The following is a 56,798-nucleotide window of genomic DNA, read 5'->3' as shown; positions in this document are numbered from 1 at the left end:
GGCATTCTCGCCGCCGCCCTGGGACGCGATGCGGATCCGCGCATTCGAAAGGCCGCCCGTACGCTCGACGCTGACCTCGCCAAGATTGAGATCGTCGAGGCGTGATTTGAGATCAGCGATGTCGGCATTGCCCTGTTTCGCCGTCACCTCGATGAGCGAGCCGCCGGTGAAATCGATGCCGAGCTGCAGGCCAACGGTGGCAAAGGCCGCCATCGCGGTCAGCGAGATCACTGCCGACGCCGTGAAGACATAACGGCGGATTCCCATGAAACGCACATTGGCGTGCTCGAAAAGATGCGCGAGAACGCTCTTCGGCAGATGCCTGGGATGGCGCGCTTTCAGCCAGGCGGCGACGATCGAGTGCGTCAGCGTGAAAGCCGTGATGACAGTCGTCAGAATGCCGACCGCCAGCGTCACCGCGAACCCGCGAATGGACTCGCTGCCGAGAAACAGGAGAATGATGGCGGCGATGAAGATCGTGACATTCGCGTCGACGATCGTTGCGAAGGCGCGCGAGAAGCCGCGGCCGACGGCCTGCGCAAAGGAGGAACTGGCTCTTTCCTCTTCGCGGATGCGCTCATAGATCAGCACGTTGGAATCGACCGCCATGCCGACGATAAGCACGATGCCGGCAATACCGGGCAAAGTCAGCGTGGCGCCGGCAAGGCTGAGCGCAGCGACGATGAAGATCAGATTGACGAAGAGCGAGACGACGGCGATGGCGCCGAGAATACGGTAGAGCGCGATCATCAGCGCTGCGACCAGCACGACGGCGACGAGACCGGCAACCAGGCCGGAGAAGATGGAGTCGGCGCCGAAGCTCGGGCTGACGCTGCGCTCCTCGACGCTCGTCAGCGTCGCCGGCATGGCGCCGGCGCGCAGCATCACCGCAAGGTCGCGAACGCCATCCTCGGAGAAATTCGCCGAAATCCGGCCCTCGCCGCCGATGATCGCCGCATCGATGACCGGCGCAGACATCACCTGATCGTCAAAGACGATGGCAAGGTGCCTGCCGATATTTTGCGCTGTCGCCTGCGCCAGCCGCTGAGTACCCTCCGCATCGAGGCGATAGTCAATCGAGGTATCCTGCGTCTGCGGATCGACGACAGGCTCGATATCGATCATGTTGCTGCCGGTGACGAATGCCGTGCGGTCGACGAGATACGGAACAGGCGGATCGTCGAGCGAATAGAGCACCTCCGAGCTGGCCGGCCAGCGGCCGTTCAGCGCCTCCTGTCCCGACATGCTTTCGTCGAGCAGATGAAAGGAAAGCTTTGCCGGCTGGTTTAGAATATTCTTCAGCCGCTCCGCATCGACGGATCCCAGCACCTGCACGACGATCCGGTCGTCGCCATCGGGGCGAACCTGAAAGTCTTCATAGCCGAAGCCGGCGATGCGGCGGCCAACGATGTCGAGCGACCGGCTGCGGGCCGAGGCGATGTCGGCGGTGATGCCGGCATCGGATATCTGCAGTGAGAGCTGCCCTTCCTCGCCCTGTCGAAGCGCAAGGCCAGGCCCTGAATGTTCGTCACCGTTCGTCAGAGGCTTCAGGAGATCGACTGCCTTTTTCGCCTCAGCCGGATCGGTAATCCGGACAGTGACTGTCTGGCCGTTGCCGGTCAGGCCGGTATAGCGGATGCCGGCACCTCGCAGCGCCTTGCGCACATTCGCGACGGTCTCTTCCAAGCGGTCTTTGACGATATCGGAACGCTCGACCTTCAGAACGATATGGGAACCGCCCTGCAGGTCGAGACCGAGTGTCACGCGGTCGTTTTGCCACCATGTCGGCAGAGACGAGCGCTGCGCCTCGCTCAGGAGATTGGGCGCAGCAACGACGACGGCCGCAAACGCAACCAGCCAAATCAGAAGTGTTTTCAAGCGGGAAAAATGCAACATTCTCTCGACGATCTTCCGATCCGGCGGTTCCGCCGTTATCGCTTGTTACGCCGCGTCGGCCTTGACGGGCTCACCCTTGACGCGAACGTCCGAAATGCCGCTGCGGACGATGCGCACGCGAACACCTTCGGCAATCTCGACCTCGACTTCCTTATCATCGACGACCTTCGTCACCTTGCCGACAAGACCGCCGCCGGTCACGATCTGATCGCCACGGCGGATCGCCTTGAGAGTTTCCTCACGCTTCTTGGCCTGCGCGCGCTGCGGCCGGATCAGCAGGAAATACCAGACGACCATCAGCGGCACGAACAGGATGATCATTTCGAAACCGGGACCGCCGAATCCTGTTGCGGTATCGGTCGCAGTCTGGGCGAATGCCGGGGTGATGAACATGCTAAACTCCTCAGGCTTCTGTGGCGGAACTCCGCCTGCTTTTCAGGTTGCCGGACTATAGTTGCCGCTTGGATGAATGCAACAGAAACAGCCGGGAACAGTACCGATTTCGCTGCCTCATAACCTTTCCGCCGGCAAAACGCCATGGTAGGCGGCATCGAAAGATCAAAGCGGCTTGGCGCAGCGAGAAATCAGGAGGCCCATGATGACCGAGGAAATCAACACCGCCCTGCTTGCCGAACTAAAAAGGCTCGCTGACGCCGTGCAGCGTCTGGCCGGGCCGGCACCTGCCGCCAACGATTGGAATGCGGCCGACTGTTTCGTCTGGGCACCGTTGCGTCAGTATCTGCAGCCGGTGAAGAAGCCGAACCGGGTGGCGCTGAAGCTCATCCGCGGCGTCGACCATGTGCGCGATATCCTGCATGAGAATACGGTGCGGTTTGCCGAGGGTTATGCCGCCAACAACGTGCTCCTCTGGGGCGCGCGCGGCATGGGCAAATCCTCGCTTGTTAAGGCCGTGCATGAGGATGTCCGGCGGGAAAGCGGCGCGCCGCTGAAGCTGGTTGAAGTGCATCGGGAGGATATTGCCAGCCTGCCCAACCTGCTCGACCTCCTGAAAGACACGCCGTACCGTGTGATCGTCTTCTGCGACGACCTTTCCTTCGATCACGACGACACCGCCTACAAGTCGCTGAAGGCGGCACTCGATGGCGGCGTCGAAGGGCGACCCGACAATGTGCTCTTCTACGCCACGTCAAATCGGCGCCATCTTCTGCCGCGTCACATGATGGAAAACGAGCAGTCGACGGCGATCAATCCATCGGAGGCTGTCGAGGAAAAGGTCTCGCTGTCCGACCGCTTCGGTCTTTGGCTCGGCTTTCACAAATGCAGCCAGGAAGACTATCTCGGCATGATCGACGGCTATGCCGATCACTTCAAGCTCGGACTCGACCGTGACAAAATGCATGCCGAGGCGCTGGAATGGGCAACGACGCGCGGCGCGCGCTCCGGCCGCGTCGCTTGGCAATATATCCAGGATCTGGCCGGACGCACACGCGTTCATATCGACCGGACGTAGGCGCCTCTCGAAACGGAATCGACGCGACGAGATCTTAAAATGACAAAAGCCCGGCTGGTGGCCGGGCTTTTGCGCTCCTGGTACGCTATACCTATTCCAGGAAAGTCATCGGGTTGACCGGTGAGGCGTCCTTGCGCACCTCGAAATGGACCTGCGGCTGCTTGACATCGCCGCTCATGCCGGAGACGGCGACGGTCTGACCGCGCTGAATCTTCTGACCGCGAGTGACACTCAGCGTGTCGGCGTTGCCGTAGACGGTGACGGTGCCGTCGTCGTGACGGACGAGAACCGTGTTGCCGAGCTCCTTCAGGCCGTTGCCTGCGTAAATGACGACGCCGTTTTCCGCGGCCTTGATCGGCGTGCCCTGCGGGACCGAGATATCGATGCCGTCATTGCGGTTGCCGTTGACGTTGGCGCCATAGGCGGCAATCACCTGGCCGCGGACCGGCCAGCGATACTTGCCGATGCCGGTCGATTCCGGCGCGTCGGAGCTGACGTCGGACTTCTTCTCGACATCGTCAACGGTCTGCGTGGCGACCGGCGCCTTGTAGGGCGCAGGCTGAACGGACGCGGTCTGTTGAGCGGGCGCCGGATCAGCCGGCTTCGAATCGACCTTCTCAGCCGGGATCGAGGCGGTCTTGACAGTGTCGGCACCGCCGTTCGGGAGCTTCAGGGCCTGTCCGACGCGCAGCGAATTCGCCGAAAGATTGTTGGCGGCCTTGAGATCGTCGATGTTGGTGCCGGTGGCCTTCGCGATCTTCGCCAGAGAATCGCCCTGCTTCACGACATAGCTGCCGGCCGGCGTCTTCGGGTCCTTGCCGGCGCCAACCGGAACCTTGCCGGTGGGATCGGCGCTCGCCACGGCCTTGTCCCGCGCGGAATTGGCGCCGGGGACGACAGCGACCTTCTGTTCCGGCGCCTTGGCCGGGTCGGGCATATTGCCGGGCTTGGAAAGATCGGTCGCTTGCGAGGCCGCCTTGGCGGCATTGCCGCCGTTGAAAGTCGGGATCAGAATTGCCTGGCCAGGCTTGGCGGCCGAGGCCATTTTCAGATTGTTGACGCGCAGGATTTCCTTTTCCGGAACGCCAAAGCGCCGCGATAACGTCGCAATGCTCTCACCCGGACGCAGCGTGACAGAAGGCGCGTTGGTCGCGGACCAGCCGGAAACCTTCGGCGTCGTGCCCGTCGTCAAAGAATCGGGCGTCGGCTTCGGGGCAGCCGGCGCTACGAGCCGCGGTTTTTCAGGCTGCGTTGAAGCCGGGAAAGGCTGGGCAAGCGCAACTTCCCTTTCCCGCTGGCGAGAGGGCGCGACAGCCGTCGGAGCAGCGAGTTCGGAACGCTGTATCGACACCGGCGAGGAAGCCATGCGTGCGCTCGACGTGCGCACCGGCTCGTAACCCTGGCGCGCCGGATAGGGCTGATTCAGCGTATTGTTGCCACCGTAACCCGACTGGGTGGCGACGGCGGAACCGCCGAGATCGGCGCGCGGCACCGGATCACCTTGCTGACCGCCGCGCGGAATGGAACTGGTGGTGATCTGATCCTGCCCTGAGGAGGAAAACAGGCCGCCGAACCGTGTCACATCGGAACTGCAGCCCGTTGCGGTACTCGCCAGCAGGCCCACAACCAGGAGATTACCGGCCGACTTACCGAACTTCGGCGAAAGACTGAAACGCATTGACTCGACCCACTGAGAACGCAACCATTTGTGAGTCTATTAAAACGCGTTAGTATTACCACGTGGTTAAGACGCTGGAATCAGTGCGATATTTTTGAGAAGTTGATAACCATAGCTTACGGGTGAAAAATCGCAGTGTCTGGAAGGTGATGCCGAAAACTGCGCGGGCTTTCGGACGCCGCCTCTACAGCAGCGAGGCAAGACGCGGAACGATCGGCAGATAGGGCGCTTCGAACAGTTCCTCGCGTTCGAAACGGCTGCCGGTTTTCGTCAGCCGCACCATGCGACACTCATTCTCCGAAATCATCAGCGGCGCAATCATCGAACCACCGGAAACGAGTTGGTCGGTATAAAAGCGCGGCATGGCATTGAATGCGGCGGTGACCAGGATACGGTCGAAAGTGCCCTCTCCCTGCATGCCGGCGCTGCCGTCGGCGTGGCGGATGACGACGTTGCGCAAACCAAGCGATTCCATGCGCCGCTGTGCGGCCGTCGTCAGCGTCTTGTAGCGGTCGATCGACAGAACACGCTCGGCCAGACGGCCCATGACAGCGGCGGTGAAGCCGCTGCCGGTGCCGACTTCCAGGACGCGCTGCCCCGGTTTGAGCTTCAGGTGATGCAGGATGCGGACGACAAAATCGATGCCTTCAAGGAAGGAGCCACATTCGATCGGTATCGTCCGGCTCGAATAGGCGTCGTCGGAAAATTGCGGCGGCACGAATAGCGAGCGCTGCGTCTGCTCGACCGCCGTCAGCAGATCGAGATCGGATATGCCTTCGGCGCGCAGTCTGAGGACAAGCGCCGCGAAGCCCTCCTTCTCCGCCAGTCTTGCCGTCAAACTTGTGCTCCGTATCCCAGGGCCCGCGCCACGCGGTCCGTCACGGAATAATCGGTCAGATCCAGTTTCAAAGGCGTTACCGAAATCTTATTATGCTTCAAGGCGTGAATATCGGTACCTTCGATGAAGGCACCGGCACGTTCGCCGAACTTCAGCCAGTAATAGGGAAAACCCCGGCCATCGGAGCGAGCCTCGACCTGCAGGTTGAAGGCAAGCTTGCCCTGCATGGTGACCTCGGCGCCATCGACCTCGTCGGGACGGCAGTTCGGGAAGTTGAGATTGAGGAACGTGCCCTCCGGCAGGTCGAGCACCATCAGCTTTTCCAGAAGAGCCGGCGCATGCGCTTCGCAGACCTCCCAAGGCACGATGCGCGCGCCGTTCTCGTAAAGGTAAGCTTGGCTCAGCGCAAAGGAGCGCACGCCCTGCATCGTGCCTTCGATGGCGCCCGCGATCGTGCCGGAATAGGTCACGTCGTCTGCTACGTTCGAACCCGAATTGACGCCGGAGAGAACGAGATCAGGCTTGATGTCCATCACCTGCCGGATGCCCATGATGACGCAATCCGTCGGCGTGCCGCGCAAGGCGAAATGCTTGTCGGAAATCTTGCGCAGCCGCAACGGCTCGGAAAGGCTCAGCGAATGGGCCAGGCCGCTCTGGTCGGTCTCGGGCGCCACGATCCAGACGTCGTCGGACAGTATGCGGGCGATCCGCTCCAGCGCAGCAAGGCCTTCGGCATGGATGCCATCGTCATTCGTGAGCAGGATGCGCATCGCCTCAGGCCGCCCGTTCGATCTTGGTCATTCCGCCCATATAGGGCAGCAAAACGCCCGGAATCGTGACGGAGCCGTCTTCGTTCAGATAATTTTCAAGGACGGCGATCAGGCAGCGGCCGACGGCAGTGCCGGATCCGTTCAGCGTGTGAACGAACTTGTTGCTCTTCTCGTCCTTGCCGCGGTAGCGCGCGTTCATGCGCCGGGCCTGGAAATCGCCGCAGACCGAGCAGGAGGAGATCTCGCGGAAAGTGTTCTGCCCCGGCAGCCAGACTTCGAGATCGTAGGTCTTGCGCGAGCCGAAGCCCATGTCGCCGGTGCAAAGCGTCACCGTGCGGAAATGCAGACCGAGGCGCTTCAGCACCTCCTCCGCACAGGCGGTCATCCTTTCATGCTCGGCAATGGAGCTCTCGGCATCGGTGATCGAAACGAGCTCGCATTTCCAGAACTGGTGCTGGCGCAGCATGCCGCGCGTGTCGCGGCCGGCCGAGCCCGCTTCCGAGCGGAAGGACGGGGTCAAGGCGGTGAAGCGCAGCGGCAGCTTTTCCTGGTCGAGGATTTCCTCGCGCACCAGATTGGTCAGCGTCACCTCAGCCGTCGGAATGAGGTAGCGACCGTCCGTCGTCTTGAACAGATCCTCTTCGAACTTCGGCAGGCTGCCGGTGCCGAACACCGCTTCGGCGCGCACCATCAGCGGCGAGCTGACTTCGGTATAGCCGTGCTCGCTGGTGTGAAGGTCGATCATGAACTGGCCGAGCGCCCGTTCAAGTCTCGCGAGCGGCCCGGTCAGAACCGTGAAGCGCGAACCGGAGAGCTTGGCAGCACGGTCGAAATCCATATAGCCGAGCGCCTCGCCGATTTCGAAATGCTCCTTCGGCGTGTGGTTCCAACGCGGCTTTTCGCCAACGATGCGGCTGACGACATTGTCGTGCTCGTCCTTGCCGACAGGAACGTCGTCGAAGGGCACGTTCGGGATGCGCGAGAGAGCGTCGTTGAGTTCGGCCGTCAGCTGACGGTCCTCTTCCTCGATCGCCGGCAGCAAGTTCTTCAGTTCGGCGACCTCGGCCTTCAGCTTCTCGGCAAGCTCGCCGTTCTTCTGGGCCATCGCTGCGCCGATCTCCTTGGATGCGGCGTTGCGGCGGGACAGCAGATCCTGCGTCTTTTGCACGGCGGAGCGGCGCTTTTCATCGAGGGCCACGAGACTTTGGGCCAGAGGCTCCGCGCCGCGCTTGGCAAGAGCGGCATCGAGCGCTTCGGGATTCTCACGGATCCATTTGATATCGAGCATCGTCGTTCCAGGTCGTTGCAACAGAAATGACCGGCCAAAGCCTGACCGGGCCTCGACCGGATGAGACGGCGTCATAAAAGGATTTCCGGATCGCCTCAGACGCTGTCGGTCTTGGCAACGTCCGCGGATCCGCTTTCCTTTTCGAGCGCCTGCCGGGCACGCTGGCGCTCCACGAGTCGCGCCGCATAGATGGAAATCTCGTAGAGAAGGATCGTTGGTAGCGCAAGACCGATCTGGGACATCGGATCCGGCGGCGTCAGCACGGCGGCGACGACGAAGGCGAGCACGATGGCGAACTTGCGCTTTTCGGCGAGCCATTGCGACGTCAGCAGACCGACGCGGGCAAGCAGAGTCGTGATGACGGGCAGTTGGAAGACGAGGCCGAAGGAGAAGACCAGCGTCATGATGAGGCTCAGATATTCCGAGACCTTCGGCATCAGCGAGATCGCCACCTCGTCATGACCCGGCGCCTGCTGCATCGACAGGAAGAACCACATGACCATCGGCGTAAAGAAGAAATAGACGAGCGCAGCCCCCATCAGGAACAGGACCGGCGACGCGATAAGGAACGGCAGGAAGGCCTGGCGCTCGTTCTTGTAGAGGCCGGGTGCCACGAACTTATAGACTTGGGCGGCAATGATGGGGAAAGCGACCACCAGGCCGCCGAACATCGCCACCTTGACCTGGGTAAAGAAGAACTCCTGGGGCGCCGTATAAATCAGCTGGGCCTTCTCGACGTCGAGATGCGCCCACTCCACAGCCGTCTTGTAGGGAATGACCAGGTAGTTGAAGAGATGCTTGGCAAAGAAGAAGCATGCGATGAAAGCCACGAAAAACGCGCCGATCGACCAGATCAGCCGTGTGCGCAGCTCCATCAGGTGCTCGATCAGCGGCTGCGGCTTGTCTTCGATATCACCGCTCATGCCTCGTCCTTCTTCTTCGTCTGCGTCGGCTTCTTCGACGTTGCAGGCTTCCTGACCGCCGCGGCCCGCTTCGGCTTTTCCACAGGTACGGCAACGACTTCGGCGGCATCGACCTTGTCGGCGGCCTTGACGCGTGGCTTGCGCACGGCCTTCGGCTTGCCGGCAACCGTATCGGCCCGGGCAGTCGCTGCTGCGACGGGCTCGGGCTGCGCAGGCGCCGGCACCAGGGGCGGCGTTTCCGGCAGGCTCATCGTCGGCGTCGGGGCCGAGACGGCAGCCGGCGGCACTTCGGTCTTATTTTCCGGAGCCACAGTCGTCTTCTGCAAGTCGGCCTTGATCTCGTTGCCCATCTGGCGAAGCGGGTTCATCGCCTCGCGCAGGCTATTAACCGGGTTGAGCTTCTGGGCGTCGCTGATCGTCTGGCGGACATCGTCAAGCTCGGCTTCGCGCAACGCTTCGTCGAATTGCGCCCGAAACTCACCCGCAACCTTGCGGGCGCGCTGCGTCATCTTGCCGAAAGCGCGCAGCATCGGCGGCAAATCCTTCGGACCGACAACGACGATCAGCACGACCGCGATGACCAAAAGCTCGGTCCAGCCAATATCGAACATGCAAGGCTCCTGGACGGGAAGCGCGGGGGCTGCGCTTTTTCCCGGACTTGATTACTTCGTTTCGTCGGCCTTGTGATCGACGGTCTTTGCCGTTTCCGGCGCGTCTTCGTCCGTCATGCCCTTCTTGAAGCTTTTGATGCCCTTGGCAACATCGCCCATCAGTTCCGGAATCTTGCCGCGACCGAACAACAACAGCACGATGACCAGAACGATCAGCCAGTGCCACATGCTAAGAGAACCCATCACTCTAACTCCCTGTTTCGATGTTCCCACGATGTAAGGATTTCTGACACCGTTTCCAACATTAAGCCCTTTGAACTGCGCTTAATGTCACGGTATCGCCCTTTATGACAAGCCACTGACCCATCGAAAAATCGTGAGCACCATTGTTTTCGTCTTGCATGGCAAAAGCAAGAGGAAGTCCTTCAATCTTCGGAGGTAGAACGGGGGGCGAGCAACCCGAGTTCTTCGAGATCCATCTGGGTGATCGGATCTTCGTCCTCGGTCAATTCGTCGTTCATCGACGGCGACGGAATATTGAAATTCGCCGGGATACGGCCCGACAACAGGCCCGCCCCCTTCAATTCTTCGAGACCGGGCAGATCGCGCAGTTCCTCGAGGCCGAAATGGTCGAGGAAATCGCGCGTCGTACCCAATGTCACCGGCCGGCCCGGTGTGCGCCGGCGGCCGCGAAACCGCACCCAGCCGGCTTCCATCAGCACGTCGAGCGTGCCGCGCGAGGTTTGAACGCCGCGGATATCCTCGATCTCGGCGCGCGTCACCGGCTGGTGATAGGCGATGATTGCCAGCACTTCCAGCGCGGCGCGCGAAAGCTTCTTCACCTCGTTGTCGTCACGGCGGATGACGAAGGAGAGATCGGCGGCGGTGCGGAAGGCCCAGGCGCCTTCGACCTGGACCAGATTGACGCCCCGTGGCGCATATTGCTCCTTCAGGCGCAGCATGATCGCGCGCACGTCGGCGCCCCTCGGCAGGCGCTCGGCCAGGAAAACTTCGGAAACGGGCTGCGAGGAGGCGAAGACCAGCGCCTCGGCGGTGCGCTCGGCCTCGATCTCGGCCCGCAAGTCGCGGCCTTCCCCCTCGTCGCTCCTGGGATCGATCAAGCCGGCCGCTCCTGTTCCACCACCTGCAGCGTAGCGTGCTTGGGACCGCGACGCATGAAAATCGGCTGAAAGGCGCCGTCCTGGCGGATTTCGAGCTTGCCCTCGCGCACCAGCTCTAGCGAGGCGGCAAAGGCGCTGGCGATCGCCGTGACGCGTTCCTCAGGCCCTGCGAGATAACGCAGCAGATAATGTTCCATCGCCGTCCAGTCGCCGACCTCGCCGATTATCTGGGTCAGCAGCTCGCGGGCATCGGTCAGCGACCAGACATTACGCCTCTCGATCGTCACCTGGGTGACGGCATGGCGCTGACGCAGCGCCGCATAGGCGGTCAGGAGATCGTAGAGGCTTGCCGCATAAGCGGATTGCTGCCGGTCGGGAATATGCTCGGGTGCACCGCGGGCGAAGATATCGCGGCCGAGGCGGTTGCGGTTGACGAGGCCATCCGCCGCCTGACGCATGGCCTCGAGACGCTTCAGGCGGAAAGCAAGGCTTGCCGCCATTTCTTCGCCCGAGGGACCGTCATCCTTGACCTGCTGGGGAATGAGCAGCCGCGATTTGAGATAGGCAAGCCAGGCCGCCATGACGAGATAGTCGGCGGCAAGCTCGATGCGGATGCGCCGGGCGCTTTCGACGAACTGCAGATATTGCTCGGCGAGCGCCAACACGGAAATTCGCGACAGGTCGACCTTCTGGTTGCGGGCGAGGTAGAGCAGCAGGTCGAGCGGGCCTTCGAATCCGGCGACGTCGATCACCAGCGCCGGCTCGTGGCTGGCGCGCTCGGCGCCGTTCTCCTGCCACAGCTTGTCCATCGGCGTTGCCGCCTGCGGACGTTCCGAGCCCTTGACCGTGCTGACCACCCTGCTCTCCTACGATCACACCGACACCAACATCGCCTCGAATTCCGCCCTCAATTCCGCCTCATCGGCACCATCCGGCGCGGCAAAGCCTGCTTCTACCGCTTTTGCGCGGGCAAGCGAAAGACCGGCGAGCGGCGGAACATTTGCCACGACCTCCCGCATCTCGTCCATATGGCCATTGCAATGCAGCACGATATCGCATCCGCCTGCAATGATATTCGCCGCCCGTTCGCCGATCGTGCCGGAAAGCGCATTCATAGAGCTATCGTCGGAAAGCAGCAGACCGTCAAAGCCGATATGCTGACGGATGACGCCGTCGATCACCTTGCGCGAGGTCGTCGCTGGATTGTCCGGATCGATCGATGTGAAGACGAGATGGCAGGTCATTGCCATCAGCTCGTCCTTCATCGCGATGAAGGGTGGGAAATCACGGGCCTCCAGCTCATCGCGCGAGACCGTGACGACAGGCAGCTCCAGATGTGAATCGGCAAAGCTGCGACCGTGGCCGGGCATATGTTTCATGACAGGCAGCAGGCCGCCGGCCTTCAGCCCCTCGCCAGCCACCCGTCCCATGGCGATGACGGTTTCGGGATCGCCGCCATAGGCGCGGTCGCCGATGACGTTGCTGCTGCCTTCGACCGGCACGTCGAGAACCGGCAGGCAATCGACATTGATGCCGAGCTTCGAAAGGTCGAAGGCATGCAGGCGCGACATCAGCCAAGCGGCGCGCAGCCCGAGCGCCGGATCGCGGCGATAGACATCGCCAAGCGCCTGGCCTGCGGGATAACGCGGCAGAACCGGCGGACGGATGCGCTGGACGCGACCGCCCTCCTGATCGATCAGCACCGGCGCATGCCAGCCGACGCTGTCGCGCAGTTCGGCGACGAGATCAGTGATCTGCGCTGCTTCGGAGATATTGCGCCCGAAGAGAATGAAGCCCCAGGGCCGTTCGTCCCGGTAAAAGGCTTTTTCTTCGGATGTGAGGGCAAGGCCGCTGCAGCCAAGGATCATCGCTTTTGATTCGGTCATGGACGAATCATAGACGGCGGCGGGCCAAATGCGAGTAACTGCGGGCGCGATGCACAAAAAAGAGCGGCGGGCCGATCCGGCTCGCCGCTCCCTATTTGATAACCCGATGTTACTTGGAAATCAGGCAGCTTCCGCCGGCTGCGCGATACTGTTCGCAAAGGGCTGCTGCCTCATCCTTCGAGCCGACCGGGATGCGGACACGGTAGAAAGTGCCCTTGCCGGCGATATCGGCCCTGCGGATCTCATGGGCGCGGCCAGCAAGCACGCCGGCGAATTTCTTCGACAGGTTTGCGTAAGATTTATTGGCCTCGTCTTCCGACGGCAGCGAAGCGATCTGGAGGCCGTAGCCGCCGGCGGAACCGGCTTGCTGCGGCTGGGCGGCGGCCGGCGTTGCCGAGGCGACCTGCGTCGGCTTCGGCTGCTGCGCGGGGGTGCGGACATTGCCCTTATCGGTAACCGTGCCAACGACGTTGACAGGCTGATCGGCCGGACGGGCGATCGGAACCGGGGCCGTATCGGCGATCGTTGCCGTCTTGACCGGCCGTACCGGCGCATCGACCGGTGCGGGATTTGCCGCCTGCTCATCGGCAGTTGCGGCAGGCGACGGCTGCGTCGGCGCGGTTTGAACTGGTGCTGCAGAACGCGCATCGACGGAAGCAATCTCGGCGCTTGCCGGGAAGCTCGCAGCCGTTCCGGCCACCGGCGGTGCGATCGGGGCCGATGGCGCAGACGGGGCGGACTGCGCCGTTACTGGCGGCTGGCCAGACGGCATCGGCTGAGCAGGCGCGGCCGGCTGGTCGACCGGCGCGGACTCCTCGCGGGCGACCAGCGTGCCGTCAGGCTTGACGATCATCGTGCGGACCTTGCGCGGCGAAACGGATGGCGTCTTGTCGGCGTCGCTGGCGGAAGCGTCGTCGGCGTTGGCGTGGTTCGGCAACAGACGCGGATCCTCCGTCTCACCAACCGCGGTCGGCGTGACCCGATCGTCAGCGCCGGCGTTCTCGTCATCCTCCGGCAATGCCTCCGGCGTCAAGGTGCGCTGGACAACATCGACCGGGGCCTCGTCCGAGGAGACGAGCGCCTTCTGCTTCGGCTCCTCGGCAGAACCCGCAACGCGGTCGTAGACGGCCTTATCCTGGTTCGGAACCGTCTTGCCACCGGGATTTTCCGGAACGACCTTGATGGGCTCCTTGTCGGCCGTGATCACACGCGGCTCGCCGGACGCGACAATGCCGAGCCCTTCGCCGTTCCAGACGGAGGAATAGACGCCATAACCGACGCCAGCGAAGACCACCAGCATGACGGCGCCGGCCAGCAGCCGGCGCATCGACCGAGCGCGGCTGAAATCAGCGGCCTGGCTTGCCGACTCGATGTGGACCTCGGAGGTTTCCCGGCGCTCGACCGGCTCGCGCACGCTGCGGCGGAAATCTTCCTCCAGCGCCCGTTCGAAATCGTCGAGACCGTCGGCAATGGTCGGCTTGACCGGCGTTGCCGCAGCGGCAGCCATATTACGGGCGGACGCCGCCGTTTCGCGCGGTTTGGCCGGCTCGAAAAAGCTCGCGATCTCTGCATCGAGATCGAAATCGAAATCCGCGGTTTTCGCGACCGGAGCGGGCTGCTCGACCGGCGGCAGCGTCGGCACATGCATATCGTCCACCGTCTCGGGACGATCCTCCGGATCGGAGATCATCGCCGGATCGAAGGGCAGATCTTCGGTCGATTCAGCGGCGGACGCCTCTCCGGCAGGTGCCCAGTTGAAAACCGGAGCCGGAGCTGGGACCGGCTGCTCGGAAACCAGGGCCGACGCGGGCTGCGCCGGGACAGCGGCCTGCGGGTACTCAGGCGTTGCCTGCTCCGGCGCGGCGGGCGCCGGCTGTGCCTTTGGCTGCGGCGCAGGCTCGGCTGCTTCGGAAAAATCGAGATCGGCAAGTTCCAGCTCGATACCGGCGAGGTCCAGTTCGAAATCGTGGCCCGCGAAGGGATCATCGGCTTCCGGCGCGGGCTGCGGCGCCGGTGAATAGGCCGTTGAGACAGGTTGGGACGCGACAGGTCTTGCGGCTTCGCCAGCATAGGCAGGCGCCATTTCGATCGGAGCTGAGAGGACCGGTAGGGGCGCGATCGCCTCGGGCTGAACCGGTGCGGCAGCGACCGGGTCGACTTCGACGGGAGCGGGCTCCGGCGAAGCCGGCGCCAGATTAGCGCGCTGCAATACCGGGCGGGGCACGGGATAGCGCGAGACGTCGGCCAGCAGGTCGTCGACATCGAAGGTGCCGGCGATATGCGGAACTTCCTGTCCGACCTCAGTCAGCGCGGCATCGGCCTGGATCTCGCCCTCGATGGCGGCCGCGAGATCGAAACCAGCATCGGAGCCGAACTCTTCCAGATCATCCTCGACTTCAACGAATTCCTCGGCTCCAGCAGTTTCTTGCGACGCAATTGCCTCATCGTGGCGATCGAGCTCAGCGGGAAAGCCGAACGACGGCGCCGCGGATTCGAACTCCTCCAGAGGTTCGACAGCGGCGGCGGGCGCCGGCTGCTCGATCACGGGCTCCGGCTCCGCCGAGGCAAGATCGGCAACGACTGCTTCAGCCACCGGTTCAGCGACTGGTTCAGCCGCAGGCGCAGCAACTGCTTCGGCGGCCGGCTCAACCGCTGCCACCGGCTCCTCACGTTTGGGGGCGTGGAAATTGGCGAGCGGCAACCTGATGCTGGCGGCCGACCATTGCGGGGTTTTGGCGGGCTGCGCCAGCGAAGAGATCGGCGCCGCACCGATCGACAGTTCGAGTTCCTCGATCAGGTCGCGGGCGCCGCCGAAAGCGGTATGGACCGACACCTCGGAAACAGGATCTGCGGACAGCTGCGGCTGACCGGCCGCCGGGTCGGCAGCGGCTACGTCCCAGTTTCTTGCCGGAGGTCGGGCAGCTTCTTCTGCGGCGACGGGACCAACGGAGACGGGCTCCGGAACATCCACGCTTACGGCAGCGGGAGAAGCATCGAGAACGGGCTCGACATAGTCTTCGGAAGTGATGCCATCGGAGATCGGCTCGGCCGGCCGATCGAGTTCGGCCAGCGGACGTGGTGAATCGTATCGATCGAATTCTCGCCCGAGCTCATCCTCCAGATCGAAGGCAGGTTCGCGCCGGGCGGCGTCGCTTACGGTATTCGCTGCAACACGCGGCTCGAAACCGACAATCCGGGCAAGTTCAGCCAACGGATCGTCGTCCGCAAACAGATCGTCTTTTCCGCGCGTATCATACGCAAATTGTTTCTCAGCCATGCCTATCCCACTCGCAAACGCCAACGCTCAAATGCCAGCGCATTGTGGGTAAATGGTGACGTTATCGCATTTCGTCAGGTGCGGCAGTGCCTGTAATAGCAAGTCCCGACTTTAAAACCGACGCGACGGCGTACACCAGCCCAAGTCTGGCAATACTTGATTCTCGGTTTTTATCATTAACAAATCGTAATTCCGGCTGATCTTTACCTTTATTCCAGTGCGCGTGGAACGCACTGGCGAGATCGTAGAGGTAAAATGCAATGCGATGCGGCTCCTGCGACTGGGCGGCCGCCTCGACGATACGCGGGAATTCGGCAAGCTTGGCGACGAGCTGCAATTCGGCCGGATCGCCAACGCCAGCAACGGCTTTCGCAAGATCCTCGGGCGAAGCATCGAGGCCGGGAAAAGCCTCTCTTGCCTGCCGGAAGACCGACATGCAGCGGGCATGCGCATACTGCACGTAAAAAACAGGATTATCCTTCGACTGCTCCGTCACCTTGGCGAAATCGAAGTCGAGCGGCTCGGAATTCTTGCGATAAAGCATCATGAACCGGACCGAATCACGGCCGACTTCCTCGACGACGTCCCGAAGCGTGACGAAATCGCCCGAACGTTTCGACATCTTCACCGGCTCGCCATTGCGATAGAGCTTGACGAGCTGGCAGAGCAGCACCGTCAGCTTCGCCTTGCCCTCCGAAACGGCGCGTGCAACCGCTTCCAGGCGCTTGACGTAGCCGCCATGGTCGGCGCCAAGCACATAGATCATCTCGTCGAAACCACGATCGAACTTGTTCTTGAAGTAGGCGACGTCGGCGGCGAAATAGGTGTAGGCGCCGTCCGACTTGATCAGCGGCCGGTCCATGTCGTCGCCCACCTCGGTCGAGCGGAACAGTGTCTGCTCGCGATCTTCCCAGTCTTCCGGAAGCTGGCCCTTCGGCGGCGGCAGCGTGCCCTTGTAGACGTAACCCTTGAAGGTCAGGTCGTTGATCGCCGTGCGGATCGCCGCCGCTCCATTGGCATGCAGGGTCCGCTCGGAAAAGAAGATGTCGTGATGGACGTTCAGCGCCGCCAGATCTTCGCGGATCATGACCATCATCGCGTCTATGGTGCGATCCTTGACGATCGGCATCCACTGCTCCTCCGGCATATTGTGCAACCGGACGCCGTAATCGGCGGCAAGCGACTGGCCGACGGGCACGAGATAGTCACCCGGATAGAGACCCGACGGGATTTCGCCGATCCGTTCACCCAGCGCTTCGCGATAACGCAGAAAGACCGACCGGGCGAGCACGTCGATCTGCGAGCCGGCGTCGTTGATATAATATTCCTTCTCGACGCCGTAACCGGCAAAGGCGAGCAGGTTGGCGAGCGCATCGCCGACCACGGCGCCGCGGCAATGCCCGACATGCATCGGGCCGGTCGGATTGGCCGAGACATATTCGACGTTGACCTTGCGACCTTGGCCTAGGGTCGAGCGGCCATAGTCGGTGCCGGCGCCGATCATCGAGGCGAGCAGCCGTTGCCAATAGCGGACGGCGAGACGGATGTTGATGAAACCCGGACCTGCGACCGAGACATCGGCGACGTCGGCATCCTCCTTGAGCTTGGCGATTACGACGTCCGCAAGGGCGCGAGGATTGGTGCCGAGCGGCTTTGCCAGCACCATCGCGGCATTGGTCGCAACATCGCCATGACTCGCATCGCGCGGCGGTTCGACTGTGATGCGGCCGAAATCGAGCTCAGATCGCTTTTCCCTGACCAGATCAATCTGTTCAAGGGCGGTTTTGATCCTGGCTTCGAAGTCGGTAAAAAGGTTCATCGCACTCTTCCATGCATAGGCTGTGCCAAAGGCGCAAATCGGCCTTCGGCGGGCGACCGCTGCCTATCGCAAATCCGGAGTGTGGTCAAACAATCGCCTGTGGGCACTGATCGCATAGGTGTCGGTCATGCCGGCGAGGTAGTCGCCGACATGGCGAGCCTTCGGCGCATCGGCGAGCCCGGCGATATGATCGACCCAGTAATGGCTCTGCATCTCCTTGGGACTGGCCATGTAGGCGGCAAAGAGATCCGTGACGATCTGGGCAGCACCGGCACGGATCCGCATGATATCGGGATTGCGGTAGATGCGCTTGAAGAGCATCGCCTTGATCTGCCTGTCGGTTTCGGCCATCTCTTCGGAAAAGGTGGCGATAACCCGGTCGGCGCCGCGGATGTCGGCTGCACTCTCAGGACGAAGAAGTGAAAGGCGCTCCTGCGCGACGCCGATAACGTCCTCGACCATGCGGGTGATCTGGCGGCGCATGATCTCGTGGGTGAAACGGCTCGGTTCCAGATGCGGATAGCGCCCCCTCACCTCGGCCATCAACTCGGCGAGAAAGGGAATTTCCTCCAGCATGTCGAAACTCAGATAGCCGGAGCGCAGGCCGTCGTCGATATCATGGGTGTTATAGGCGATGTCGTCGGCGATCGCCGCAACCTGGGCCTCGAGGCTGGCATAGGTGCCCAGTTCGAGATCGTGCAGTTCGCAATAATCGAGGATCGGCTGCGGAACCGGGCCGTGCGTGCCCACACCATCTGGCGTCAGCATTGGACCATTATGCTTGACGAGACCTTCGAGACTTTCCCATGTCAGATTGATGCCGTCGAATTCGGCATACCGCCGCTCGAGCTTGGTCACGATGCGCAGCGATTGGGCATTGTGGTCAAAGCCACCATAGGGCAGCAGTACCTCGTGCAGCGCGTCCTCGCCGGTATGGCCGAACGGCGTGTGGCCGAAATCGTGCACCAGCGCCACGCCCTCGGACAGATCCTCGTCGAGTTTCAGGGCGCGGGCAAGCGCACGGGCAATCTGCGCCACCTCGATCGTATGCGTCAGCCGGGTGCGGTAGTGATCGCCGTCCTGGGCGATGAAGACCTGGGTCTTGTGCTTCAGCCGGCGGAAGGCGGTGGTATGGACTATGCGGTCGCGGTCGCGTTGGAAATCGGAGCGAGTCGGGCTGCTGTCTTCCGGATAGAGACGCCCACGCGTCGTCCACGGGTCTGCCGCATAGACCGCCCTTTCGCTGCCGCCGAAACCCAAAGCTCGCCTGTCAATCGTCATTCTTCACCGTCATTCTGCCTGTTGCCGCATCTGCCCATTGACGCCGCTTTGCCCTCTTCATACCTATAGCCCGAGGAAACGGCAAAGAGGCGCTCTCCCGACCGCTTCGGCGCGTCATGGTCTTTTTGCGAAGATCATGCTAAGTTCCTTTGATATCAGGCATTTGAACATTTGAGTGCCGAAACCCATTCTCTCCGGATCTTGACCCCGGCAGGAGGAAAAATGACGGATACGAGTGTAACTCTTTCGGATGCCGCGGCAAAGCGTATCGCCGCCATCATCAGTGCGGAGGCCGGCAAGAGCGCGCTGCGCGTTTCCGTTGAAGGCGGCGGCTGTTCGGGCTTTTCCTACAAGTTTGACCTTGCCGACAGCGCTGGGGATGACGACATCGTCGTCGAAAAAAACGACGCGAAGGTGCTGATCGACAGCCTGTCGCTCGTCTATATGGCAGGTTCCGAGATCGACTTTGTCGACAATCTGCTTGGCCAATCCTTCCAGATCAAGAACCCGAACGCGGTGGCAAGTTGCGGCTGCGGCACCAGCTTCTCGATCTGAATATCCGAGCGCAGAACGTTGTCCCCAACGACGGTCGGAGGAATTGCTTCCGGCCGGTTTATTGGCTTGTCCAGCGGCGAAAGACCGCGATAAAAGGAGCGCACTAAAGCGCGTCGCGATCTTTCAGACTCGCTTGCCACGCTTTAGGTCTTTGATTTTCCGCATGTCGTGAATCGCAAAAACGGCCGCACACTTTTGCGCGACATGCCCTAGCGAACGGGACAGAGCATGAAGATCGCGACCTGGAACATCAACGGCGTCAAGGCGCGCATCGACAATCTCACACAATGGCTCAAGGATTCCGATCCCGATGTCGTCTGCCTGCAGGAGATCAAGACGATCGACGAAGGCTTCCCCCGGCTGGAGATCGAAGCGCTCGGCTATCATGTCGAGACGCACGGCCAGAAGGGATTCAACGGCGTCGCGATCCTCTCCAAGACTTCACCTTTTGAGGTCAACCGCGGCCTGCCCGGCGACCCGCTGGACGAACAGGCGCGTTTCCTAGAAGCGGTGTTCACGCTGCCCGACACGCGCATCCTGCGCGTCTGCTGCATCTATCTCCCGAACGGCAATCCCGTCGACACCGAGAAATACCCCTACAAGCTCGCCTGGATGGAGCGCCTGAGGAGCTTTGCGGCCGAACGGCTGGCCTATGAAGAGATGCTGGTGCTTGCCGGCGATTACAACGTCATTCCTGAACCGCACGACTGCTTCGATCCCAGGGTCTGGGAAAGCGATGCGCTGTTCCTGCCGCAGACGCGGCAGGCATTCCGCAGACTTGAAAATCTCGGCTTGACCGATGCGGTGCGCGCGACGACGGATGCGACGCGGCTCTATTCCTTCTGGGACTATCAGGCGGGTGCATGGCCGAAGAACAACGGCATCCGCATCGACCATCTGCTGCTGTCACCCGAAGCAGCCGACCGGATGACGTCGGCAACTATCGAAAAACATGTGCGGGCGTGGGAAAAGCCGTCCGACCACGTACCGGTGATCGCCTATTTCGATTTCGCGGCCTGAGATCCGAGCACTTGGCAGAGCGTCATTTCAGAGACGCGGTGGAGGATGCGCGGGCTGAATGCCGCGTGGCGCTGAGTGGTAGGTTTCAGTCAGAACCGCTCGAAATGGCGTGCGACAGCGAAACAGCCGTGCGACGGTCGGCCTCGTTGGCAACCGAGAAGGCCTGCTCCTGCAGCGCTTCCATCCAGCCGCAATCCTTCGGCTTGCAGCGGTCGAGGGCGGCGGTCATCAGCGCGAGACCGCGGGCCGTCTGGCCTTCGTCGAAAAGGATGTTTCCGAAAACCGCCATGGCGCCGGGATGGCCACTCTTACGGGCCTGGTTCAACCACTTTTTCGCCTGCTGCGGGCTGGCACTACCGCCCTCGCCGGCCAGCATCATCTGCGCCAGCTGGAACTGTGCCTCGGGAACGCCGAAGGTGGAGGCCACCTGGAAATAGAGCTGGCGCGCCTGAGTGAGATCGATCTTCACCGGGCTGCCGGCAATACCGTGCTTGTAGTAGTTGGCGAGCGAGAGAAGCGCGTTGACGAAGAAACCCGTGTCTTCCGAGCCGGGTTCGACACCCTGCTGGGCAATCTCACTATAGATCTTGAAGGCTTCGAAATCGTCCTGGGTGACGCCGTCGCCGTCGGCATACATGTTGGCGAGCGCCCAGCGCGAACCGGTATGGCCCTTTTCGGCGGCGTATTTGTAGGCCTCGACCGCCTCCTCCTTCTGACCGTTTTTGTAGGCCTTGAAGCCGAACTTGAAGAGGTCGAAAGGGCCGGATTCCTTGCTGACGTCGCTCTTGATGTCGAAAGCGAGAACCGGACCGGACAGCGCCATGGCCACCCACATGCCCATCAGCATGATTTTGAACAATTTGAACTCGGACGTTACCATTTCAACCGATTTCTTTCGCTCATCGCCCGCAGCCGGCGCTGACGCCGGGCATACCACCGATGTATTCCTTCGAGGCGAGCGATCCCGCGGCGAGCTCCATGGCCCCTTTGCCCGCGTCGCTTCCAGCCCATTGGCCTCTTTCGAGAGGCCGAATTTTCAGCATCTCATTCAGGACCACCCGGCTCGCGGCATGGCCCGACTGTAATCTTCCTGGCACCCCGTCGGCGGGCGCGGCATCCGCCTTCCCGCCTTTATCGCATTCGTAAATAGCAAATGTGACCAAACCGGTATCGACATCTGCCGCTAAGCCCGCCTGACTATGCGAACGGACAGATAACGACGGCAATGAATGGATCGACGGCATGATCGTGAGGTCGAATTTACGGTCGCAATAGCCTTGCCCGGAAAGAGAAACGGCCGCAATCACGCGGCTGTCACCACTTGCGCCGTACGATCTGGTGTTACCGGAAAAAAATCGACCCATGCTACTGATTACACGCACCGTAAGTCTGCCATCACCTCGCCCGCAATACCGCTGCGCTCTCTTTGTGGCGGGAAATGGACAAATTCGCCCCATCGCCACCATACGCCATTCATCGTAAAAAACTGTTGCTGAATCGTCACAAAACGAGACCAGCAAATGACATGATTAACGGGCCGCGCACAAAGAAAAGCCCGGCAGTGCCGGGCTCTCAATTCTTCAAATCAGGAATTTAGAACTTGATCTTTATGCTTGTCGACAGTGCAGCGACCAGATCGTCATCGAAGGAGTAGGAAACATCATCTCCGTATGTGACGCCATTCCGGGTCACAGCACCAGACGAACCGCTCGTCAACACGCCCACGGCACCGGCAAAGCGCCATTCGATATGTTCGGTCGGTGTGTAGGCTGCACCGAGCCCCAGCGTCCAGCTGTCTGTCTGCGCGCCATACCCCTGGCTGGTGCCGCGGTCCCATGTCAGGCTGACTGCACCGGCCCATTGTTCATTGAATTTGTGGCCGACACCGCCGGAGATCGTCCAACCATCACGATAAAGGAGGTCGAGCGAGGTTAGACCACCCGCGGGGCAAGGCAAGCCGTTGGTCGGGCAGAATGCTACCGACTGCAGGACGCTCCAATTCGTCCATTTAACCGATCCGAATGCAAGCCAATCCGGAGCGATACCGCTTTGCAGCTTCAGCTCCAGCGAATCCGGAGCTTCGGCGGAACCGGAAACTGGTGTGACCAGGCCCCCATATAGCGGCACAACCGGAACTTGACGGAGATCAACAGTCCCGGACAGGTCATCGTACTTGACGCGACTGTTATAGACGAGGCTCGCGCGCATCGCATATTCCGGAATCTCGTAAGCAAGACCGGCGCGCCAGCCCCAACCGCTATCGTCGATATCCAGACGACCGACGCCAGTTCCAGTCCCGAGCAGAAGCGGAAGCGTTGAAACCAGACGTTCCTTGAAGCCTTCGACTTCCTGATAAAAAGCGCCGCCAATGAAGCGAAGCTGCCCAGGACCGACATCAAAACGATAGGAGCAGGTGCCGCCATAGTTCCGTGTTTTGATCTCTGTCTCAATGTTATCGTTGGCGCCGGCCCAATTCATGCCGGGGTCGGTGTGTGCGCCGAAGGGCTCCGAATAGTCAACGAGGCAGTCGACCGCATCGCCAAAACCAGCCTTAAAACCAATATAGGGGATGGTGTAATTTGAGGTATCGTCAGCCGTGTCTGGACGGCTGTTCAGATTGCCGCCCCCTGTCAGTATCGACGTATTCGTGTCTCGGACATCCTTCAGCTTGCGCTGCGGCGTGACGTAAGTCACGCCCGACTGAAATGAGAAAGGCGACGTATCGAACAGCTGATCGATGTTATAGCCGCCGCGCTCCAGGCCGCCGGCAAAGGACGGCGAGGCAAGCGACGAAAGAAGAACGAGCGACGTTACGCCCTTGGAAAACATACGCGATGCCATTGTGTCTCCCCCACTCCAGCAATTGATGTACGCCACTTTAGTAAGCGTTCGCTCGACATGGCAACGCGCCCCACGGCGGCGCTCCCAGGCATTGCAGTGGCTAACTTACGTAAAGAAATTGACGGACACGTCAAAAAATCTGGTTAATAAAATTCTATTCTAGAGCCATCGATTTTGAGACGGTCTTTTGGGTTTTCATTCCAAACAGTGCAGAAGCTGTATCAATCCGACAACAGTGACAGTTTTCACCAAAGGGATACCCCTAAAGCCAAAATCCACAGGCTCAGCGCCTCAAATCAGCCCCGCTCAAGACCGAATCAGGCGTTCCCCAAACGACGAAAGACGCGCCCCGAAGCAGGCGCGTCTTTGAAATAACTTACCAAAATCGACAATGAAACTTATCCGGCTTCGCTGACCCTGGAAAGCGCGGTATTCAAGCTGGCGATCTGCCCCTTCAACTCATCGAGACGCTCGCGCTCGGCCTCGACCACCTCGGGATTGGCGTTGGCGACGAACTTCTCGTTGGAAAGCTTGCCATTGATGCGGGCGATTTCTCCATCCATCTTGGCAATCGCCTTTTCCAGGCGGGCCCTTTCGGCAGCAAGGTCGATCAGATTGCCGAGCGGCAGGCAGACGGTGGCTTCGGCGACGACAATCTGGGCCGCGCCCTTCGGCGCATCGTCGGATAGTGATATCGCTTCCACGCGGGCAAGCCGCTTGATGGCGGCGTCGTGGCGGAACAGCCTTTCGCGCGTGAGATTGTTGGCCTTGACGACGACCAGCGGGGCGGTCGCCGACGGCGGCACGTTCATTTCGGCGCGCACGGAGCGGATGCCGGAGACGAGGTCGATCAGCCAATTGATCTCGTCGGCAGCCGCGTCATCCGCATAGGACGGCGCCGGCCATTCGGCATGGCAGACCAGCGTGTCGCGTTCCTTGCCTTCGCCTGCGGTATGCGCCCAAAGCTCTTCGGTCATGAAGGGCATGAAGGGGTGCAAAAGCTTGTAGATCTCTTCGAGAATATAGGCGCTGCAGGCCTGGGCTTCGGCCTTGGCGCCCTCGTCATCGCCATTGAAGACCGGCTTCAGAAGCTCGAGATACCAGTCGCAGACTTCGTTCCAGACGAAACGGTAGAGCGCGCCGGCCGCATCGTTGAAGCGGAAGGCTTCAAGCGCTTCCGTAACGTCACGTTCCGTACGGGCAAGCTCCGTAAGGATCCAGCGGTTGATGGTAAGCTCGGCCGCCTCCGGCACGAAATGCGGATCGCTCTTGGCGCCGTTCATCTCGGCAAAACGCGTGGCGTTCCAGAGCTTGGTGCCGAAATTACGGTAGCCGGCGATGCGGGCCGGATCAAGCTTCACATCGCGGCCCTGTGCGGCCATGATCGCCAGGGTGAAGCGCAGTGCGTCGGCACCGTATTCGTCGATCAGTTCCAGGGGGTCGATGACGTTGCCCTTCGACTTCGACATCTTCTGCCCGTTCTTATCGCGCACCAGTGCGTGAATATAGATCGTATGAAAAGGTTCGACGGGATCGCCATTCTCGTCCTTCATGAAATGCAGGCCCATCTGCATCATGCGAACGACCCAGAACGGGATGATATCGAAACCGGTGACGAGGACATTCGTCGGGTAGTAACGCGCAAGTTCCGGCGTCTCGTCGGGCCAGCCGAGTGTCGAGAAAGGCCAGAGCGCAGAAGAGAACCAGGTGTCGAGCACGTCCTCGTCCCGCGTCAGGATTTCGCCAGGCTTGAAGTTTTCGAGCAGGTCCTCGACATAGGCCTTCATCGGCCCTTCATGCGAGAGGTAATGCTGGATCGCCGCCTGCAGCGCCTCCTCCTCGGTCTTTTCGACGAAGACTTGGCCGTCAGGACCGTACCAAGCGGGAATCTGATGGCCCCACCAGAGCTGGCGAGAGATACACCACGGTTCGATGTTCTCCAGCCAATTGAAATAAGTGTTTTCCCAGTTCCTGGGAATAAACCTGGTTCTTCCCTCGCGAACGGACTCCAGGGCAGGCTGCCCCAATGTCTTGTTGTCGACAAACCATTGTTCCGTCAGCCGCGGCTCGATCGGCACGCCGCCGCGGTCGCCATGCGGGACCATATGCTTGTGCGGTTCGATCTTGTCGACAAGGCCGGCCTCTTCGAAGATCTCGACGATCACCTTGCGCGCATGGAACCGGTCCTGCCCTTCCAGACGGTCCCAGGCGCCATGCAGTGCCGCGGGATTGTCGAGACCTTCAAGGAAATCCTCATTATCCTTGATGGCAATGGTGCCATCGATATTCATGACGTTGATCGCACGCAGCTTCGCGCGCTTGCCGACTTCGAAGTCGTTGAAATCATGGGCCGGCGTAATCTTCACCGCGCCTGTGCCGGCTGTCGGATCAGCATAGGAATCGGCGACGATCGGTATCCTGCGGCCGACGATCGGCAGGATGACATGCTTGCCGATGATCGGCTTGTAACGCTCGTCTTCGGGGTTCACGGCAACGCCGGTATCGCCGAGCATCGTCTCCGGCCGCGTCGTGGCGACGACGATATAGTCCCGCGTCTCGAACGCAGTCGGCTTGCCTTCCTCGTCGAAGGCGATCGGATATTGATAGGTGACACCCGGCTCGAGCGGATAGCGCAGATGCCAGAGATGGCCCTTCACCTCGTGTTGCTCGACCTCCATGTCGGAAATCGCCGTCAGGAGTTTTGGGTCCCAATTGACAAGGCGCTTGTCCTTGTAAATCAGGCCTTCCTTATAGAGCGTAACGAAAACCTCGAGAACGGCCTGCGACAGGCCTTCGTCCATGGTGAAGCGCTCGCGTGACCAGTCGCAGGAGGCGCCGAGGCGCTTCAGCTGGTTGAAGATCAGGCCGCCCGATTCTGCCTTCCATTCCCAAATCTTGTCGATGAAGGCCTCGCGGCCCATCTCGCGGCGGCCCGGCAGCTGCTGCTCCATCAGCTTGCGTTCGACGACCATCTGGGTGGCGATGCCGGCGTGATCCATGCCCGGCTGCCAGAGCACGTCCTTGCCGCGCATGCGCTCGAAGCGCACCATGATGTCCTGCAGCGTATTGTTGAGCGCATGCCCCATATGGAGCGAGCCGGTGACATTCGGCGGCGGGATCACGATGGTGAAGGTCTCGGCCCCCGGTTTGGCGTTCGCGCCGGCGCGGAAGGCATCCGCCTCATCCCATTTCGCGGCGATTTTCGGTTCGACGGCAGCGGAATCATAGGTCTTGTCGAGCATTTTCTGACCAATTTCGAGGTTCGAGGATGGGCGTTTGTAAATAGGATGGCCACGACCAAGTCAATAAAAAAGCCGCCCCGGAGACCGGAGCGGCTTTTCCAGGAAAAATCAATCCGATCAGCGGCGCGGGCCGCGCGCCACGCGCTCGATTTCCTCGCGCACCAGCCGTTCGACCAAAGTTGGCAGATTGTCATCAAGCCATTCACGCAGCATCGGGCGCAGCATGTCCTCGGCAATCTCGTCCAGCGAGCGGCGCTCGGCGCCGTCGATCGCCGCGGCAAGCTCCTCGAAGGAGCGGCTGATCTGCAGACCGGCGTCTTCCGAAAGCAGTGACGGCTGGGTCTCGTCGACAACGCTCGGGAGGAAACGCTCGGTCGACGAAGTAGCGGACTCCAAAGCCGGTGGCGCAGTTTCGGCGGCAGCAGCGGCTTGCTCGGCGACGGCGACACGCGGTGTTTCGGCAAGCGTCGGTTCTGGCGGCTGTTGGACGGGAACAGAGGAAACGAGTGCTGCGGCAGCGGCAAAAGCGGGCCGTGTCGGCTGCGGCTGCGGACTTGCAGCGCGCGGGGGCTCCGGCATCACGGCCGGCTGCGGCTCCGGCTGGCGGAAGCCGCTCGGAATTTCGCGCAAGGCTTGACCGGCCTGCACGGCGCTGCGCTCGGAGGCGGCGCGCACGCGGGCTGCGACATCGGCAAGCGACAGCGCGCGGGCCGGGGCTTCGGTCTCAGGGGCGGTGCCGGCCGAATTGGCGGCGACGAAACGTGGATCGGACGAGCGCATGGCCGGTTCGGGAAACTCCACGCCGGCATAGGTGTCATCCACCGTCAGATGGATTTCGGAGCCGTTTTCGTCGTCGTCGGCGCCGTAAACCGGCGGCACGGAAGCTGAAATCGCCTTGCCGGCGCCGGGTTCATTGCTTTCGATGATCTGGCGGATGGAGGCCAGAATTTCTTCCATGGACGGTTCACGCGCTACACTTGGCTGAGCCATATCTATCCCCGTTATCCCAACACAACGATCGGACGGTGTGGAGCGTTCATCCGAATCACCACGACCTTAGAATACCCCAGACGCGAAAAAAATCATCGAGAATCAAATGAATGCAGCCATGCACAGTTTTGTTACCGAATGCTTGCCGCCGATATTCGGAGATGGCAGCGTCAGAATAAACGATGTTTGTGAAGGCTTTTCCGCAGCACTGACAAAAACGGGCGCCAATGGCGCCCGTCGCTCGAATTCAACAGGGAGAACGGCGTCAGAAAACGAATTCGCGCGCCTTGGCGAAACCCGGCAGCGGCTTGACCGAAGCGTTGAAGAAGACGTTCTCCGAAATGGCGCCGCGCTCGGCGACGAAGACCTTGGCACGAGCGGCATTGCCATAGCCTTCGACGGTGACCAGACGCCCGCCATCGCGAAGCTGACCGAGAAGAGCGGCCGGAACCTCCTCGACCGCGCCGTTGACGAAGATCAGATCATAGGGCGCGCCGGCGGCGTAGCCCTTTTCGAGGGGGCCGGTCACAACCTCGACCTTGCCGTAGCCGGCAAGCTTTGCCTTCGCTTCGGTAGCCAGTGCCTCGTCGCATTCGAGGGCAATGACCGAGCCGGCGATGATCGACAACAGCGCCGATGTATATCCCGTGCCGCACCCGACCTCGAGCACGAAATCGTCTTTGCCGATGGCGGCCAGCTGCAGCAGCTTGGCGAGCGGCGAGGCCTCCATCAGGAAACGGGCCGGCTTGCCCGGTGCGGCGGCTGATATTTCGACGTCAGTGTCGATATAGGCGAGCAGCTTTGACTTCTCCGGCACGAAAGCCTCGCGCGGCACCGTCAGAAATGCCGTCAGCACGGAATGCGAGGTAACATCCGTGGTGCGGATTTGGGTGTCGACCATCTTTGCGCGCGCTGCTTCGAAATCCATCATGTCCTCTCGCTCTTGAAAAGCGGTTCCTGTCCCTCGTCTCTTAATCCCCGCCACGGATGCTTTCAAGGCTTGGCAGCGGTCGGCGAAAAGAATCCGCCAGGCGCCTCTTTCACGCCACAGGCGCAACGCCTGCGTGGAATGCCCAACCGCGTCATGTTATGATTTATAGAAGTAGGAGGAGCAGGCCATGTCTGCGATTTTCGAATATTTGACCCTGTTCGATTTCTTCATCCTCGCAGCGCTCATCGGTATCTTCTGCTGCGGGCTGCTGGACGGTGAAACGACCTGAGGAGGCCGAGCGCCGAAGCGCGCTGCCGCGTAGCTGGCATTGAGCCTGCGACAATCTAAGGCGGGCGACGCAAGACGTGTACGCTTGCCTGTAAAATAGCGTGCGGCCGAGCCGCCACCTCGAAAATCAGCGAGGTTTCGCAACTCTTTAGCAGACATGAGGAGAAATTGGAGGCCTCGCCCGGAATTGAACCGGGGTACAAGGATTTGCAGTCCTCTGCGTCACCACTCCGCCACGAGGCCTCACCTGTGACCGACATCGAAAAATATCGTGTGGTGGCCGCGATTTAGACCAGCTCTAGAATGAGCGCAAGACCTTTCATTCTGAATGTGATCCTTTTTTCATTCGGAATAGGCGTTTGCGGAAATCCTCCGGGACCGGCTACACCCTCTGATGATGATAGCCGGTTAACTAAATACCAATAAAAGTCCGGCCCTCCGGCATCCCCCCAAATAGTTAGGATTGTAATGCGAACCGATTTGGTTGATCCCCATTTTCTGGGGAGAAATCATGAACGACGCGACATTCGGCGAGACCGCAAAAGACATGTTCTTTTCACTGCTTGCGACGCTCAGGCGAAGCTCGATGGCCTATGTGAACGGAGGCAAGGAAGACGAGTGGGGCTATGCCCTCGTTACCGAACCCGTCACCGACATCAACACGAAGATGCCGATCACCGGCCACGTGATGCGCAAGGTCGTCGACGGCCAGTTTGTTCACCGCCAGATGACTGAGGACGAGTGCGAAGATTTCGACGCCGGCCGATCCTGGTGAATTGCCTGCCACTCGGGACACGAAGAACCGGCGGTATTTGAACAACTCCCAACTTGACTTAGAGCGCCTGCCCGCCATCTTATCGCCGTGGGAGGGATAGGAGCTGCGATGGAATGGGCTGCCCTAAAAGAAAGGCAGGGACGTGCGGCATATGATGCCGAGACCCGGGATCTCCACGTAAAGTTCGCTGGTTCCGCGCCGGTGAGACATGCGAACATTCCGCCACATGTCTATCAGAACCTTCTGGAGACGAACGATCCACACTTCTATTACCGATACTATATCGCGCCATCGCGCGTCCCACCGGCCCGTCGACAATCGGGCTCAATGGCAGTCCACGGGCTGAAGCTCGTTCTGCTTCTTGCCGCCTGCAGTCTCTTGATGGCAACCGAGCTTGATCCGGGCCATGGCGGGATTTTCGAGGAAAGCGAATTGAGATCGAATTAGAATCGCATTCACCCGGATGCATCCAGATCGAACTCGACAACCGGGCTTGCGTCATCAGCCAGCGATGATACCGACGCTCTCAAGCGAGGTCCTGTTCTGGGAACGAAAGCGGCGATCGTCCCGACCGCGATCGTTGTTGCCGTCGCGCTCGTTACGGCCGTTAAAATTGCGATAGTTGCGCGGCCCATTATAGCCGCCTTGGCCTTGATCGATGACGCAGCCTTCGGGGCGGCGGCAGATACCGCTCGCGTCAAAACCGCGGCTGTCCACGGCCTGCGCCTCGGCTGATGTGGCTGAGACGATCGCCGCCACCCAGAAGACTACAACAAAAAATGGCTTCATATCCTCACCCGGACCATCATGGCACGTTTCAGCGCCATAAAGCACCAATGCAGAAAACGATCGAAGTTCCGCAGGACGTCTCCGGCGACCGCCGCTACCCGGCCGGCTTTCGCCGCCTGTGCCACCAAACTGCCAGCCGGCGCCGAAGCCGACGGGCGATGGAAAGATCATGCGAGAGCACCAGGAGGCCGAGCGGCAGCATCCAGAAACCGAGGACCGGCAGGAAGCCCAGCAATCCACAGAAAACGAGGGCCGTGCCGATTGCCATCCGCCCGATGCGTGAGCGTGGCATGCCGATGCTGAAAGAGCCGAGCACAAGCCTGTGGTTTACGTGGTCGATACCGAAGCGCCCTGCCCGCCCTCTGCGCTTCTCGTTGCCCGTTGTCTCTTGGCGATCATTCCTATTTGTCATTTCCCAGAGATGGGCGCAGACTGTCCAAATACAAGTTCATTTCATTTTTTTGAAAAAACCGCTTGGCAAATCGGGCAAGCATTTGTATTAGCCCACTCACACCGCGCCAAGCAGTGATCCCTGGTAGCTCAGCGGTAGAGCATTCGACTGTTAATCGACAGGTCGCCGGTTCGAATCCGGCCCGGGGAGCCATTTTAGAGAATAAGTGTCTGTTTTTGTTGAGAAATCCAAAAACAGGCACTTGTTTCTCCACTCCCCTCTCCACTTTGGCGATCGGTCCATACCGCCCCGACCCTTCTTTTTTGCGACAGTTCTGTGGCTACTGATGTAGCTTCCTCTCCTGTCCGACGCCTTGATCTCCTCGTATCGCAGTTGATCAGATCCAGACAGGTAACGGCGCAGGTCACCCCACTCAAACAAAAGAGCCGCCGGCTGGTGAGACCGACGGCGCGCTTGTGGGGTCCAAGGCTGGTGTCCCTGGTGCTACCGACTAAAAATCAAAATACACGGTCATACCCGACCGACGACGATAGGGGTAATCGTCGCGATAGCCGTAATAGTCGCGGGAGCCGTAATACCGCGGACGATAGCACGAGCCATAATACCGGCAGTCGCGGTACACGTACCGATGTTTCTTCCAGTGGCCATACGCATGTCCATTACCATGGTGACGGTGTTTGACCTGCTCGACGTCGGGAGAATGCACATGTACGGCATTCGGCACGACGATAGGCGTGGCGTTTAGCGGCAGGGCGAAAGATGCAGACAAGACAATGGCTGCAAGTGTGGAAAAAAGCATCTTCATCGGCGCATCCTTTCAAGCTGCGATTCTGGATTAACAAGCATTAACCTTCGATGAACGACTGCCCGCCCACAGAAAACACCAGCCGACGCGCCTCTGGTGTGGTCGCGGTTGGCGCTCGAGCCGGCCATTGGCGTTCATGCTGTGCGCCGGGGACAGAACAGGCGCCCATGGGCAGTCAGCCGGCGGCAACCGGCTAGCGACGCGGCGCGCACGCCGCCGCTGCCTTGCTGCCGGCACGTCGGATAAAAATGTGAAAATGGCACGCCCATCAAGTTGGGCGTGCCGAGTTAACGATCCGTGCTCCGATAAAGCCACTTACCAGGCCTGGCGATTATACCAATCGTCAATGTCTCGCCGGGTTCGGTCTTTCTCGTAGCCGTAGCGCTCCTGAATCTTGCCTTCGAGCTGATCGCGCTTGCCGTTGATGACGTCAAGATCGTCGTCCGTCAGCTTGCCCCACTGCTCCTTGACCTTGCCCTTCATCTGCTTCCAGTTACCTTCGACGCGGTTCCAATCCATGGCTTATTCCTCCTATCGTTAGGAAAGAGGAACGGAGACGAGCGATAAGGGTTCCGCTTCGGCATGCCGCCAACCATTGCAGAACCAAAATTCTTCATGTGGGCAGCGAGTGACAGAATTGGCCCTCGCTCATGCCGGCGGAGGGCTCGATAGGGGATTCAGTATGCCCGCATCAGATTTGAAGCGGCGCAGGCCCTAATAGCTGCACGAACGCCCGTCGCCAGGTCGGAAGCCGTCGGCGCAGGCCGGGTTCATCGAATCGCCCGGCTGATACCCCGATGCTGAGCCATATGAATTTGGCGGTGTCGAGCACGCCGAGGCAATGGCCGCCAGAATAATTGCCGCAGCTGTTAAAGTTGCGCGAAATCTGTTCATGGATACTTCTTCTCCCATTTCCGCTGCGCTCGATGAGCGAGAGCCCCTCCCTCGGGAATAACGGGAGCATTTCCCGAGTTCATCTCCCCCGACGTCACTCTGTGTCTAAAGATATAGGCGCTCCCTTCGACGGACATAAGTTCCAGCCGCGAAAATCTTGCCGACCTTTATAAATTCTGCGCGCGGGATGAGCGGATATCGCCGGCTATGCCTGCGGCATTACCAGCAAGCACCCGCCGCATGCGCCCCGGAAGCGACACTGATTTCCGGGGCAAATTGATGAAGCCGCTCGAGCCTTCACTGGCATGCATTTGCCGCATCGGGTTGTGTCGAGCTATTGCCGGAGGTGGGAGCCGGGTTGCCGGTGCCGCCGGCCTGCTGGCGCTGACAGTCGTTTGGATCGCCGCCGGATCCGTTCGCACCAGTCGCACCGGCGCCCATCGTCGTATTTGCCCCGGCATCGCTGGAGTTGGTGTTGCCGGAACCACTGGCGTCCGAACCAGACATGGTGCCGCTGCCGGAACCTGAAGCTCCGCTGCCGCTGCCCGATCCCGAGCCTCCACCTGATTGCGCCATCGCCGACGATGCCAGACCGATCGTAATTGCTGCTACTGCCATCATTCTCAGAAGCATTGGATATCCTCCTCGCTGCTTCATTGCCGATAGGCAGCAAACAAAAGCCTCTGGAGATTGTTTCAGTTCGAAAACGTACAGGAACGTCGCTGCGTCGCGCACCGCCTCGGTCGATGACCGAACGATCCGCGGAAACGCCTTCATTCTTGACTCGGAGCTCGATGGGAACATAATAGGAACATCGGTGAGGCGGCAGATGAAAATCGGATTGGAAGCTCTGAAGGAGATCGAGGTCGTGCGTCCGCAGGCAGCCGAGAAATTGGCAGAAGAAACGTTGAGAGGAGAAGTCGACGCAGTTGTCGCTTTTCACCAAGGGGACGTCCGTGCCGCCATTACGACGCTGCTGCTGGATTGCCATCATCTCAGACTTCAGCTTGCCCTGAGAGATAAGGACCTGAGCCGCGGCATGGCATGTGAACGGACTACGAGTTTTGAAAGGCGATGAGACATCGTCGCGGTATCGGCCTCGCGCCCCCTGATCGCCACGCCGTCGAAATCGAAGAGGCAACATTGGCGACGTTACCGGAGTGGTTTGTCATTTACGGCCATTGCCGCATATGTCGCCGCCAGATGTTTATCGACCGGCGGGATGTTGCCCGGCGCTGCGGCCAGAACCTGACTCTCGCCGGTCTGGCCAAACGCCTTCAATGCCAAGGATGCGGCAACCGCTCCGGCAATCTGCTGCTCCTTCAAATGCTGCCGCGCGATTGAAAGGAAACCAGCGCGCTTCAAACCGACCGCTTCCACCGGCGGGAACAAACGCCGTGGTTAAAAGTTGTGTGGCATCAACCACGTAACGTCGCCTTGGACAGGAGGTCTCTCATGGGTCGCGGTATTCTACTTTGGCTGCTTGGCGTTCCACTGCCTATCATCATTCTTCTGGCTCTGTTTATGCGATAGGAACGGATCATGTCGGTTTCAGTGACAGGTTCCGGAGAGGTTGCCACTCCGGTCGAATCCTCCAAATCCGCCATGACATGGGGACCCATTTTCGGTGGCGCAGCCGCCGCCATCGGAGTGACCCTCATCCTCCTGCTTCTGGGATCCGGGCTTGGGCTGACGATGGTGTCGCCCTGGTCGGGGCAAAGCAGTTCGCTCGGCACGCTCGGCATCACAGCTGCGATCTGGCTCGTCGTCGTGCAATGGCTCTCCTCCGCACTCGGAGGCTATGTAACCGGCCGCCTGCGCACAAAATGGGCGGCCGTCCACACCGATGAGGTTTTCTTCCGCGACACCGCGCATGGTTTCCTAAGCTGGGCTTTGGCGACCATCTTTGTCGCCGGATTCCTCGCATCGTCGCTGACATCGCTCGCCGGTGCCGGAGCACAGGCGGTGGGATCGGCCGCGCAAGCCGTTGGCTCGACTGCTGCGGTCGCCGGTACGGCTGCAGCAACCTCGTCAACCTCGCCGCTGGATCTTTCCACCGCCTATTTTACCGACGCGTTGCTACGCCCTGATCAGGCGCGCGCGGCAGCGACATCCAACGATGCTGCGGCAACATCGGAAGTCTCCCGCATCCTCCTCAATGGCGCTGCCGAAGGGCAAGTTCCAGATGAGGACAAGGCCTATCTCGCCACTATCGTCTCTGCGCGAACCGGTCTTTCCGAAGCCGATGCGCGCACCCGCGTGGATGCGGTGCTGAAGCGTATCGACGACGCCAAGGCCGCCACCCAGAAGGCTGCCGACGAGGCACGAAAAGCCGCCTCGACCACGGCATTGCTTGGATCCTTGTCGCTTCTGGTCGGCGCTTTCATAGCCGCTGCGGCTGCGGCTCTGGGAGGATCGCAACGCGACGCAGAGGAAGATCTCGTCGTCACTTCCCGGCTCTGATGGATGCACCCATGGGGCGCAAGCTGAATGCTGCGCCCCCTCAGATGGCCCGGCTTTCCGGAGGTTGGATTATCCGCGACCATCCAGGCAATTGTCGCGCAAAAACCAGGCCGGGTTTTGCGGTAACGACATGCAACGCGCTTTGGTTGATGGACACGGCTCCGATCTGCTCCATCTTCCTTTATACGGGCTGTGGAGAGCCGTATGCGCTGGCGCTTTCGAGAGATTTCCGACCTCGCCGTATCATGGGCAGGGCATCATGTGCTTCCTGCCGCGCTGGTCGCGTTCACAGCCACATGGACCGCGGTGGGTTTGAGCTTTTCCTTCCCCCGACAGTGGTTCTTGCTGACCAACATGGTGGGGACACTCATTACATTCTTCATTTTGCTGCTGGTGCAGCACTCCCAAAATCGGGACATGAAGGCGCTGCATACCAAGCTTGACGAACTGATTCGATCGAGTGAGGCAGGAAACCATTGGATTGCGGCGGAGAAGAAAGATGTCGACGCCATTGAAGGCATGCGGCAGCAGCATCGAGACCAGATTTCGGCGAGGCGAACCTGAAGTGCGAAGCAGTTAGTCAGACGTTGCCTCTGCGCCAGATTTCTCCTCCGCCTTCTCCTCCATGCTTTCAGCTTTTTCTGAAAGCGTCTTGCTCATTTCCCTGAGCTCGCCCTCGTCCAGCTTTTCGATGCCGACGAACTTGTTGGCGGCCTGGCTGGTCAAAATGAGCTCGTCGAGCTTGGCCTGCAGAGCCTTTCCGTCACGGTTCTGGCTGTTCTGCAACACAAACACCATCAGAAAGGTGATGATGGTGGTCGTCGTGTTGATCACAAGCTGCCACGTTTCGGAATAATCGAAATACGGCCCGGACACTGCCCAGACGAGGACGAGCGTCAGTGCCGCGACAAAGGTGAACGGCCTTCCCGACAGCTCGGCGACGGCGGTTGCGAAGGAAGAGAAGAAGTTGGATTTGTTCGACATTCAAGAAGGCTCCCGCAGCGTCAATGCTGTCAATCGACAACATCAACTCCAGATCCGGGCGGAAGTTCCTCATGCCGTCGAGCGAGGTCCAGACGGCAGACAGCGCACCAATGCAAGAGATTGCAGGTCAGATGCGTAGGGTTAAACCTGATGGGTGCGACGCGCAATAACGTTATAACTACAGCTGGAACTGCTGCCCACTTCCAGCTGCCACGCATCAGCGTTTCCGCGATTTGGCAACAGCCTGCTTCTGGTGGGTGAGGACCAGTTCGATCTGGACATCTTGCTGAAACTCCATCACCCGCTGGCGGACTTCGCTCTCCGGCATTCCCGCGGCCAGAAGCTGATCGGCAAGTCTGCGGCACTCGGCCTTCCAAAATTCGATCGCGTCCGCACCATGCCGGCGGCCGAGTTCCCGAGCGCAACGCTCGACGTTGGCGGTTCCGGTTGCGGAGGGAAAGGCAATAACCTTGCCTTCGTGAGAGGCGGCGGGGCGGCGGGTCGTTTCAGTGGCCATCGAATACAGGTTTCCTTTGATCCTATATGTTGTCTACGGGACGATGGTTAATGCTTTCTATTCGTTCGCCTCTTTCAATGGCCAGACTCTGCGTCCTGCCGTCAGATCATCGCATCTTCGGCCTTGACGCCGCCACGCCGATGCGCCGACAGTCCCCATCATGATCGAACCTTGAGGCAGCAGAGACCACCGATGACGATAACCACCCCCCGTGATTTCCTGAAAAGCCTGTTCGACGCGGCGGTTCTCGCCGCCGATCCGCTGACCAGCATCAAATCGCACCTGCCGGAGAAACCGAAAGGAAGAACCGTCGTGATTGGCGCCGGCAAGGGCGCGGCGCAGATGGCGCGGGCGCTCGAAAGCGCATGGGACGGACCGATCGAGGGGTTGGTGGTCACGCGATACGGCTATGGCTGCGAAACACGCTTCATCGAGATCATCGAGGCAGCCCACCCGGTGCCCGACGCTGCGGGATTCGCTGCCGCGAGGCGGTTGATGGAAACGGTGAACCGGTTGACGGAAGACGATCTGGTGATCGCGCTGATCTGCGGCGGCGGCTCGGCGCTGCTGCCCGCCCCGCCGGAGGGGTTGACGCTCGAAGACGAGATTGCGCTCAACGAAATGCTGCTTGCTTCGGGCGCGCCGATTTCGGCGATGAATGTGGTGCGCAAACATCTCTCCACCATCAAGGGCGGCAGACTGGCGGCGGCGACGAAAGCGAGACTCGTCAGCCTGATTGTTTCCGACATTCCTGGCGACAACCCGGCCCATGTCGCCTCCGGGCCGACGGTGCCCGACGGTTCAACACGGCACGAAGCGCTGGAGATTATCAGGCAATATGGATTGCAGTTGCCGCAGGCCGCGCTCGACCATCTGAACTCGCCGAAGGCAGATGCACCGCGGCCGGACGATCCGGTATTCCTGCGGCACCAGCATCACATCATCGCCTCTGCCGGTGTTTCGCTGGCGGCGGCGGCCGCCAAGGCGGAATCGCAAGGGATCACGCCGGCAATCCTCTCGGATGCCATCGAAGGCGAATCGCGTGACGTGGCGCTGGTGCATGCGGCCATCGCCCGCGAGGTTCTCGGGCGGAACAGGCCATTCTCGAAGCCGGTCGTCCTCCTGTCCGGCGGCGAGACGACGGTGACGCTGAGAGCCAAGGGCGGCAAGGGCGGGCGCAATGGCGAATTCACCCTTGCCATGGCGCTTGCGATCGATGGGCAAGACGGTATTGATGTGCTCGCTGCCGACACGGACGGGATTGACGGCTCGGAAGACAATGCCGGCGCCTTTGCCGATGGCGGCACGGTGAAGCGTCTGCGAGCCGCCGGGCTCGATCCGCGCCGGCTGCTCGACGGCAATGACAGCTACACGGCGTTCCAGGCGATCGACGATCTCTTCGAGACCGGTCCGACCGGAACCAACGTCAACGATTTCCGAGCGATCCTCATCCATTAGAGCCCATGAACGATTAACCGGCGATCAGGTCTTGATCCGCCCCTGCCCGACCAGCCAGCCGACTGATTCCCGCACCGCCTGCAGAGATGTATATCTCGGGGTATAGCCCAACAGGCGCCGGGCTTTGGCAATCGAGCAGTTCGGACTGCGGGCGATGTGCTCCCATGTCGCCTCCGCGTCCTCGGCCGTCTGGCCTTTCGCCCAAACGTCGAAGGGCGCGAAGGTGAGCTTCGGGTCGCGCCCGAACCATCGCGAGATGGATTCGGCGTAACCGCGAAGCGTCACGGCCTGCTCCGATACCGCATGGAAACTTTCGCCGATCGATGCGTTCCGATTGGCGATCGCATCCATGAACATCGCCGCCACGTCATCGGCATGGACGTGATGAACGGTCTCCAGGCCGAAATTGGGCAGCGCCAGATCCTCTCCGCGGGCCAGGGTCGAAAAGACCTGCAGATTAAAATTGCCGGCCGGATTGAGCGGCGCCCATCCGGGGCCGACAATGTGGCCGGGATGAATGACGGTCGCCGGAAAACCCCGAAGTCTTGCCTGCTGCAGCAGATAGGTCTCGATCGCCGCCTTCTGGATGCCATAGTCACCGAACGGAGACTTCGGCGCTTCCTCCCGTGTCGGCACGGCCACCGGATATCCATGTGTCCAGATCGTGCCGGTATGCAGGAAGTGGCCGACATGCCCTGACAGCGCCGTCACCAGCTGCTCGGCGCTTTCCAGCGTGAAGCAGATCATATCGATGACGATATCGGCTTTCGCTTCCCGCACGGCCGGACCGAAATCACCCTTCCGCTCCATCTCTACCCGGTCCATCTGTCGCTGATCGACAGAGGCCCAGGCGCGGTTTGCCGTATAAGGCTTTGCCGCGCCGCGGCTGATGGTGACGACGTCGTGACCCGCCTCCACTAGACGGGGAATGAGATAGGTTCCGACGTGGCCCGTTGCCCCAATGACCAAAACACGCATTGTCTTCCTCCCGATGGCATGATCCGCTGCGACTATGCTGCTCCGTCCGGCGATCCCGCAAGCAGACTTTTCGCCGCGAATGGGGCAGGCCTGCTATTGGTTCCTGAAAACGAGGCAGGTGCCGCCATGCTTGCGGATCTGGCTGCAGACGTCGTTGGCCTCCATACGTGTCTGCCGGGCGATACGGGCGGCGTAACGCGGGCGGAACCCGAAGCTGCGATCGCGCTGGCGCAAGATCAACGGCTGCTCCGCATTCAATGGCGCCGGCAGATCCTGCACGGCATCGCGAAACATGCGCCGCGCCACCGCCATATCTGCATTCGCCGCCAGCTGGATGCCCCAGGGTGCCCAAATGCCCTCCTGACGCCAAGGCGTGTCCTTCAATATCCGGCTTTCGGCGAGCGCCACGCAGCCTTCGAGGAAGGGCTTGTTCCTGTCCAGCGGGACGGCCGCGTCTTCAGGCGGATTGTCCTTCCACTCCTCGACCGTATGCGCGGTGATCGCCATCACGTAGTTACGCGTCTCGTAGGGTAACCTGCCTGATGTAAGGTAAGTCGCAAGACCATTTTCGCCGGCGTTATAGGCGGCGGCGGCAAGGCCGAGATTGCCGAAACGGTTACGCAACTCGTCGAGATATTGCGCCGATTTCCTCAAGGCTTCCAGCGCCTGATAGCTGTCCTCGAGGCCGCGAAGTTTCGCCGTTCCAGGCATGAACTGCGCAATGCCCTGCGCGCCCTTGAAGCTGACCGCGTCGGGGCGAAACGTGCTTTCGCGCCAGATGAGCCGAGCGAAATAAGCTGGCGGCAACCGACTGGCCTCGGCGAAATGCTCGATCGCATTGCAGAGGTCACGATTGAAACTGTCTTTGCGGATGCAGAGCCTCTCGCCCGATCCCGAGGCCGAGGGTCCCGAATAGAGACAGGCCGGCTCGGCAGCACTCTCTTCCGGCTGAGCTTTCGGCGTGTCGACGGCGGAAAACAGAAAGGAGAGCGAGAGCAAGGCCTTCGCCGATCTCCTCAAAATGCCGGACTGACGCTTTCGCCCTATCATCGGATCTCAGCAGGTTAACTTCCATCGCGACGCTCATGTTAGATAACATCGATCAAGGCGCGAAGCTTCCCCATTTCGCAATGCGGGCATGAAAAAGCCGCCGGGCAATGGCCGCGGCGGCTCCGGGAACGGATTTGAAAGCCGTTTCAGGCCGATGGCTGCTTCGTCTTCCTGAGATAGGGCAGAACCGCATCGAAGGAGCCGAAACGCGCGATCGCGTCGTCGTTGGAAACGGCGGCGGTGATGATGACATCTTCGCCCTGATTCCAGTTCGCCGGCGTCGCCACCTGGTGCTTGGCCGTCAGCTGGATGGAGTCGATGGCGCGCAGGATCTCGTTGAAATTGCGGCCCGTCGTCATCGGATAGGTCAGGATCAGCTTGATCTTCTTATCCGGGCCGATGACGAAGACCGAACGCACCGTCGCGTTGTCGGCAGGCGTGCGGCCTTCGGAGCTGTCGCCGGCGCCAGCCGGCAGCATGTCATAGAGTTTGGCGACCTTCAGGTCCTTATCGCCGATCAGGGGATAATCGACGTCGAAGCCGGTTGCGGTCTTGATATCACCTTTCCACTTGGCATGGCTTTCTACCGGATCGACGGAGATGCCGATGATCTTGACGCCGCGCTTGGAAAACTCGTCAGCGAGGCCGGCCATGGCGCCGAGCTCCGTCGTGCAGACAGGCGTGAAATTCTTCGGGTGCGAGAACAGCACGGCCCAGCCGTTGCCGATCCAATCATGGAAGCTGATCGGTCCCTGTGTCGTGTCGGCGGTGAAATCGGGGGCGATGTCGTTGATACGTAAGCTCATGGTCGGCCCTCCAAAGCCGTTGTCGGGTTTCGTTATCTCAAATGGCGGTCACTGACGCTGGCTGCCGGAGGTTTCGTCGACCGCAATTTACGGATCGCAGCAGCTGCGGACAGAAAACCGTCCCATCCCAAGATCTTCGTCGCATTTCCTTAAGCCATATACCACGAGAACCGAAGGCATTCTCTTCCGATTTGCGGCCGGCGCCCGGTATTATTTTTCCGGCCCTGTCGCGAGAACAAGACCGATCGTCTTTCTATCGGTCGCTGGAGAACCGAAGCCGTAGCAGCGCCGGATCGGCGAGGTCTGCAGTCCGGACCTGCCCGTCAGATCGGCCGCTGGCGGCCGTAAAGCAGGAGCATGCTGATGATGACAGCGCCATAAATGAGTTGGCGGCCTGCTTCCTCGATCTGCATTACAGAAAGGATCGACTGCAGCAGCGTAATCAGGATGACGCCGGCAACTGTCCCGAGATAGGACCCTTTGCCGCCGAGCACGTGAGTGCCGCCGAGGACGACGGCGGCAATCGAGGGCAGCAGATAGGCGTCGCCCATGGATTGCGACGCCTTCGACGCGTAACCCGCCAGCAACACGCCCCCGAGCGCGCTGAGCCCCCCTGACATGACGAAGGCAAGAAGCGTAATGCGGCGTGTGTCGATGCCGGACAGATAGGCGGCGCGCTCACGGTTTCCGATGGCATAAAGCGATCGGCCGAAGGTCGTGCGCGTCAGCAGGAAGACCGCAAGCAGGCCGATCAGGAACCAGACGAGAACGCCATTCGGTAGCCCGGGAACGGTATATCCGGCCGCGAGAAATCGCATGGCCGGCGAGGCCGAATCCTGGGGAGAGAAGCCGCCGGTGTAAACGACCATCAGCCCTTGCGCGACAGCGTTGGTGGCCAAAGTGATGATCATCGAGGGAATTCGGAGGTAAGCGACCGCCACGCCATTGACGAGGCCGATCGCGCATCCGCAGAAAATGCCGAAGGGGATTGCCAGGATCGAACCCGTCGTTCCGTAAGCCGTCGCGGCGCAGGCCATCATCGCGCCTGTGGTCACGACCCACGGGACAGAAAGGTCGATTTGGCCGAGCAGGATAACCGCCATCATGCCGGTGGCGATGACACCGAGGAAGGAGGCCACCTTCAACTGCTGCAGAAGATAATCGGGCGACAGGAAATTCCGCGAATAAATTGAGCCAGCGAGCAGCAGCAGGATGATGCATCCGAAAGCGGTGGCGACCGCCGGATCGACGCCGCGCAGCCGTGCAGGCATTCGAAGCTGCCGTAAAGTAGTTTCCTCGCTCATTGAAACCACTCCAGCCGATTGCGGACCCTCGAAAGGCCGACGCAGCCGATACTGATCGCCAGCATCAACACGACGCCCTGGAAAAGGGGCTGCCAAAGCGGATCGAAATCGAAGACGAACAGCAGGTCGCCGATCGTGCGGAATGCCAAGGCTCCGAAGACGGCGCCGACGGCACTTCCCTTGCCGCCAGCGAGGGAAACGCCGCCGAGCACCACCGCCGCAATCGAATAGAGTGTGTAGGCGTTGCCGCTCGCCAGGGCCGCTTCGCCGGTATAGGAGAAGAAGGTGAGATAGAGCCCGCCGATCGCCGAAAGGAGCCCGGCCAAGGCATAGGCGGCAAGTTTTGCCCGCTTGACCGGCATCGCCGACATGAAGGCGGCATTCTCGGCCGACCCGACGGCATAGGCTGCCCTGCCTATCGTCGAGCGGCTGAACGGTATCCAGATGACGATGATGACTGCGAGAAGGACGGTGAGGCTTGCCGGAACGATCCCGAAAAGCTTCGAGGTGAACGCATCGGCCAGATCCTCGTTGACCGAGCCTCCGGGAGTCGGCCGCAGCAATAGCGCCAAGCCGTAGAAAATCGCGCTGGTCGCAATCGTCGTGACAATCGGCTGCAGCCGGCCGAAGATAATAATGAGCCCGTTCAGCATGCCGCAGCCGAGTCCGGCAAACAGCACCACGACGACGCCCGCCGCCGTCTCCAGCGGCGTTCCGACGACCAGCCAGGAGGCAATGCAATTGCAGAGGACCAAAACCATGCCGGCCGAAAGGTCAATGCCGGCGGTGATGACGACCAGGCACTGGGCCATCGCTACAAAGGCAAGCAGCGTCGCCTTATTCGATGCCGTCTGCACGACATTGGGGGTGAAACCCGCCGGGTGGTTCGAAACGTAGAGGGCGAACATGGCGATGAAGAGCAGTGCGGCAAACAACGTCCCCTTCTGTTGCGCATACCAAAACCGTCGTTCGCCGAAAGCCAGTCTTGTCATGGCGCTGTCCTTTGTTGTGCGTGGTCGCCGCCGATATTGAGCGCGGCGCCGATCAACTCATGTTCGTTGATATCGGCGCCTTCAAGCTCGCGGACAATGCTTCCATCATACATGACGAGTACCCGGTCGCAGCATCCGATCAGTTCGTCATAGTCGGTGGAGTAGAAGATGATGGCCGCTCCGGCATCCGCAAGCTTGCGCAGCAGCAGATAGATTTCCTGCTTGGTGCCGACGTCTATGCCGCGCGTCGGATCGTTGAGCAGGATGATGCGCGGCCGGTTCATCAGCCATTTGGCGATGACCACCTTCTGCTGGTTGCCGCCTGAGAGGCCTGCAACGGGCATGTCGATCGTCGCAGCCTTGATTGCCAGAAGCTTGAACAGTTCGTCGATTTCGCGACGCTCTGCCGTCCGATCAATGACGCCATTACGCGAAACGCGGTCGAGGGCTGCAATCGAGAGGTTCTCGCGCACGGTCATTGGCAGCATCAACCCTTCGGTCTTCCTGTCCTCGGGGATCAACGCCATGGATATGCCGCCAGACTTGGCATGACGGGGACTCTTCAGTCTGACCGGCATGCCGTCGATCGCGATCTCCCCTTTCAGGTCACGCAGCACGCCGAAGAAGGCCAGCAGCAAATCGCGCTGCCCCTGGCCGTCCAGCCCGCCGAGGCCGACGATCTCGCCGGGCCTGATGTCGAAAGTGATGCCGGAGAGCCGATCGCCCCAGGAAAGATCGCGGCAGGAAAGGATCGGTTTTTTCTCCGGTCGATGCGCGGGCTTCGGCGGGAAGACATTGGTGTATTCACGGCCGATCATCAGTTCGACTACCTGCTGATCGCTCTTGGTGCCCGCCGGGTAGGATTCGATGCTGCGGCCGTTGCGGAACACCGTGCAGTCATCGGCCAGCTGGGCGATTTCGTGCATGCGGTGAGAGATGTAGATAAGCGCCATCCCTTCGGCGCGCAGGCGCTTCAGTACGGCGAAGACCTTTTCGACATCCGCCTGCGTCAGCGCCGACGTAGCCTCATCGAGGATCATCAGTCGCGGCTCGCGGGCAAGTGCCTTGGCAATCTCCACCATTTGCCGTCGAGACAAGGGTAGCTCTTTGACCAATACTGAAGGATGGATATCGGACGCGCCGGCGCGAGCCAGCGCTTCCTCGGCTATCTTGCGCTGCTTGTGCCGGTCTATCATGCCGAACCTCTGTGGCGGATGGCTGATGACGATGTTATCGGCGACAGAGAGATCGGGAATGAGCGAAAGCTCTTGGAAAACGCACACGATGCCCGCGGCGTTGGCGGCCGCCGGCGAGGCAAAGGTGACCTCCTTGCCATCAAGCAGCATGTGTCCTTCGTCCGGCGCCACGACGCCCGCCATGATCTTGATCAGTGTGGACTTGCCGGCGCCGTTCTCGCCAAGGACGGCATGAATCGCCCCTGGCCGAATGGCGATATGGGCATCCTTAAGCGCGACGGCTCCGCCATAACGCTTCGATATGCCTTCCATGCGGAAAATCGGTTCGGACAAAGTCATGCGTCCAGCCTCCGTTCGCTCTGTCGTGGCCAGATTGCGGGTGCGAACACCCGCAATCATATCCGAGGAAGGCTGCTATTGGTTCTCTTTGGTCTGCCCCATGATTTCCTGGGCGGTAAAATTGATGCCGCAGGTCGGGAAGGAATTGCCGACGAAGAAGTTGTCGGATTGAGTTGGATAATAATCCTGACCATCCTTGAAATCCGGGTCAGAAACCAGCGCTGTCGGCAGCTTGATCGCCTGTGGCACGACCTGGCCCTCAAGTGCCGCGATCGCGGTCTTGATGGCGACGGCGACCTGGGCCGGTCCCGTGCCGGCGGACGAACATTTCAAGCCGTCGGCGGCATGGGCGGCGCAGAATTTGCGGAAACCGTTTTCCGTCTCACCGCCGAAAGGAACAAAGGGATGTTTGGCATCGATCATCGCCTGCACGACGCCGGTATCACCGCCCTGGGCAGTGATACCGTCGAACGGGCCGTTGGTGGCGATGGCATCGGCCGCCGCCTTCTGAGCAACGCCGTCATCCCATTTTCCGACCACTTCGGTCACGGTGAATTTCTTGCCGGAGGCGTCCAGGGTCTCATGGATGCCATTGTGACGATCCGTGTCCACCGAAGTGCCGGCGACGCCGCGCACTTCCAGCACCTTGCCGCCATTCGGCAGATGCTTGATCAGCCAGTCTGCCCAGATGACGCCGAGCCCCTTCTGATCGACGTTGACGTTGATCGCGTCCTTGGTGTCAAGAATGTTGTCGAAGGCAACGAGGATCACACCGGCCTGTTTGGCGCGCTTGATCACCGGGCCGAAGGCGGTGGGATTTTGAGCGTTCACCACGATGGCGTCATAACCGGCATCGATGAAGTTGTTGATCGCGGAGATCTGTGCCGGCACGTCCTCGCCGGTCGAAACAACCTTGAATTCCTTGAGCTTGGCCGCGACATCCGGTTGAGCGGCATAGGCCTTGGCCGTCTGCACCATCTGGATACGCCAAGTATTGGCGATATAGCCGTTCGCCAGCGCGATACGATAGGGGCCGTCCTTCTTCGGATACTGCAGGAACTGTGTGTCCGCTGCCCAGGGCACCATGCATCCGGGGTCGGCGGCGGGACCGGATACGACCTTTGGCTCCGCGCTGGCCGCGCCACAGAGCAAGGCAAATGCGGACGCAGAAAACGCGGCAATACGGGCGAGTTTTGCTTTCTTCACCTTACGCATGAATGTTTTCCTCCTCCGGCGAACTGAGCCGCCTCTTCTATGCTTCTAAATGTGCATATTTGGCCCGGAAATATTCCATCCCTATTTTTCCGGTACATTTCAAATTAACATAGCTGACAGCGCTGTCAAATCGCATTTGTTAGCGCTATCAACTATAGTTGTGGCAATGTTGTTTGCCATGAGAGAATATGAAATCTGATTTTTCAAACGAGCGGCGGAACTCCATGCGGCGGATAACCCTTGATGACGTTGCCAATCTCGCGGGTGTCAGCCCGATTACTGTTTCGAGAGTATTACGCAAGCCTCATGCGGTCTCGCCAGCCCTGCGGCTGCGCGTCGACGCCGCCATCAAGGAACTCGGCTATGTCCCCAATATAGCCGCAAGCCGCCTCGCCTCCGCGCGCACGCATGCGATCGGCGTCATTGTTCCGACCCTCTACAACGTCATCTTCGCGGAATATCTGTTTGCGCTTCACGACGTCCTGGTCGCCGCGGGCTTCCAGGTAATCGTCGTCAATAGCCGCTATTCCGAGATCGAGGAGGAAAACGCCATCAAGGCGCTTCTCGGCCAGGGGGTAGAGGCGATCATCATCACTGGTACTCATCACACGCCACTATCGCGGCAGCTTCTGGCACAAGCGCATCTTCCCGTGGTCGAGACCTTCGAGCTTTCGGCGGATCCGATCGATCTCAATATCGGCATGTCGCAGGAACAAGCCGGGCAGACCGCCACGCAACATCTGATCGAACGCGGCCTACGCCGGATCGCGTTCCTCACCGGCAATCTCGATCACCGTGCTCAGTCGCGCTTCGACGGCTACCGAGCGGCGATGCAGCAGGCCGATTTGCCGAATATGCAGATCATCGCCGAGAAGCCGCGCTACAGCTCCGTCGCGCTCGGCTCCAATCTCTTCGCCATCACGTGTGCCGGCGGCGAGGTTCCGGAGGCGATCTTCTGCACGGATGACAATCTGGCGCTCGGCGCCATGCAGGAGTGCCGCAAACGCGGCATTCGGGTGCCGGACGACATAGCGATCATGGGATTTCATGATCTCGAATTTGCCGCCTGCGCCGCACCGTCCCTCTCTTCGGTCCTGACCCGCCGCTTCGAAACCGGAAAACTGGCCGCTGAAAAGGTGCTGACCGCGCTCACCTCCTCCGTCGCATCCAAAGGGCAGCAGATTGATCTTGGCTACGCCTTAATTCCGCGCGAAAGCACCGCAACATGATTATAATTTGTGCAGCGTTTTCTTGCGCACATTTTTCGGGCGTACATCTTGCAAAAATTGCTGCAGCGCGTCATAAATTGTACCAATGACGCATCGCGATCTGACAATTCTGGTGATCGACGAAAATGCCATACGCGCCTCCATCATCGAGGAAGGACTGCGCGAGGCAGGGCATGCGCGCGTCACCGTGGTGCATGAGGTCAACGGCATCGCGCGAACGATCGAAACGCTGATGCCTGACGTGATCATCATCGATATCGAAAATCCCAACCGCGATATGATGGAACATCTGTTCCAGCTGACGCGCACGGTCAGCCGCCCGATCGCCATGTTTGTCGATCGCTCCGATACGGCGTCGATCGAGGCCGCCGTCGACGCCGGCGTCTCGGCCTATATCGTCGACGGATTGAAGAAGGAGCGAGTCAAGCCGATCCTCGACATGGCCGTCAGCCGCTTCAATGCCTTCAGCCGGCTGCGGCGCGAACTCGCCGATGCCCGCTCGGCGCTTGAAGAACGCAAGCTCATCGAGCGCGCCAAGGGCATACTCATGAAAATGCGCGGCCTCTCCGAGGAAGAGGCCTTCGCCCTGCTGCGCCAGACGGCAATGAACGAAAAGAAGAAGATGTCGGAGATCGCTCAGAGCGTCGTCACCGCCGCGGGGCTTTTGATGTAATGGCCGATATTGCGAGTTTCCGGAGGACACCGGAGTGGATATGATGACGAAGACCGCCAATTCCGGCGGGCTGCCCTTGCCCGCACGTGTGAACAACGAAGGCGCGAAGGTGCTGCGGGCGGGGTTCATTCCGCTTGTCGACGCATCAGTGCTGATTGCGGCGACAGAATTCGGTTTTGCACGGAAAGAAGGCCTGACCCTCGATCTCGTCAAGGACGTTTCCTGGGCGAATGTTCGCGACCGCCTGGCGTTTCGCCAGTTCGACATCGCCCATATGCTTTCGCCGATGCCGGTCGCTTCGATGCTCGGCCTCGGTTCCAACCCGTCGCCGACGATCACGCCTTTTTCGTTGGGGCGCGGCGGCAATGCCATCACCCTGTCGGCCCGGCTCTTCGAGAGGATGCGCGAGGACGCCCGCTTGCCGGAAACGGCAGGCGCGCTCGCCAATGCCTGCGCCTTGGCAAAGACATTGGCGATAATGAAGGCACGCGAAGAGCCGCTGCCGACCTTCGGCGTTACCTATCCCTTCTCTTCCCATAATTACGAATTCCGTTACTGGCTGGCGGCGGGCGGCATCGATCCCGACAAGGACGTCAAGCTCGTCGTCGTGCCGCCGCCGATGACGTCCGACGCGCTGGCGGCCGGTGCGATCGACGGGTTCTGTGTAGGCGCCCCGTGGAATATGGTTGCCTCTGAGCGCGGGCTCGGCCGTATCGTCGCCGCCAAGCAGGATATTTGGCCCTCGGCTCCTGAAAAGGTGATCGGCATGCGGCCGGATTGGGCCGAAAGCCATCCCGAAACCGTTTCCCGATTGATCGTGGCGCTCGACGCTGCAGCGCGTTGGTGCGACCGCTCGGACAATCACGACGCGTTGGCGGCCGCCCTTGCCGATCCCCGTTACATCGCCGCCCCGGTAAACATCATCCGCAGCGTTCTCGCCGGCGAATTCAACCTCGATGCCAGGAGCAACCGCCGCGTCATCCCCGATTATTTCCAGTTCCATTCCGGTTTCGCCAACTATCCGAGGCCGAGCCATGCCCTCTGGATTTACAGCCAGATGATTCGCTGGGGGCAGGCCGAGACCAGCCTCAACAAGGCACGGGCCGCCACCTCCGCCTACCGCCCGGACCTCTATCGCGCAGCTCTAGGCGACAACAACGCGCCTGTTGACGCCGATATTCGCATCGAAGGCGGCGAAGAGAACGATCGCTTCATGGATGGTCGGATCTTCGATCCCGCAGAGCTGCCGGATTATGTCGCGGGCTTTGCCGTCAGGAGTACCCTGCCCTTCTTCACCGGCAACGACGAAAGCTGATGCCAGACCTGCCTGCACAAAACGCCAGCACGGATCGGCGCTCGCCCTATCGCAACGCACAAAAGATTTGCACTTCTGCCGCTGCTCGAAAAACAGGCAAGGCCAAAATCTCCCTCGAAGAGCTTTTATTTCAAAGACTTGAGCAACACGCAGAAAATTGGCACGCGGTTTGCATTGCTTGTATTGCACAGATCAACGACGATCGGGGCAAGGGCACACGCAGGCGCTCATCAAGACACGGGCTACGTTGCGACATGCAAAGCAAACGGTAGTCGATCAAATTTTCGGCAACCCGGTCTTCGGGTTGCTTTGAGGTAGATAGGCCGGAAGGCCAATGATTGGGCGTCCAACGGCGGACGCCGCCAGCAAAGCCGCTGATCAGGATATTCGCGCGCCTCGTGCAAGCGCGTCCTGACCAGCGGCTTTTTTGTTTTAACCCCCAGCAATGGATCGGCACGACCTTGTCGGGCCACGGAGAAGCTATGTCTGCCATTGAGAAAGTGCAGCCCATGTCAGCCGGCGAACCAGCCAAAGCACTGTGGATCTCCACTGTGGCCTTCACCCTCTGTTTTGCCGTGTGGACGATCTTCGCGATCATCGGCATCCGCATCAAACAGGAACTCGGGCTGAACGAGGCCGAGTTCGGCCTGCTGATCGGCACGCCCGTGCTCACAGGTTCGATCGTCCGCATCGTTCTCGGCATCTGGACAGGGCGTTACGGCGGCCGTCTCGTTTACACGCTGACGATGCTTGCCGCCGCATTGGCGACGTTCCTGCTTTCCTACGCTCACACCTACACGCAGATGCTGATCGCCGGCCTCGGTGTCGGTCTCGCCGGCGGCTCCTTCGCAGTCGGCGTCGCCTATGTCTCGCCTTTCTTCCCGGCGGAGAAGCAGGGGACGGCGCTCGGCATCTTCGGCGCCGGCAATGTCGGCGCGGCCGTCACCAAATTCGCGGCCCCCTTCGTTCTGCTCGCATGGGGCTGGCAGGCGGTTGCCGAGATCTGGGCCGTCGGCCTGGCGCTGATGGCAATCGTCTTCTGGTTCACCACATCAGATGACCCTGCCTTCCGGCTGCGCCGCAACCGCGGCGTCGCCTCCAAGAGCCTGGCCGAGGAATTCGCGCCGCTGCAGAACGTTCAGGTCTGGCGCTTCTCGCTCTATTATTTCTTCGCCTTCGGCGGCTTCGTCGCCCTTTCATTGTGGCTGCCGCGCTATCTCGTCGGCGTCTACGGCTTCAACCTGGAAACGGCCGGCATGATCGCGGCCGCCTACTCCATCCCGGGCAGCATCTTCCGCGCCTTCGGCGGCGTGCTGTCGGACAAGAAGGGCGCGCGCAGCGTCATGTACGCGATGTTTGCCGTGTCGGCTGTGGCCACCCTCATCCTTTCGCTGCCGGCCACAGCGATCACTCCGGTCATCTTCATCGTCGTCATCTTCGCGCTCGGCTTCTTCATGAGCCTCGGCAAGGCCGCCGTCTACAAGCACATTCCGGCCTACTACCCCGACAGCGTCGGCGCCGTCGGCGGCATCGTCGGCATGATGGGCGGGCTCGGCGGCTTCATCCTGCCGATCACCTTTGGCCTCCTCAAGGATATGACCGGCCTTTGGTCCAGCTGTTTCCTGCTGCTTTTCGCGATCGTCGCGATCTCGCTCATCTGGATGCACCTGTCCGTCAAGCAATTGTCGCGCGAGGGGCACTCCGCGCCCGTGGCTGCAACCTGATCTAAGGACTGTAGATATGACTGAAAAACTCGTTATCATCGGCAATGGCATGGCGCCCGGGCGCATGCTGGAGCACCTCTTCGAACAGGCGCCCGGACGCTATGAAGTGACGATCTTCAATGCCGAGCCGCGCGTCAATTACGACCGCATCATGCTGTCGCCGGTTCTCTCCGGGGAAAAGGACTACGAGCAGATCATCATTCACGGTGACGGCTGGTATATCAAGCACGGCATCATGCTCTACAAGGGCCACAAGATCGTCAACATCGATCGCGAAGCCAAGACCGTAACGTCAGACCACGGCGTCACCGAAAGCTACGACAAGCTGGTGATCGCAACCGGTTCGGTGCCCTTCATCATCCCGGTTCCAGGCAAGGATCTGCCGGGCGTCATCACCTATCGCGATCTCGACGACGTGCAGGCCATGCTGCTTGCCGCCCAGTCGCGCGAAAAGGCCGTCGTCATCGGCGGCGGCCTGCTCGGTCTGGAAGCGGCGGCCGGCCTTGCCCAGCGCGGCATGGACGTCACCGTCCTGCACGTCATGCCGACGCTGATGGAGCGCCAGCTCGATCCTGCCGCCGGCTATCTCCTGCAGAAGGCGGTCGAGGAACGCGGCATCAAGGTGATCTGCAAGGCTAACACCAAGGCAATCATCGGCAACGGCAGGGTCGAAGGCATCGAGCTCGATGACGGCCGCATCATCCCGGCAACCCTCGTCGTCATGGCCGTCGGCATCCGGCCGAATGTCGGTCTGGCGAAGGACGCCGGTCTTGCGGTCAACCGCGGCATCGTCGTCGATGCCGGCATGCAGACCTCTGACGGCGATATCCTGGCGCTCGGCGAATGCGCCGAGGTGGGCGGCATGGTCTACGGCCTCGTCGCGCCGCTCTATGAAATGGCCCGTATCGCCGCCGCCCATCTCTCGGGCGATCGGTCCCCCGCCTTCGTTCACGCGGACACGCCGACCAAGCTGAAGGTCACCGGCATCGAACTCTATTCGCTCGGCGATTTCGCCGACGGCGACGATCGCGAGGAGATAGTGCTGCGCGATGCCAGCGCCGGCGTCTACAAGCGCCTGGTCCTGAAGGACAACAAGATCATCGGCACCGTGCTCTATGGCGAAACCGCCGACGGCGCGTGGTTCAACGACCTGAAGAAGAAGGCGACCGACATTTCGGAGATGCGCGAAACGCTGATCTTCGGTCAGGCCTATCAGGGAGGGTCGCCGCTGGACCCTATGGCGGCCGTTGCAGCCTTGCCGGATGACGCGGAAATCTGTGGCTGCAACGGCGTATGCAAGGGCAAGATCACCTCGACGATCAAGTCGAAGGGGCTGACGTCGCTCGACGATGTGCGCGCCCATACGAAGGCATCCGCCTCGTGCGGCTCCTGCACCGGCCTCGTCGAGCAACTGATGGCGCTGACGCTCGGCGACAGCTACAATCCGGCTGCCGTGCAGCCGATGTGCACCTGCACCGAGCTTGGCCATGACGACGTTCGCCGGCTGATCAAGGCCAAGGGCCTGAAGAGCATCCCTGCCGTCATGCAGGAGCTGGAATGGAAAACTTCATGCGGCTGCGCCAAATGTCGGCCGGCGCTCAACTATTACCTCGTCTGCGACTGGCCGGATGAATATGCCGACGACTATCAGTCGCGTTTCATCAACGAGCGCGTCCACGCCAATATCCAGAAGGACGGCACCTATTCCGTCGTTCCGCGCATGTGGGGCGGCGTCACCAATTCGAACGAGCTGCGCGCTATCGCCGATGTCGTCGACAAGTTCGAGATCCCGATGGTGAAGGTGACGGGCGGCCAGCGCATCGACCTGCTCGGCATCGAGAAGGAAGATCTACCCGCCGTCTGGGCCGATCTCGGCAAGGCCGGCTTCGTCTCGGGCCAGGCCTATGCCAAGGGTCTGCGTACCGTGAAGACCTGTGTGGGATCGGACTGGTGCCGTTTCGGCACCCAGGATTCGACCGGGCTCGGCATCCGCATCGAGAAGTTCATGTGGGGCTCCTGGACGCCGGCCAAGCTGAAAATGGCGGTGTCCGGCTGCCCGCGCAACTGCGCGGAAGCAACCTGCAAGGATATCGGCGTGATCTGTGTGGATTCCGGTTTCGAGATCCACTTCGCCGGTGCGGCCGGTCTCGACATCAAGGGCACCGAGGTGCTCGGGCTGGTGAAGACCGAAGACGAGGCGCTGGAGCATATCGTGGCCCTGACGCAGATGTATCGCGAACAGGCCCGGTACCTCGAGCGCATCTACAAGTGGGCCAAGCGTATCGGCCTGGAGGAAATCCGCCGGCAGATCATGGGCGATGCCGAAAAGCGCAAAGCCTATTACGACCGCTTCGTCTTCTCCCAGAAATTCGCCCAGGTCGATCCGTGGTCGGAGCGTGTCTCCGGCAAGGACAAGCACGAGTTCAAGCCGATGGCGACGATCGGCTACCCGCAGGCAGCTGAATAAGGAGATTGATATGACCTGGCCCAATGAAAACTGGCATCCGATCGGTGACATCTCCGATATCCCCTTGCGTGGTGCACGCTGCGTGAAGACGCCGCAGGGCAAGATCGCCGTCTTCCGCACGGCCGAAAATGAGGTTTTCGCCATCGAGGACCACTGCCCGCACAAGGGCGGTCCGCTCTCGCAAGGGATCGTGCACGCCAAAGCCGTCACCTGCCCTCTGCACAACTGGGTGATCTCTCTCGAAACCGGCAAGGCGCTCGGCGCCGACGAGGGCGCGGTGCGGATCATCCCGATCCGTAACGAGGACGGCGCTCTCTTCATCGCGCTCGAAAGCCTGATGATGGCGGCGGAATAGATGACGACAGAGGTCAAGACCACGTGTCCCTATTGTGGCGTCGGCTGCGGCGTCGTCGCCACGGTCGACGAGGCTGGCGCGGTCAGCGTCAAGGGCGATCCCGAGCATCCGTCGAATTTCGGCCGGCTCTGCTCAAAGGGTTCGGCTCTTGCCGAAACCATCGATCTCGACGGCCGGCTTCTCTATCCCGAAATCTCGGGCGAACGCAGCGGCTGGGAGGAGGCGCTCGATCTCGTCGCCCGGCGCTTTTCCGAAACCGTCGCCGAACACGGGCCGGATTCGGTTGCCTTCTACGTCTCGGGGCAACTGCTGACCGAAGATTATTACATCGCCAACAAGCTGATGAAGGGCTTCATCGGCTCAGCTAATATCGACACCAATTCCAGGCTCTGCATGTCCTCGTCCGTCGCGGGCCATCGTCGTGCTTTCGGCGCCGATACGGTGCCCGGAACCTATGAGGATATCGAGCTTGCCGACCTGGTGGTCCTGACCGGCTCCAACCTCGCCTGGTGCCACCCTGTCATCTACCAGCGGCTCGCTGCCGCAAAGGTGGTGCGGCCCAACATGCGCATCGTTGTCATCGACCCGCGCCGGACGATGACATGCGATATCGCCGACCTGCATCTCGCAATCCGCCCGGACGGCGACGTCGCCCTGTTCACGGGACTGCTTGCGCATCTCGCCACGAGCCCGGCGATCGACCAGAACTATATCGCCGCCCATACGGAAGGCTTCGGCGACGCCTTTGCGGCAGCGGCCGCGCTTGATATCAACGAGCTCCTGGAACGGACCGGCCTGCCGGCCATGCAGATCCGGGAGTTCTTCCGCCTGTTCGAGACGACTGAGAAGGTTGTCACCTGCTACAGCCAGGGCGTCAACCAATCCTCCTCCGGCACCGACAAGGTCAATGCCATCCTCAACTGCCACCTCGCGACCGGCCGCATCGGCCGTCCCGGCATGGGGCCGTTCTCGCTGACCGGCCAGCCCAACGCCATGGGCGGGCGTGAGGTCGGCGGCCTTGCCAATATGCTTGCGGCCCATATGGCGATCGAGAATGCGGATGACCGGGACCGCGTGCGACGCTTCTGGAATTCGCCCGTCATTGCCGCAAAGCCCGGTTTGAAAGCGGTCGACATGTTCCGCGCAGTGGCGGACGGGCGCATCAAGGCGCTCTGGGTGATGGCCACCAATCCTGTTGTGTCGATGCCGGATGCCGACAGCGTCGAAAGCGCGATCGCCGCCTGTCCCTTCGTCGTCGTGTCGGACATCCTGAAAGAGACGGATACGACCCGCCACGCCCATGTGCTTTTGCCCTCGCTCGGCTGGGGCGAGAAGAATGGTACCGTCACCAATTCCGAACGCCGCATTTCCAGGCAGCGGCCGTTTCTCGACGTCCCGGGCGACGCCAGGGCCGACTGGTGGCAGCTTGCGGAGGTCGGACGCCGCATGGGATTCGGCGCCGCCTTCAACTTTGACGCGCCGGCGGCAATCTTTGGGGAACATGCCGCGCTTTCCGCCTTCGAAAACAACGGCAGCCGCGACTTCGATATCGGCGTCCACGCCGACATCAGCGGTGGCGCCTTCGACGAACTGTCGCCCTTTCAATGGCCGCAGCCGGCAGGGACGGCTCCCGCCGTCACCCGCTTCTTCGCCGGGGGCGGCTTCTTCCATCCCGATGGCAAGGCGCGCTTCGTTGCGGTCAAACCAACGGCAACCGATCGTACCAATGCCGATTTTCCCTTCACCCTGAACACCGGCCGCATCCGCGACCAGTGGCACACGATGACACGAACCGGAAAGAGCGCGCGGCTTTCCGCCCATATCGCCGAACCCTTTGCCGAGATCCATCCGCGCGATGCGATCGAGAACGGCATATCAAGCGCCGGCCTCGTCGAAATCGAGAGCCCCCAGGGCACAGCAATCGTGCGGGCGCTGGTGGCCGACCGCCAAGCGCGCGGCGGCGTTTTCGCACCGATGCACTGGAACGACCAGTTCGCGGCAAAAGCGCGGATCGACGCCGTGGTCGCGCCGATCACCGACCCTCTTTCCGGCCAACCGGCGTCGAAGAATGTTGCCGTTGCCGTTCGGCCCTTCCGCGCCACCCATTACGGTTTCGCGGTCTCGGCCATCAAACCGGACACACCCGCCGCGGCCTATTGGGCGGTGGCAAAGGCTGCCGGCGGCTGGCGGCTGGAGCTTGCCTTCACCGAGGCTGTCGAAGACTGGACGGCTTGGTGCCGGAAGGTCTTCGCCATTCCGGCCGAGATCGAACCCCTGGGTTACGCCGATCGGCAATCCGGCGACCTGAGGCTCGCCTTCTTCGATGGCGAGATCCTGCTTGCCGCTCTGTTTCTCGCTCGCGAACCGGTTGCCGTCGCACGCAACTGGGCAATCTCGCAACTCTCCGTCGTGCATGGCGACCTCAGGAAACGCTTTGCGCTGGTCGCAGGCCGCCCCGGGGCCGGTCGACCGGATCCCGGTGCCACCGTCTGCTCCTGCTTCAGTATCGGGGTCAACCAGATCGCTGCCGCGGTGCGCGGCGGATGCCATAGCGTCGAAGCGGTGGGCAAGGAAACGAGCGCCGGAACCAATTGCGGCTCCTGCCGCAGCGAAATCGGCAGGATCATCGATCGCTGTCTTGCCGCAGCGGCGGAGTGAATGCGCAACCGCGGATGCTGACGTCGGATGTCAGGTTGCGCTCGGAACGACAAGCATTTGACGGTCGGCTGAGATGCGGACGGCGATCTCGTCATAGGAAGAGATGGTCGGATGCGGCGTCTCCATCTTATGGTGATGGGTTGCCGTAACGACCATGACATCAGCGCCCGCCGCCTCGGCGGCCTTGATGCCAGCTGCAACATCCTCAAACACCAGACAATCCCGCGTGCTGACGCCGAGGCGTTCGGCGCCGAGAATATAACATTGCGGATCGGGCTTTCCGACCGTCACATCCTCCGCCGTCACCATGAATTTCGGCAGAGGCAGGCCAGCCGCTTCCATCCGGCGGTGGGCAAGACGCGAGGGCGAAGAGGTGACGATCGCCCAGCGATCCAGCGGCAGCGAACTGAGGAACGCCGCGGCACCGGAAATGGCAACGACATCGCCGACATCGGCAATTTCAGCCTCGGTCACCAGCCTTGCCTCGTGTTCGGGATCGACGCCCGGCAGGTTAAGCCGGGTGATTGTGTCAATGCCACGCGATCCATGCATCTTCGGCAAGAAGGCGCCGACATCGAGCCCATGGCCTCTTGCCCAGTCGCTCCAAACACGCTCGGCCGCGAGGATCGAATTGAGGATGGTGCCGTCCATGTCGAAGAGGAAGGCGGCATAAG

Annotated in this window: 54 protein-coding genes and 2 tRNA genes (2 of these 56 running past the window's edge); 17 read left to right on the top strand and 39 right to left on the bottom strand. The window is 60.9% G+C overall.

The window, feature by feature from the left end; translation table 11 throughout:
- Both secDF and yajC read right to left on the bottom strand, forming a co-directional pair.
- On the bottom strand, positions 1 to 1,896 hold the 5' portion of the coding sequence (gene secDF / locus HJC00_RS26510) for a protein translocase subunit SecDF (RefSeq protein ID WP_221164830.1). The gene continues 645 nt to the left of window position 1, outside the view; 1,896 of the gene's 2,541 nt are visible here — the first part of the coding sequence; the start codon lies at positions 1,894 to 1,896; its stop codon lies off the left edge, out of view.
- 45 nt (positions 1,897 to 1,941) lie between these two features.
- Complete coding sequence (yajC, locus tag HJC00_RS26505; RefSeq protein ID WP_221164829.1) at positions 1,942 to 2,289, bottom strand: preprotein translocase subunit YajC; 348 nt, start codon at positions 2,287 to 2,289, stop codon at positions 1,942 to 1,944.
- Positions 2,290 to 2,494: 205 nt separating this feature from the next.
- On the opposite strand from yajC, the gene HJC00_RS26500 reads away from it, so the two are divergent.
- Entirely contained in the window at positions 2,495 to 3,367 is an 873-nt protein-coding gene (locus HJC00_RS26500) for an ATP-binding protein (RefSeq protein ID WP_210628121.1), read from the top strand.
- A gap of 91 nt (positions 3,368 to 3,458) precedes the next feature.
- Here HJC00_RS26500 and HJC00_RS26495 read toward each other — a convergent pair whose 3' ends face one another.
- From HJC00_RS26495 to HJC00_RS26435, 13 genes are all read right to left on the bottom strand, one after another.
- On the bottom strand, positions 3,459 to 5,045 hold the full coding sequence (locus tag HJC00_RS26495; RefSeq protein WP_210628122.1) for a peptidoglycan DD-metalloendopeptidase family protein: 1,587 nt from the start codon (positions 5,043 to 5,045) through the stop codon (positions 3,459 to 3,461).
- Positions 5,046 to 5,229: 184 nt separating this feature from the next.
- The gene (locus tag HJC00_RS26490; RefSeq protein ID WP_210628123.1) at positions 5,230 to 5,883 is read right to left on the bottom strand and encodes a protein-L-isoaspartate(D-aspartate) O-methyltransferase; all 654 of its coding nucleotides are present in this window, start codon (positions 5,881 to 5,883) and stop codon (positions 5,230 to 5,232) included.
- Positions 5,880 to 6,653 carry a 5'/3'-nucleotidase SurE gene (gene surE / locus HJC00_RS26485; protein ID WP_221164828.1) on the bottom strand — a complete coding sequence of 258 codons (774 nt, stop codon included), beginning with the start codon at positions 6,651 to 6,653 and terminating at the stop codon, positions 5,880 to 5,882. The genes HJC00_RS26490 and surE overlap by 4 nt, the downstream gene beginning before the upstream one ends.
- Before the next feature lie 4 nt (positions 6,654 to 6,657).
- On the bottom strand, positions 6,658 to 7,941 hold the full coding sequence (serS, locus tag HJC00_RS26480) for a serine--tRNA ligase (RefSeq protein WP_210628125.1): 1,284 nt from the start codon (positions 7,939 to 7,941) through the stop codon (positions 6,658 to 6,660).
- A gap of 95 nt (positions 7,942 to 8,036) precedes the next feature.
- On the bottom strand, positions 8,037 to 8,864 hold the full coding sequence (gene tatC / locus HJC00_RS26475; protein ID WP_210628126.1) for a twin-arginine translocase subunit TatC: 828 nt from the start codon (positions 8,862 to 8,864) through the stop codon (positions 8,037 to 8,039).
- Positions 8,861 to 9,475 (bottom strand): Sec-independent protein translocase protein TatB, encoded by a 615-nt coding sequence (gene tatB / locus HJC00_RS26470; protein ID WP_221164827.1) that lies wholly within the window; start codon positions 9,473 to 9,475, stop codon positions 8,861 to 8,863. Before tatB ends, tatC begins: the two co-directional genes overlap by 4 nt.
- A 51-nt stretch (positions 9,476 to 9,526) precedes the next feature.
- The gene (locus HJC00_RS26465) at positions 9,527 to 9,718 is read right to left on the bottom strand and encodes a twin-arginine translocase TatA/TatE family subunit (protein WP_011425113.1); all 192 of its coding nucleotides are present in this window, start codon (positions 9,716 to 9,718) and stop codon (positions 9,527 to 9,529) included.
- Between the two features lie 182 nt (positions 9,719 to 9,900).
- The gene (scpB, locus tag HJC00_RS26460; protein WP_210628128.1) at positions 9,901 to 10,596 is read right to left on the bottom strand and encodes an SMC-Scp complex subunit ScpB; all 696 of its coding nucleotides are present in this window, start codon (positions 10,594 to 10,596) and stop codon (positions 9,901 to 9,903) included.
- Positions 10,593 to 11,405, bottom strand: coding sequence for a ScpA family protein (locus HJC00_RS26455; RefSeq protein WP_210631639.1), 813 nt, complete (start codon positions 11,403 to 11,405; stop codon positions 10,593 to 10,595). The genes scpB and HJC00_RS26455 overlap by 4 nt, the downstream gene beginning before the upstream one ends.
- Before the next feature lie 63 nt (positions 11,406 to 11,468).
- A complete protein-coding gene (gene nagZ, locus HJC00_RS26450; protein WP_221164826.1) occupies positions 11,469 to 12,482 on the bottom strand; it encodes a beta-N-acetylhexosaminidase in 1,014 nt (337 codons plus the stop codon).
- 109 nt (positions 12,483 to 12,591) lie between these two features.
- Positions 12,592 to 15,759, bottom strand: coding sequence for an SPOR domain-containing protein (locus HJC00_RS26445; protein WP_210628130.1), 3,168 nt, complete (start codon positions 15,757 to 15,759; stop codon positions 12,592 to 12,594).
- A gap of 61 nt (positions 15,760 to 15,820) precedes the next feature.
- Positions 15,821 to 17,578, bottom strand: coding sequence for an arginine--tRNA ligase (argS, locus tag HJC00_RS26440; RefSeq protein ID WP_221164825.1), 1,758 nt, complete (start codon positions 17,576 to 17,578; stop codon positions 15,821 to 15,823).
- A gap of 63 nt (positions 17,579 to 17,641) precedes the next feature.
- Positions 17,642 to 18,859 (bottom strand): deoxyguanosinetriphosphate triphosphohydrolase, encoded by a 1,218-nt coding sequence (locus HJC00_RS26435; protein WP_221122830.1) that lies wholly within the window; start codon positions 18,857 to 18,859, stop codon positions 17,642 to 17,644.
- Positions 18,860 to 19,081: 222 nt separating this feature from the next.
- Here HJC00_RS26435 and erpA point away from each other — a divergent pair, with 222 nt between their 5' ends.
- The gene (gene erpA / locus HJC00_RS26430) at positions 19,082 to 19,414 is read left to right on the top strand and encodes an iron-sulfur cluster insertion protein ErpA (RefSeq protein ID WP_064709130.1); all 333 of its coding nucleotides are present in this window, start codon (positions 19,082 to 19,084) and stop codon (positions 19,412 to 19,414) included.
- A 228-nt stretch (positions 19,415 to 19,642) separates the two neighbouring features.
- Entirely contained in the window at positions 19,643 to 20,434 is a 792-nt protein-coding gene (gene xth / locus HJC00_RS26425; protein ID WP_210628134.1) for an exodeoxyribonuclease III, read from the top strand.
- Between the two features lie 85 nt (positions 20,435 to 20,519).
- On the opposite strand, the gene exoR is transcribed toward xth, so the two are convergent.
- The 7 genes from exoR to HJC00_RS26390 all read right to left on the bottom strand — a co-directional run bounded on the left by exoR (position 20,520) and on the right by HJC00_RS26390 (position 28,969).
- Entirely contained in the window at positions 20,520 to 21,314 is a 795-nt protein-coding gene (gene exoR / locus HJC00_RS26420; protein WP_210628135.1) for an exopolysaccharide production regulator ExoR, read from the bottom strand.
- A 19-nt stretch (positions 21,315 to 21,333) separates the two neighbouring features.
- The gene (locus HJC00_RS26415) at positions 21,334 to 21,798 is read right to left on the bottom strand and encodes a hypothetical protein (RefSeq protein WP_210631640.1); all 465 of its coding nucleotides are present in this window, start codon (positions 21,796 to 21,798) and stop codon (positions 21,334 to 21,336) included.
- Between the two features lie 229 nt (positions 21,799 to 22,027).
- Positions 22,028 to 23,275, bottom strand: coding sequence for an OmpP1/FadL family transporter (locus HJC00_RS26410; protein ID WP_210628136.1), 1,248 nt, complete (start codon positions 23,273 to 23,275; stop codon positions 22,028 to 22,030).
- Positions 23,276 to 23,673: 398 nt separating this feature from the next.
- Complete coding sequence (locus HJC00_RS26405) at positions 23,674 to 26,517, bottom strand: valine--tRNA ligase (protein ID WP_210628137.1); 2,844 nt, start codon at positions 26,515 to 26,517, stop codon at positions 23,674 to 23,676.
- A gap of 117 nt (positions 26,518 to 26,634) precedes the next feature.
- Entirely contained in the window at positions 26,635 to 27,507 is an 873-nt protein-coding gene (locus tag HJC00_RS26400) for a PopZ family protein (protein WP_221154923.1), read from the bottom strand.
- A 265-nt stretch (positions 27,508 to 27,772) separates the two neighbouring features.
- Entirely contained in the window at positions 27,773 to 28,438 is a 666-nt protein-coding gene (locus HJC00_RS26395) for a protein-L-isoaspartate O-methyltransferase (RefSeq protein WP_210628139.1), read from the bottom strand.
- A gap of 457 nt (positions 28,439 to 28,895) precedes the next feature.
- Positions 28,896 to 28,969, bottom strand: a tRNA-Cys gene (locus tag HJC00_RS26390).
- 268 nt (positions 28,970 to 29,237) lie between these two features.
- Between HJC00_RS26390 and HJC00_RS26385 the strand changes: the two genes are divergently transcribed.
- Entirely contained in the window at positions 29,238 to 29,501 is a 264-nt protein-coding gene (locus HJC00_RS26385) for a hypothetical protein (protein ID WP_210628140.1), read from the top strand.
- 108 nt (positions 29,502 to 29,609) lie between these two features.
- Positions 29,610 to 29,948 (top strand): KTSC domain-containing protein, encoded by a 339-nt coding sequence (locus tag HJC00_RS26380; RefSeq protein ID WP_210628141.1) that lies wholly within the window; start codon positions 29,610 to 29,612, stop codon positions 29,946 to 29,948.
- A gap of 54 nt (positions 29,949 to 30,002) precedes the next feature.
- On the opposite strand, the gene HJC00_RS26375 is transcribed toward HJC00_RS26380, so the two are convergent.
- Together HJC00_RS26375 and HJC00_RS32775 are read right to left on the bottom strand one after the other, a co-directional pair.
- The gene (locus HJC00_RS26375; protein ID WP_210628142.1) at positions 30,003 to 30,290 is read right to left on the bottom strand and encodes a hypothetical protein; all 288 of its coding nucleotides are present in this window, start codon (positions 30,288 to 30,290) and stop codon (positions 30,003 to 30,005) included.
- A 94-nt stretch (positions 30,291 to 30,384) separates the two neighbouring features.
- Complete coding sequence (locus tag HJC00_RS32775) at positions 30,385 to 30,702, bottom strand: hypothetical protein (protein ID WP_210628143.1); 318 nt, start codon at positions 30,700 to 30,702, stop codon at positions 30,385 to 30,387.
- Positions 30,703 to 30,819: 117 nt separating this feature from the next.
- Between HJC00_RS32775 and HJC00_RS26370 the strand changes: the two genes are divergently transcribed.
- Positions 30,820 to 30,894: transfer RNA gene (locus tag HJC00_RS26370), tRNA-Asn, on the top strand.
- A gap of 298 nt (positions 30,895 to 31,192) precedes the next feature.
- Here the strand turns inward: HJC00_RS26370 and HJC00_RS26365 are convergent.
- From HJC00_RS26365 to HJC00_RS26355, 4 genes are all read right to left on the bottom strand, one after another.
- A complete protein-coding gene (locus tag HJC00_RS26365) occupies positions 31,193 to 31,507 on the bottom strand; it encodes a hypothetical protein (protein ID WP_210628144.1) in 315 nt (104 codons plus the stop codon).
- A gap of 315 nt (positions 31,508 to 31,822) precedes the next feature.
- Positions 31,823 to 32,026, bottom strand: a complete 204-nt coding sequence (locus tag HJC00_RS26360; protein WP_210628145.1) for a CsbD family protein — start codon at positions 32,024 to 32,026, stop codon at positions 31,823 to 31,825.
- Between the two features lie 195 nt (positions 32,027 to 32,221).
- Positions 32,222 to 32,401, bottom strand: a complete 180-nt coding sequence (locus HJC00_RS32770) for a hypothetical protein (protein ID WP_247241660.1) — start codon at positions 32,399 to 32,401, stop codon at positions 32,222 to 32,224.
- A gap of 297 nt (positions 32,402 to 32,698) precedes the next feature.
- Entirely contained in the window at positions 32,699 to 33,178 is a 480-nt protein-coding gene (locus tag HJC00_RS26355) for a hypothetical protein (RefSeq protein ID WP_247241661.1), read from the bottom strand.
- A 52-nt stretch (positions 33,179 to 33,230) separates the two neighbouring features.
- Here HJC00_RS26355 and HJC00_RS26350 point away from each other — a divergent pair, with 52 nt between their 5' ends.
- On the top strand, positions 33,231 to 33,479 hold the full coding sequence (locus tag HJC00_RS26350; protein WP_405047657.1) for a hypothetical protein: 249 nt from the start codon (positions 33,231 to 33,233) through the stop codon (positions 33,477 to 33,479).
- Positions 33,480 to 33,553: 74 nt separating this feature from the next.
- Here the strand turns inward: HJC00_RS26350 and HJC00_RS33060 are convergent, their stop codons facing one another.
- A complete protein-coding gene (locus tag HJC00_RS33060; protein WP_210628146.1) occupies positions 33,554 to 33,766 on the bottom strand; it encodes a hypothetical protein in 213 nt (70 codons plus the stop codon).
- Positions 33,767 to 33,943: 177 nt separating this feature from the next.
- Between HJC00_RS33060 and HJC00_RS26340 the strand changes: the two genes are divergently transcribed.
- Positions 33,944 to 34,864, top strand: a complete 921-nt coding sequence (locus tag HJC00_RS26340; protein ID WP_210628147.1) for a hypothetical protein — start codon at positions 33,944 to 33,946, stop codon at positions 34,862 to 34,864.
- Between the two features lie 204 nt (positions 34,865 to 35,068).
- Positions 35,069 to 35,428 carry a low affinity iron permease family protein gene (locus tag HJC00_RS26335; protein ID WP_210628148.1) on the top strand — a complete coding sequence of 120 codons (360 nt, stop codon included), beginning with the start codon at positions 35,069 to 35,071 and terminating at the stop codon, positions 35,426 to 35,428.
- Positions 35,429 to 35,440: 12 nt separating this feature from the next.
- Here HJC00_RS26335 and HJC00_RS26330 read toward each other — a convergent pair whose 3' ends face one another.
- Both HJC00_RS26330 and HJC00_RS26325 read right to left on the bottom strand, forming a co-directional pair.
- Positions 35,441 to 35,848: a low affinity iron permease family protein gene (locus tag HJC00_RS26330; RefSeq protein WP_210628149.1), complete on the bottom strand. Its 408-nt coding sequence runs from the start codon at positions 35,846 to 35,848 to the stop codon at positions 35,441 to 35,443.
- A gap of 217 nt (positions 35,849 to 36,065) precedes the next feature.
- Positions 36,066 to 36,365, bottom strand: coding sequence for a DUF6074 family protein (locus tag HJC00_RS26325; protein WP_210628150.1), 300 nt, complete (start codon positions 36,363 to 36,365; stop codon positions 36,066 to 36,068).
- A gap of 192 nt (positions 36,366 to 36,557) precedes the next feature.
- On the opposite strand from HJC00_RS26325, the gene HJC00_RS26320 reads away from it, so the two are divergent.
- Positions 36,558 to 37,823: a glycerate kinase gene (locus HJC00_RS26320; RefSeq protein ID WP_221164824.1), complete on the top strand. Its 1,266-nt coding sequence runs from the start codon at positions 36,558 to 36,560 to the stop codon at positions 37,821 to 37,823.
- 24 nt (positions 37,824 to 37,847) lie between these two features.
- Here the strand turns inward: HJC00_RS26320 and HJC00_RS26315 are convergent, their stop codons facing one another.
- The 7 genes from HJC00_RS26315 to HJC00_RS26285 all read right to left on the bottom strand — a co-directional run bounded on the left by HJC00_RS26315 (position 37,848) and on the right by HJC00_RS26285 (position 45,703).
- Complete coding sequence (locus tag HJC00_RS26315) at positions 37,848 to 38,801, bottom strand: NAD(P)-dependent oxidoreductase (protein ID WP_221146530.1); 954 nt, start codon at positions 38,799 to 38,801, stop codon at positions 37,848 to 37,850.
- Between the two features lie 93 nt (positions 38,802 to 38,894).
- Positions 38,895 to 39,851 (bottom strand): lytic transglycosylase domain-containing protein, encoded by a 957-nt coding sequence (locus HJC00_RS26310; protein WP_221154919.1) that lies wholly within the window; start codon positions 39,849 to 39,851, stop codon positions 38,895 to 38,897.
- A 146-nt stretch (positions 39,852 to 39,997) separates the two neighbouring features.
- Positions 39,998 to 40,657 (bottom strand): peroxiredoxin, encoded by a 660-nt coding sequence (locus tag HJC00_RS26305; RefSeq protein ID WP_221164823.1) that lies wholly within the window; start codon positions 40,655 to 40,657, stop codon positions 39,998 to 40,000.
- A 323-nt stretch (positions 40,658 to 40,980) separates the two neighbouring features.
- Positions 40,981 to 41,961: an ABC transporter permease gene (locus HJC00_RS26300; RefSeq protein WP_210628155.1), complete on the bottom strand. Its 981-nt coding sequence runs from the start codon at positions 41,959 to 41,961 to the stop codon at positions 40,981 to 40,983.
- Complete coding sequence (locus HJC00_RS26295) at positions 41,958 to 42,953, bottom strand: ABC transporter permease (RefSeq protein ID WP_210628156.1); 996 nt, start codon at positions 42,951 to 42,953, stop codon at positions 41,958 to 41,960. Before HJC00_RS26295 ends, HJC00_RS26300 begins: the two co-directional genes overlap by 4 nt.
- Positions 42,950 to 44,488: a sugar ABC transporter ATP-binding protein gene (locus HJC00_RS26290; RefSeq protein WP_221122775.1), complete on the bottom strand. Its 1,539-nt coding sequence runs from the start codon at positions 44,486 to 44,488 to the stop codon at positions 42,950 to 42,952. Before HJC00_RS26290 ends, HJC00_RS26295 begins: the two co-directional genes overlap by 4 nt.
- A 75-nt stretch (positions 44,489 to 44,563) precedes the next feature.
- Positions 44,564 to 45,703 (bottom strand): sugar ABC transporter substrate-binding protein, encoded by a 1,140-nt coding sequence (locus HJC00_RS26285; protein ID WP_210628158.1) that lies wholly within the window; start codon positions 45,701 to 45,703, stop codon positions 44,564 to 44,566.
- Between the two features lie 224 nt (positions 45,704 to 45,927).
- Here HJC00_RS26285 and HJC00_RS26280 point away from each other — a divergent pair, with 224 nt between their 5' ends.
- The 7 genes from HJC00_RS26280 (at position 45,928) to HJC00_RS26250 (ending at position 56,124) form a co-directional block, all read left to right on the top strand.
- Complete coding sequence (locus tag HJC00_RS26280) at positions 45,928 to 46,932, top strand: LacI family DNA-binding transcriptional regulator (RefSeq protein ID WP_221122774.1); 1,005 nt, start codon at positions 45,928 to 45,930, stop codon at positions 46,930 to 46,932.
- 85 nt (positions 46,933 to 47,017) lie between these two features.
- Positions 47,018 to 47,605 carry an ANTAR domain-containing response regulator gene (locus HJC00_RS26275; protein WP_011425077.1) on the top strand — a complete coding sequence of 196 codons (588 nt, stop codon included), beginning with the start codon at positions 47,018 to 47,020 and terminating at the stop codon, positions 47,603 to 47,605.
- Positions 47,606 to 47,639: 34 nt separating this feature from the next.
- Entirely contained in the window at positions 47,640 to 48,920 is a 1,281-nt protein-coding gene (locus HJC00_RS26270) for a CmpA/NrtA family ABC transporter substrate-binding protein (RefSeq protein ID WP_221122773.1), read from the top strand.
- Positions 48,921 to 49,402: 482 nt separating this feature from the next.
- Positions 49,403 to 50,644 (top strand): nitrate/nitrite transporter, encoded by a 1,242-nt coding sequence (locus HJC00_RS26265; protein ID WP_221122772.1) that lies wholly within the window; start codon positions 49,403 to 49,405, stop codon positions 50,642 to 50,644.
- Between the two features lie 16 nt (positions 50,645 to 50,660).
- On the top strand, positions 50,661 to 53,111 hold the full coding sequence (gene nirB / locus HJC00_RS26260; RefSeq protein WP_210628162.1) for a nitrite reductase large subunit NirB: 2,451 nt from the start codon (positions 50,661 to 50,663) through the stop codon (positions 53,109 to 53,111).
- Positions 53,112 to 53,121: 10 nt separating this feature from the next.
- Positions 53,122 to 53,466 carry a nitrite reductase small subunit NirD gene (nirD, locus tag HJC00_RS26255; RefSeq protein ID WP_210628163.1) on the top strand — a complete coding sequence of 115 codons (345 nt, stop codon included), beginning with the start codon at positions 53,122 to 53,124 and terminating at the stop codon, positions 53,464 to 53,466.
- The gene (locus HJC00_RS26250) at positions 53,467 to 56,124 is read left to right on the top strand and encodes a nitrate reductase (protein WP_221164822.1); all 2,658 of its coding nucleotides are present in this window, start codon (positions 53,467 to 53,469) and stop codon (positions 56,122 to 56,124) included. It begins immediately after the preceding gene.
- Between the two features lie 30 nt (positions 56,125 to 56,154).
- Here HJC00_RS26250 and HJC00_RS26245 read toward each other — a convergent pair whose 3' ends face one another.
- Positions 56,155 to 56,798: the 3' portion of an HAD-IA family hydrolase gene (locus HJC00_RS26245; protein WP_405047658.1), read on the bottom strand. Its footprint extends 22 nt past the window's final position; only the last 644 of its 666 coding nucleotides appear in the window; the start codon falls outside the window, past its right edge; the stop codon is at positions 56,155 to 56,157.

The organism is Rhizobium sp. NLR22b, from assembly GCF_019685295.1.
Classification (GTDB): Bacteria; Pseudomonadota; Alphaproteobacteria; order Rhizobiales; family Rhizobiaceae; genus Rhizobium.
This window is presented reverse-complemented; position numbering and strand designations above follow the sequence as displayed.

Coding starts and splice junctions, on each gene's coding strand:
- yajC (WP_221164829.1), bottom strand. CDS start 2,289: ATGTTCATCACCCCGGCATTCGCCCAGACTGCGACCGATACCGCAACA.
- HJC00_RS26500 (WP_210628121.1), top strand. CDS start 2,495: ATGACCGAGGAAATCAACACCGCCCTGCTTGCCGAACTAAAAAGGCTC.
- HJC00_RS26495 (WP_210628122.1), bottom strand. CDS start 5,045: ATGCGTTTCAGTCTTTCGCCGAAGTTCGGTAAGTCGGCCGGTAATCTC.
- surE (WP_221164828.1), bottom strand. CDS start 6,653: ATGCGCATCCTGCTCACGAATGACGATGGCATCCATGCCGAAGGCCTT.
- serS (WP_210628125.1), bottom strand. CDS start 7,941: ATGCTCGATATCAAATGGATCCGTGAGAATCCCGAAGCGCTCGATGCC.
- tatC (WP_210628126.1), bottom strand. CDS start 8,864: ATGAGCGGTGATATCGAAGACAAGCCGCAGCCGCTGATCGAGCACCTG.
- tatB (WP_221164827.1), bottom strand. CDS start 9,475: ATGTTCGATATTGGCTGGACCGAGCTTTTGGTCATCGCGGTCGTGCTG.
- HJC00_RS26465 (WP_011425113.1), bottom strand. CDS start 9,718: ATGGGTTCTCTTAGCATGTGGCACTGGCTGATCGTTCTGGTCATCGTG.
- HJC00_RS26455 (WP_210631639.1), bottom strand. CDS start 11,405: ATGGACAAGCTGTGGCAGGAGAACGGCGCCGAGCGCGCCAGCCACGAG.
- nagZ (WP_221164826.1), bottom strand. CDS start 12,482: ATGACCGAATCAAAAGCGATGATCCTTGGCTGCAGCGGCCTTGCCCTC.
- HJC00_RS26445 (WP_210628130.1), bottom strand. CDS start 15,759: ATGGCTGAGAAACAATTTGCGTATGATACGCGCGGAAAAGACGATCTG.
- argS (WP_221164825.1), bottom strand. CDS start 17,578: ATGAACCTTTTTACCGACTTCGAAGCCAGGATCAAAACCGCCCTTGAA.
- HJC00_RS26435 (WP_221122830.1), bottom strand. CDS start 18,859: ATGACGATTGACAGGCGAGCTTTGGGTTTCGGCGGCAGCGAAAGGGCG.
- erpA (WP_064709130.1), top strand. CDS start 19,082: ATGACGGATACGAGTGTAACTCTTTCGGATGCCGCGGCAAAGCGTATC.
- xth (WP_210628134.1), top strand. CDS start 19,643: ATGAAGATCGCGACCTGGAACATCAACGGCGTCAAGGCGCGCATCGAC.
- exoR (WP_210628135.1), bottom strand. CDS start 21,314: ATGGTAACGTCCGAGTTCAAATTGTTCAAAATCATGCTGATGGGCATG.
- HJC00_RS26415 (WP_210631640.1), bottom strand. CDS start 21,798: ATGGGTCGATTTTTTTCCGGTAACACCAGATCGTACGGCGCAAGTGGT.
- HJC00_RS26410 (WP_210628136.1), bottom strand. CDS start 23,275: ATGGCATCGCGTATGTTTTCCAAGGGCGTAACGTCGCTCGTTCTTCTT.
- HJC00_RS26405 (WP_210628137.1), bottom strand. CDS start 26,517: ATGCTCGACAAGACCTATGATTCCGCTGCCGTCGAACCGAAAATCGCC.
- HJC00_RS26400 (WP_221154923.1), bottom strand. CDS start 27,507: ATGGCTCAGCCAAGTGTAGCGCGTGAACCGTCCATGGAAGAAATTCTG.
- HJC00_RS26395 (WP_210628139.1), bottom strand. CDS start 28,438: ATGATGGATTTCGAAGCAGCGCGCGCAAAGATGGTCGACACCCAAATC.
- HJC00_RS26385 (WP_210628140.1), top strand. CDS start 29,238: ATGAACGACGCGACATTCGGCGAGACCGCAAAAGACATGTTCTTTTCA.
- HJC00_RS26380 (WP_210628141.1), top strand. CDS start 29,610: ATGGAATGGGCTGCCCTAAAAGAAAGGCAGGGACGTGCGGCATATGAT.
- HJC00_RS26375 (WP_210628142.1), bottom strand. CDS start 30,290: ATGAAGCCATTTTTTGTTGTAGTCTTCTGGGTGGCGGCGATCGTCTCA.
- HJC00_RS32775 (WP_210628143.1), bottom strand. CDS start 30,702: ATGACAAATAGGAATGATCGCCAAGAGACAACGGGCAACGAGAAGCGC.
- HJC00_RS26365 (WP_210628144.1), bottom strand. CDS start 31,507: ATGAAGATGCTTTTTTCCACACTTGCAGCCATTGTCTTGTCTGCATCT.
- HJC00_RS26360 (WP_210628145.1), bottom strand. CDS start 32,026: ATGGATTGGAACCGCGTCGAAGGTAACTGGAAGCAGATGAAGGGCAAG.
- HJC00_RS32770 (WP_247241660.1), bottom strand. CDS start 32,401: ATGAACAGATTTCGCGCAACTTTAACAGCTGCGGCAATTATTCTGGCG.
- HJC00_RS26355 (WP_247241661.1), bottom strand. CDS start 33,178: ATGAAGGCGTTTCCGCGGATCGTTCGGTCATCGACCGAGGCGGTGCGC.
- HJC00_RS26350 (WP_405047657.1), top strand. CDS start 33,231: ATGAAAATCGGATTGGAAGCTCTGAAGGAGATCGAGGTCGTGCGTCCG.
- HJC00_RS26340 (WP_210628147.1), top strand. CDS start 33,944: ATGTCGGTTTCAGTGACAGGTTCCGGAGAGGTTGCCACTCCGGTCGAA.
- HJC00_RS26335 (WP_210628148.1), top strand. CDS start 35,069: ATGCGCTGGCGCTTTCGAGAGATTTCCGACCTCGCCGTATCATGGGCA.
- HJC00_RS26330 (WP_210628149.1), bottom strand. CDS start 35,848: ATGTCGAACAAATCCAACTTCTTCTCTTCCTTCGCAACCGCCGTCGCC.
- HJC00_RS26325 (WP_210628150.1), bottom strand. CDS start 36,365: ATGGCCACTGAAACGACCCGCCGCCCCGCCGCCTCTCACGAAGGCAAG.
- HJC00_RS26320 (WP_221164824.1), top strand. CDS start 36,558: ATGACGATAACCACCCCCCGTGATTTCCTGAAAAGCCTGTTCGACGCG.
- HJC00_RS26315 (WP_221146530.1), bottom strand. CDS start 38,801: ATGCGTGTTTTGGTCATTGGGGCAACGGGCCACGTCGGAACCTATCTC.
- HJC00_RS26310 (WP_221154919.1), bottom strand. CDS start 39,851: ATGATAGGGCGAAAGCGTCAGTCCGGCATTTTGAGGAGATCGGCGAAG.
- HJC00_RS26305 (WP_221164823.1), bottom strand. CDS start 40,657: ATGAGCTTACGTATCAACGACATCGCCCCCGATTTCACCGCCGACACG.
- HJC00_RS26300 (WP_210628155.1), bottom strand. CDS start 41,961: ATGAGCGAGGAAACTACTTTACGGCAGCTTCGAATGCCTGCACGGCTG.
- HJC00_RS26295 (WP_210628156.1), bottom strand. CDS start 42,953: ATGACAAGACTGGCTTTCGGCGAACGACGGTTTTGGTATGCGCAACAG.
- HJC00_RS26290 (WP_221122775.1), bottom strand. CDS start 44,488: ATGACTTTGTCCGAACCGATTTTCCGCATGGAAGGCATATCGAAGCGT.
- HJC00_RS26285 (WP_210628158.1), bottom strand. CDS start 45,703: ATGCGTAAGGTGAAGAAAGCAAAACTCGCCCGTATTGCCGCGTTTTCT.
- HJC00_RS26280 (WP_221122774.1), top strand. CDS start 45,928: ATGCGGCGGATAACCCTTGATGACGTTGCCAATCTCGCGGGTGTCAGC.
- HJC00_RS26275 (WP_011425077.1), top strand. CDS start 47,018: ATGACGCATCGCGATCTGACAATTCTGGTGATCGACGAAAATGCCATA.
- HJC00_RS26265 (WP_221122772.1), top strand. CDS start 49,403: ATGTCTGCCATTGAGAAAGTGCAGCCCATGTCAGCCGGCGAACCAGCC.
- nirB (WP_210628162.1), top strand. CDS start 50,661: ATGACTGAAAAACTCGTTATCATCGGCAATGGCATGGCGCCCGGGCGC.
- nirD (WP_210628163.1), top strand. CDS start 53,122: ATGACCTGGCCCAATGAAAACTGGCATCCGATCGGTGACATCTCCGAT.
- HJC00_RS26250 (WP_221164822.1), top strand. CDS start 53,467: ATGACGACAGAGGTCAAGACCACGTGTCCCTATTGTGGCGTCGGCTGC.